A 57,008-nucleotide genomic window follows, 5' to 3' on the forward strand; every position below is an offset into this window, starting at 1 on the left:
GGCCACCAGGTGCTGCAGCTCCGCCGGAGTGACCAGGAGCAACAGAATCCCACCGATGAGTTCGAGCACCCCGTCGAGTCCCTTGGCGATGGTGCCGATGGCAAAAAGCCGGTCCCACCAATCCGCGGGTTTGAACGTGCTCATGACTGTTCGACGCGCGTGGAGGGACTTGTGCCGGACGGCAGCCGCCCACGGTGGCCGCGATGATCACGGCGGAAACCAGCCCGCACGGCGAGGCGCCGATGGGCCACCACGCATCCATCGCCGTCTATGTAAGAGCACCCGCTAGCCGGCATGCATGTGCCTTAGTGGACGACGAAAGGGACTTTCATGGCCACCAAAAGACCCTCCCCTGGCTCACTGTCCCGGCGGCCGGTACGACGGTGTCTTTTTGGCCGCCTCGTCAAGGTCCTCGGGCGTCATGAGCGGGGTCAGGCGCAGGCTTACGGCTCCGCTGGAATTGACCATGAGCGAGAGGGCCGCGGCGCTGGCCTGGTCCGGCAGGTCAAAGACCCCCAGGACGTCGGTCTCGCCGAAGGCATAGTAGAAGCTGTCAAGCGAGCCGCCAACCGACACCAAGGCCTGGGCGACGGCTTCACGGCGCTTGGAGCCGCCCTCGTGCATCAGACCCTTGATACCTTCACCCACGTAGTTGGCTTGGAACAGATACTTACTCATTAGTCGTTCCTGTTCTGTCTATGTCCAGAACGCAAACCCTATTCAGGCGTGCTTTACGTCCGATGGGAAAGGGTTCTGAAGCCGTCCCCTGCATACGGGGCCATGCGCCGATTCTAAGTTGTTCCCTCCCCGCTGACAACACCACTTTTGTCTGACAGAGTGCGACTTGGCGTGGCCATTTTCCACTTATCCACAAGCCACCCAGGTTTCTCCCTGACTCCGGTCAGCAGCCTCGGCTATGGTGGATTGAATGGTTTCTCTCATCTCGCCTCCGCGTCACGCCACCCCTGGGAATCCGATCCCAGGGAACGCCGGACCGGATAGCGCCGGGGCGGAGCGTTCCCGGTCGAAAAGCGCTAAGACGGAGCTGGAGCGGTCCCGGCCTGATATCGGGACGCTGACCGCACTGCGTTTCGTTGCGGCGCTGTGGGTGGTGCTCTTCCATCTCCAAGCCATGCGGCACACCTTCCTGGCCCCCATCTATGAGCTGTTCCGTCCCGTCATTGCCAACGGCGACCTGGGCGTGGACGTGTTTTTTGTGCTCAGCGGCTTCATCATCACCTACACCTATCTGGACCGGCTGGGCCCTCGGTTCCGCTGGCGTGCGGCCGGGGACTTTGTCTGGGCCCGGTTCGCCCGGATGTGGCCGGCGTTCGCACTGGTGGTGGGGGTGCTGGGCCTGTGGTTCGCGTATGGGGCCGGACAGCACCCCGTAGGGGCCTGGTCGCTGCAGACCCAGGCTCCGGATCTGTCGCCGTGGGGGATGGCCAGGCAGCTGCTGATGGTCCATCTCTGGTTCCAGCCGGGTACCGATGGCGCCAGCTGGTTCGGCCCTGGCTGGACGGTCAGCGCCGAATGGCTGGCCTACCTGGCGTTTCCGCTGCTGGCGGTGGTCCTCTTCAGGCTGCGCCGGCTGCATCCGCTGGCGGCGCTGGCCGCCTCGGTGCTGGTCCTGGTGCCGACGGCCCTCTGGGGTGAGGACCTGCCCATCGCCACCGGCGGGCCCCAGCCGTATGAGTGGCTGCTGCGGATCGCCTGCTGCTTCACCGCCGGTGCTTTCGGTTGCATCGCGGCACGGAACGCGGACCGGATGAACTTCAACCCGGCCCTGGCCGGGCCCGGCGCCGTGCTGGCCGGAGCCGCCGTCGCGGTCTTCCTGGCCGCGGCCGGAAAACCGGGTCCGGGACGGCTGGCCGTGCTGGCCTTCCCGCTGCTGATCGCCCTGCTCAGCCTGGCCCGCGGACGGGTCCGCGCGGCGCTGTCCGCGCGCTGGCTGCAGTACAGCGGGCGCTGCTCCTACAGCCTGTACCTGGTCCACATGTTCTTCATCTACCTCTTCTACTGGCTAAACAGGGACTGGCTCCATGGCGCCGGTCCGCTGGCAACTAACCTGCTCGCGGCGGCGTGCCTGGCCGGCATCGCCCTGGCCACCCATCTGCTGTTCAGGTACGTCGAGGAACCGGCCCGGCACCGGCTGCGCGCACTGGGCGGCCGATCACCGCGGTTTGCACGCGCTGGTTGAGCGCAGCCAAGAGAGACAGCAGGGTCCCCTGGCCGAGCGAAGCGAGGTTAGGGAAACTGGCGAACGGGAGCCGAAACCCGGTGGGCTGGTGGTGTCCCCGGCCGCCGTCGGGCGCGGGAGGTCTCGGCTTCGCTCGACCAGCGAGGCTGGCGCCGTCGGTTCCGGGAGGTCCCGGGTCCCAGCCGCTCCCGGCGGACGGGGCTACGCCGCGTGCAGGCCGCGGAGGATGGTGTCGATGCCGAAGAGGAAGGCGTCCTCGGGGGAGTGTGCGGTGTCCGAGCCGCCGCTGCCGGCGGGGTCCAGCAGCCCGGCCTTGAAGAGCTCGGCGTGGGTCTGTTCCTCGGCCACCGACCCCAGAATGTAGTGCGCCAGGGTGCGCGCACCCCAGGCGGCGGCGCGCCCGTCGAGCCCACCCTCGGCCAGCAGGGTGCCCAGCCGGCGGAGGGGGACCAGCGAGTTCGGGTCCAGCGCCTGGGCGAGGGCGACGACGTCGGCCCCGTCGCGGACCGCCAGCAGTGCGGTGCGGATGTCCGCGGCACTGCGGCGCACGTCCGCCTCCGAACCGTCGAGCGGATCGAGGATCCGCGACGCCAGAACGCCCAGCAGCTCCTGCTTGTTTTTCACGTGCCAGTAGAGCGCCCCGGGCTGGACGCCGAGGTCGCGGGCGAGCCTGCGCATGGAGAGGTCGGCCAGGCCGTAGCTGGAAAGAATGCCGAACGCGGTATCGACGATTTGTGCCCGTGAGAGCATGCCTTCCCCCTTCTGTGGAACCGGTCCCATTCTGCCCCACGATTGACAACACCCCAGACCCCCAAGATACTTGCACAGTGTTCAATAAAACAGTGTTCAATAATTCCGACGCCACCACCTCCGAGCCGGGCGCCCTTGATTTCGCCGCCCTGGCCCGCCGCCAGCTCGGCGGCGGCACCCTCACGGAGGCCGAGGCCCTGGCGGTGTTGCGCTCCGCCGACGGCGAGCTGATGTCCCTGGCCGCGGCGGCGTCGAGCCTGCGCCGGGCCCACTTCGGCAACACGGTCAAGGTGAACTACCTGGTGAACCTGAAGTCCGGCCTGTGCCCCGAGGACTGCGGCTACTGCTCCCAGCGCCTGGGCTCGGCCGCGCAGATCCTCAAGTACAGCTGGCTCAAGCCCGCCGAGGCCGTGGAGCAGGCCAGCAGCGGCATCGCCGCCGGCGCCTCCCGGGTGTGCCTGGTGGCCAGCGGCCGCGGCCCCAGCGACCGGGACGTGGACCGTGTCGCGGGCATCGTGGGCGAGCTGAAGGAGAGCTACCCGCAGGTGGAGGTGTGCGCCTGCCTGGGGATACTGAAGGACGGCCAGGCCGGCAAGCTGCGGGATGCCGGGGTGGACGCCTACAACCACAATCTGAACACCAGCGAGTCCAACTATGCCCAGATCTGCACCAGCCACGAATACTCTGACCGCATTGCGACCGTTGAGCATGCCAAATCCGCCGGGCTGTCGCCGTGTTCCGGGCTGATTGTCGGCATGGGGGAGAGTGACGAGCAGCTGGTGGAGGCGGTGTTTGCCCTGCGGGAGCTGGGCAGCGATTCCATTCCGGTCAACTTCCTGATGCCCTTTGACGGCACGCCGCTGGCGGACACCTGGCTGCTGACCCCGGCCCGGTGCATCCGCATCCTGGCCCTGGTCCGGCTGGCCTGCCCGGCGGCCGAGCTGCGGATGGCCGGCGGGCGCGAAATGCACCTGCGCTCGCTCCAGCCGCTGGCGCTGCAGATTGCCAACTCGCTGTTCCTGGGCGACTACCTCACCAGCGAGGGCCAGGAGGCTGCCGCTGATTTGGCGATGATCGCCGACGCCGGGCTGGTGGTGCTGGGCGCCGACGGCGGTGCTGCCGCCGGGGCGTCGGGCTGCGCAGACGCAGGCACCGGCCCGGACCGGGCCGGGCAGGGGTGCGCCGGTTCGTGCTGTGCCGACGCAGGCTGTTCCGACCCGGGCGCGGCATCCTCCGAGGCGGCTGCCGGCACGGGCGTGCCAGCCGACGCCGTCACCATCCGCCGCCGCGGCGCCGGCACCGCAGTTGCGCCCAATGCGTAGCACCGCCACCCTCACCATTCCCGGCGGCACCGGTATGCCCAGCAGCACGAGCCTGGCCCCGCGGGACGCCGGGCTGCTCTGGCACCCCTATGCGCCCTTGGACGGGCCGGCTCCCTACACAGTGCATGGAGCCTCGGGCGTGCGGCTGGAATTGGAGGGGCCCGACGGCGCCCGCTACGACGTCGTCGACGCCATGTCCTCGTGGTGGGCGATGGTGCACGGCTACCGCAACCCGGTGCTGGATGAAGCGTTGCGCGAGCAGATCGGCCGCTTCAGCCACGTGATGTTTGGCGGCCTGACCCACGAACCCGCGGTCCGGCTGGCGGAGAAGCTGGTGGAGCTTGCCGGCGGCACGCTCCCGCATGTGTTCTTCGCGGACTCCGGCTCCGTCTCGGTGGAGGTGGCGCTGAAGCTGGCCGTGCAGTACCAGGCCGCGGTGGGGCGGCCGCGCCGCCAGCGCTTCCTGGCCCTGCGCGGCGGCTACCACGGGGACACCATCGGTGCCATGGGCGTCTGCGACCCCGTGGACGGCATGCACAGCGCGTTCCCCGGGCTGGTGGCGGAACACGAGTTCCTGCCGCGCCCGCCGGCCGCCACGCTGGTGGACGGCGTGCTGGTGTCCGACGACGCCGAGGTGGCCGCCTGGATCGAGGCCATGGAGGCCGCAGCGTCCCGACACGAGGGCTCGCTGGCGGGCATCATCGTTGAGCCGGTGCTGCAGGGTGCCGGCGGGATGCACATCTACGCCCCTGACTGCCTGCGGGCCCTGCGCCGGGTGGCCAGCGAGCACGGACTGCTGCTCATTGGGGATGAGATCGCCACTGGCTTTGGCCGAACCGGCAGGCTCTTTGCCACCGAGTGGGCTGGCATGCGGCCGGACATTCTGTGCGTGGGCAAGGCTCTCACGGGCGGCTATCTGAGCCTGGCAGCCATGCTGTGCAGCGCCGAGGTGGCGTCCGCGATTACAACCTCGGAGTTCCGGGCGCTGCTGCACGGGCCCACCTTCATGGCCAATCCGCTGGCCTGCGCCGTCGCCGCTGCGTCGCTGGACCTGCTGGCGGCCGCCGACTGGCAGGGACAGGTGGCCCGGGTGGAACGGGGGCTGGCCGCCGCGCTGGCACCGGCGTCGTCGCTGTCCTCGGTGCGGGACGTCCGGGTGCTGGGGGCCACCGGCGTCGTCCAGCTGGAACGGGCCGTGGATGTGGTTGCCGTGACGCGCGCCGGGCTGGAGCACGGCGTCTGGCTGCGCCCCTTCCGCGACCTGGTCTATGCGATGCCGCCGTATGTCAGCAGCGGCTCGGACATCGCCGCCATCGGCGCCGGCATGGTGGCCGCCATCGCGGCGGTGCACGGCTGATGGGCGCCATGACCGAGTGGCTCCAGGGGCGCGAACGTGTCCGGATCACTCGCGGCCTGGTCCGCGGCGATGCAGTCCGCGGCGGCACCGGCCGCAGCCCGCTGCTGGACCTGGCCTCCAACGACTACCTGGGTCTGTCCACCGATCCCCGGCTGGCCGCGGCCGCCATCGCCGCCATCCACCGCCACGGCACCGGAGCCCGGGCCTCGCGGGTGGTCACCGGCACCTCCGCCGTCCACCTGGAACTTGAGTCGGAGCTCTGCGCCCTAACCGGAGCCGAATCCGCCCTGTCCTTCTCCAGCGGATACGCCGCCAATCTTGGCTTGCTGGGTGCGCTTGGCGGACCCGGCACCCTCATCGTTCTGGACGAACACATCCACGCCTCGCTGATCGACGCCGCCCGGCTGTCCCGCGCCGAGGTGGCCAGCTGCGCGCACTCGGATCTGGCGCAGCTGCGCACCTTGCTGTCCGCACGCACCCAGCCGCGGGCCGTTGTCGTGCTCGAATCCGTCTATTCGGTGCTGGGCGACGCGGCACCGCTGGTGGAGGCCGCGCGGCTCTGCGCGCAGTTTGACGCCCTGCTGGTGGTGGACGAGGCCCACGGGATCGGCGTCACCGGCGCTGGTGCGGGCAGCGTGCATGCCGCCGGGCTGGCCGGGCGCGACGGCGTCGTGGTCACGGCCACGCTGTCCAAGGCGCTCGGGGCGCAGGGCGGAGCGGTGCTGGGGTCCGCGCTGCTGCGCCGGCATCTGGTGAACACGGCCCGCACGTTCATCTTCGACACCGGGCTGGCCCCGGCGGCTGCGGCCGCTGCGGCGGCGGCCTGCCGGATCATCGGCGAGGAGCCGGACCGTGTGGCAGCGGTGTCCCGCAATGCCGCGCTGCTGGCTGCCGGCTGCGGAACGGAGGCGGCGGCGGGCGCCGTCCAATCCATCAAGGTGGGGCGCCCCGAACGGGCCCTGGCCATCGCCTCGCGGCTGCAGGACCAGGGTCTGCTGGTGGGCTGCTTCCGCCCGCCGAGCGTGCCCGACGGCGTGTCCCGGCTCCGGCTCACGGCCCGGGCCGACCTGTCCGCGGAGCAGATGCGGCATGCGGCAGCGTTGGTCTCGGCCGCGCTCGCGGATGAGCCGGCCGTAACCAGCAGAGGCGGGGCGGCATGAACTACCACGTTGTCTCCGAGCCCTCCATGGTGCGCGAGGTGCTGCGCCGGGTGGAGGATTTCCTGCCCACCAACGCGCTCACGGCCGTGGTGCCGCTCAGCCCGGCGGCGCGGCGGATCCTCGCCAGGGAACGCTTTGCCCTGCCGCCCATCCTGGCCTCGGCCACGGGGACCCAGCACCGGAGCGTGCGCTCCCTGGTGGCCGGCTTCTTCACGCCCGCCACGGTGGCCGCCATCGGACCACGCGTCCGCGAGCTCACCCGGGAGCGGGCACGCGCCGTCGCGGCCGCCCTGGTGGATGGCCCGGTGGATCTGGCCGATGCCATTGCCAAGCACATCCCGCCGCTCATCATGGTTGACCTGATCGGCGTCGACTGCCCGGACCTGGACCTCTTCAAGCGCTGGAGCAGGGACTCGCTGGAGCTCTTCTGGGGCTGGCCGGACGAGGAGAGGCAGTTGGTGCTGGCCCACAGTGCGGCGGAGTTCTACGGCTGGCTGCGCGGCACGGTGCTGGCCAGCCGGGGGAGCACCTCCCTCTTTGGCGTGCTCGATGCCGCCGGATTGTCGACGGCGGAGATCTGCTCGCTGGGCTACTTCCTGGCCATCGCCGGCCAGGAGACCACCTCGCAGCTGATGGCCACCACCATGCACCGGGCGCTCGCCGACCGTGCCCTCTGGGCCGTGGCCGGCGAGGACGAGGCCGCGGCGGGCAGCATTGTCCGGGGGGTCCTGGCCGCGGAATCCTCCGTGCACACCTGGCGGCGCGCCACCGCCCACCCGACGGTGCTGGACGGGGTTGACCTTCCCGCGGGGGCGGAGATCCTGCTCGAACTCAGCGGCCACCACCCCAGTGATGCCCGCCCCACCGACTATGCGCTGGCCTTCGGCCATGGGCTGCACCGCTGCCTGGGCGCCAAATTGGCCGAACTCGAAACCCGGCTGGTGCTGCACGAAACCGCCCGGGCCCTGCCGGGCGTGGTGCCGGCGGGGCCGGATCCGGCGTGGTTGCGGCTGCTTTCCTTCCAGGCCCCGCTCACGGTGCACGTGGCTGCAGGCGCGGATGCGTAGCGCCCAGATGCCCGTGGCCAAGGGGCTGGCTGCGGGACGGGGCGGTGGCCTGGGCGGTGGATTGGCGGGTGCGCCGCGGATCCTGGTGGTCACCGGCACCGACACGGACGTGGGCAAGACGGTGGCGACGGCGGCACTCGCGGCCGCGCTGGAAACTGCGGGACGGCACGTGGCCGTCTACAAACCGGTCCAGACGGGCGTCGCCGGGGATGAGCCCGGGGATGCCGGGGAGGTCGGCCGGCTGGCCGGCATTGGCGGCGTCCACGAGGGCATCCGGCTGACCGAGCCGATGGCCCCGGTGCCCGCCGCTGCGCTCGACGGCGTACCGCTGCCGGCGCTTGAAGACCATGTGCGGCGGATCGATGCACTGGCCGCCGCGCACGACCATGTGCTGGTGGAGGGTGCGGGCGGGTTGCTGGTGGAGTTGGACGGGGAGGGGCACACCCTGGCTGACCTGGCCGGTGCGCTGGCGCCGCGGGCCGCCGTCGTACTGGTGGCCCGCAGTGCACTGGGCACGCTCAACCATGCCGCGCTGACGCTGGAGGCTCTGGAGCGGCGCCGGCTCCCGGTGCTGGGTCTGGTGATCGGTGCGTGGCCGCAGCACCCGGACGCCGTCGAACGCGGCAACCGGGCGCACTTCGACACTCTCGATATCCCGCTGCTGGCGGCCCTCCCCGCCGGTGCCGCGGCCCTGCCCCCGGGAGTCTTCCGCGAGCGGGCCACCGCATGGTTCCACCCACCCGCTGGTTGAGCCCGTCGGCCTCGGCCGGGGTCTCGGCTTCGCTCGACCGGCGGGCGGAGCCGAAACCCCGGGCCCCGCTAGCGCACTTCGACGGGCGCGGATCCCGGCTGCTGCGACACGACGGTCGTGCCCTCGGGGCCGTGCAGCGTCCAGGAGCCATGGCCGGAGGCATCGGGGCTGTCGAAGTAGACGTCCTTCAGGTGCCAGGTGGTGTTGCCCATGGTGATGGTGAAGTTGCCCGTATCGCGGATCATCGGTTCCGAGGCCGAGAGCCAGACCGATCCGAACGGCGGCACGTCCGCCTCGACCGACTCGCTGAACGTGTGCTGCTTGGTCCACTCGTGGTTGTACTGGGCGCTGATCTCCGCATCGATGACGCCGAACAGCGTGGTGCCGACCTTGACCCCAACACCCAAACTGTCGCTCACCCCGACGGTGTCCTGGCCCGAGACGGTCTTGCGGGAGGTCATGTTGGTGGGGTTGTTGTAGGTATGGCCCACCTGGTGCTCGGGGCCCTGGATCTTTTCCTGTTTCGTTGCGGTGAACTTGCACGTGGCGGCACTGGACTTCATGCACAGGTCCTTGAGCACTTGGGCCTGGGCCTGCGCCAGCGATGCGGGGATGTCCCGAACGGTCCCCGGCGCGTTGAGGATGTAGGCGTCGGTGCCGCTGAATTTCAGTTCGAAGTTGCCGCCGGCACTGGAGAAGGGGAAGCTCGGCACCCCGATGAGGGGATCGATTCGCATCCCGAGCCGGGCCTCGGTGCCGTTGCCCAGATTGTAGGAAACGGTGGCTGAGTTCCAGTTGGAGGCAAACAGCCATTCCAACTCCCAGCGGTCGCTGTGGCCCGGCTGCAGGACGTGCCCTACGTCCGGGCGGCCACCCGGGAAGCCGGCGTTCAGCTCCAGCTTCGAGACGGTGATGGGCTCACTCGTCAGGTTGTGGACATTGAATCCGCGGGTGTACGACGCGGCCATGGTGCCCGACGCCGCCGTCATCGATGTCTCCTTGTCCTCGGCGACGGGGGTGGCCGGCGTGGCGGCATTGGCGGCAGCCGGGGTCAGGACGAGGGCTCCGAGCAGCAGCGGGGCCATGGCGGCGAGCAGCACACGCCGGCCGCGCTTCCGCGGACGCCGGGGAGCCGGGCGGCCCTTGCCCTGCGGGGTTGCGGTGTTGTCATTCTTCGGGTCCTGGGGTGCTGTCGTCATCGGTTTCTCCTTGATCGTGGCCGCTGTTCTGCGGGTATGAATCAAGATTCGCCGAATCCGTGCACCCCTGCTGCCAGCCGATTGGTGGATCCGGCGGGTGACTCCGGGGCGCCGGTGGGTGGACGCATTCCGTCCGCCAATCGGGGGACAAGGCCTGTTTTTGGCGGGCCGCGCCGGTTCAGAGCACCGGCACCGCGATGCTGACAACCGTGCCGTGCGGTTCCAGTGGTGCGACGTCGAAGCGGCCGCCCGCGGCCTGGAGCCGGGCCCGCTGGGAGGCCAGGCCAATGTGGCCTTCGCCCAGCCGGCGGGGGCGAGCGTCCGGTTCCAGGCCGCAGCCGTCGTCGGCGATGTCCAGCCGGGCCTGCCCACCGCTCAGGGAGAGCACCACCGTGACCTGGGTGGCTCCGGCATGCTTGACGATGTTGCCCACCAACTCCCTGGCGGCGGCATACAGGAGGGCGTCGATACTGGTCCGCAGCCCCTCCGGCCAGCCGGCCGTATCGACGTCGGCGGCAAACCCGCCGCGGGCCCGTGCGCCGCGGGCCAGCGAGGCCACGGCACCGGCAAGGCCGGACTGGGCCAGCACGGCCGGATGCAGCTCGGTGACGGTGGAGCGCAGCAGCCGCGACGATTGGTCCAGGGCATGCTCAATCCGCTCAAGGGCCTCGACTCCGTCCGGTCCCCGGGCGTCGTGCAGATCCTGCCGGGCGGCGAGGATGTACTGCAGCGCGCCGTCGTGCAGGTCCTCGGCCAGGGCCCGCCGTTCCCTGCCCTCGATGCCCAGCAGGTCGGCCAGCAGTTCCGTGCGGCTTTCCACCAGAGAAGCGATGGTCAGCACGCGGGAGCGCTGGACGCGCGAGAGGGCACTGCAGCCCGCGGCCAGACCGGCGATCACCAGGGTGCGCAGGGCCACCGACTCCCAGGGCTCGTCGTTCGCGTTCCGGGTGGCGATGTTCGTCCCGAGATAGACCAGAACAGTGGGCACCACCACGGCGGTGCACACGCCCGGCCGCAGCTGGCTGGCGGCCAGCACCGGGATCAGGAACAGGCCGTTGGCCAGCACATCCGCCGTCCAGCTCTGCTCCGACGCCAGGCCGGTGAGGAGGGACAGCGAGCCCAGCAGCGCCACGTCGGCAAACAGTGCCACCCAGGCGAGCCGGACCGCCGTCGGACCGCCGCGCCAGACCCAGCCGGCGACGGCGGCGGTGAAGAGGGCATAGCCGCCGGCGGCCACAAAGCAGGCCGTGCTGTCATTGGCCGGCGGCACCAAAACCAGGGTGAGCAGCACGAAGGCCACCAGGACCACCCGCAGGACCAGCTGGATTTGCACACCACTCCGGGCATGCGCGAGGAGCACATCGGCAACGGCGGGGCTGGCCATCAGTCCAGCAGGCCGCGCCGCATGGCCTCCGCCACCGCTTGGGCGCGGTCGGAGACGCCGAGTTTCTCGTACAGCCGTGCCGTGTAGGTCTTGACGGTGCTCGCGCCGAGAAACAACTCGGCGCCCAGCTGCGGGATGGACAGGCCGCGGGCAAACCCCTGGAGAACCTGCAGCTCTCGCTCGCTCAGCACGGGCACGTCCGGGGCGGCGCGCAGCCGGATCTGTGCCACCAGGGCGCCGGCGAGTTCCGGTGGCAGCACCGTCTGGCCGCGGGCAATCTTCAGCACGGCATCGACGATCTCCGTGCGGGGCGCATCCTTGGAGAGGTATCCCGCGGCTCCCTCCTCCATGGCCTTGTAGACCACCGTGCTGTCCGTGAAGGCCGACAGCAGCAGCACCCGGGTGGGCAGGTGCTCGTCAACGAGGGCTCGGACCAGACCCACCCCGTCCAGCTGGGGCATCTGGTAGTCCACCACGGCGACGGCGGGCCGCTCGGTGCGCAGCAGGGCCAGGGCCTCCACCCCGTTGCCGGCCTCGCCCACCACCTGGATCAGGGGGCTCTGGGCGAGTCCGCGCTTGACGCCGTCGCGGAAGAATGGATGATCGTCCACCACAACCACGCTCACGGGTGCGTCCGCCATGGTGCCTCCTGGCCTCCGGGTCGACGGCGGCTGGCAGGACGGCGCCGTTGAACCAAGACACTAGCGCCAGCCGTCCGGAAAAGACAGGACAAAGCGGAAGCGGACTTCGCTCCGGCGCCACGGGTGGTCTCGGCAAGCTCGACCAGCGGTGCGCCGGGCGTGTCCCCGGGTGCCGCTGACGCCGAATTCCGTTCATGACGCAGTCGTAGTCATGTCCCAGAAGGGAACCGGCGTCATGGATGCAGTTGTGCGTCCCGGAGCGGTGCCCGGGAGGTCTCGACACGCTCGACCAGCGAAGCTGGACCGGCGCTCTTTAGGCGGCGGCGGGGGCGAAGTGGCGTTCGATGAGGCCGCGGATGGTGTCGTGGCAGCCCCCGCAGCCGGTGCCGGCGCGGGTGGCGGCGGAGACCTCGGGCACGGTGCCGCAGCCGGACTCGACGGCGTCAGTGATGGTTCCGCAGGTCACCCCGGCACAGCGGCAGACGGTGTCCTCGGGGCCGGACGGGCCGGACGCGGCACCCGTGTCCACCAGCTGCTCCGGCCCATCCAGGCGCAGCAGCGAGGACCTGTCCGCGGGGAGTTCGGAGCCGCGTTCAAAGAGCAGCACCAGCTCGGCGGCGGTGCGCGGCATGCCGACGCAGACAAAGCCCTCCAGCACCCCGGCCCGGGTGCTCATCTTCACGTAGCGGCCGTGCCCGGGGTCCGACCACTGCGAGACCATCAGCGGCTTGCGGGCGGGGACCGCGTGGGGCTCGGGCAGCTCCTCGTCCCACGGGTCCGCGGACACGGTGCCGGCGGCGGCCAGGTCCACGCCGCGGGCCTTGAGCAGGATGACCGATTCCTTTTCCGCAGCCAGCCGTGCGGGCACCGCCGCACCGGCGGATCCGGTGCCGGCAGAGGCCCCCGCCGCGGCCTCGGCCAGCAGCGCCCCGGCGGCAAACTCGGCCTGGCGCCAGCCCGGCCCGATCAGCCCGGACGGTCCGGTGGCGCCGCGGCAGGGCAGGCACGCCGTGTCCAGGCAGCGGACCTCCGCGCAGTCGCCCACGGCAAAGACGTCGGGATCGTGGTGGGCGCGCAGCCCGTGGTCCACCAGGATGCCGCGGCCCGTGGCCAGGCCGGCACCGGAGGCCAGCGAGGTGCGGGCCCGCACGCCGCAGGAAAGGACCAGCAGATCGCCGTCGATGGCACTGCCGCCCTCCAGCAGCAGTGCGGAGAAGGAATGCCCAGCGCCGGCCAGTTCAACGCCGGTGGAGCGGGCGTTGCCCGCCACCCGGACGCCGCGCCGGCGCAGCGTGGCGGCCAGCAGCGAGCCGCCGGCCCGGTCCAGGCTGCGGCCCATCAGGTGGCTGCCGTGGTGCACCACTGTCACCTGCGCGCCCTCCTCGGCCGCGGCCAGCGCCGTCTCCAGGCCCAGGATGCCGCCGCCCAGCACCACCACGCGGGCCTGCGCCTCGACGGCGGCGCGCAGCACGGCGGCGTCGCGCACGTCCCGCAAGGAGGTGACGCCGGCGGGCAGCGGAGCGCCGGTCCATCCGGCATCGGCCAGCGGGTCCGGGTTCAGCCCGGTGAGGTTGGGGACCACGGCGGCCGAGCCCGTGGCGAACACCAGCCAGCGGTACCCGACGCTGCCGCCGTCGGCCAGCAGCACCCGGCGGCTGGCCCGGTCCACCCGGCGCACGCCGGTGCCCAGCCGGACGTCCACGCCGGCGGCGCGCAGCTGGTGCGGATCGGCCAGCGTGATGGCCCCCAGGTTGGTGCGGCCGACGCCCAGATCGGCCACCAGCACCCGGTTGTAGGCGGGCTCCGGCTCGGCGCCGAGCACAGTGACGTTCAGGGTCCCGGCCGCGACGGCGGGGAGCAGCTCTTCCACCAGACGGGCCGCCACCGGGCCGAAGCCCACCACCACCGCGCGGGGTGCGTTCTCGTTCATGGCTCCTCCTGGGGGTTGGCTGCGCGCACCAGCACGGTGCTTGTCTTGAATTCCGGCATGCCGGAGATGGGGTCGGTGGCCGCCTGGGTGAGCAGGTTGGCGCTGTGCCGGCCCGGGAAATGGAACGGCAGGAACACGGTGTCGGGCCGGATGCCGGTGCTCAGCTGCGCGCGGGCCTGCACGGTTCCGCGGGCGTTCCCGATCTCCACGTCAGCGCCGTCGGTGATGCCGCGGGCGGCGGCGGTGGCGGGGTGGATCAGCAGCCTGGATTCGGGCTGCGCCGCGGCCAGCTCGGCCACCCGGCGGGTCTGTGCACCGGACTGGTAGTGCTCCAGCAGCCGCCCGGTGGCCAGCGCCAGCGTGGCTCCGGCGAAGCGCTCCTCGGCCGGGGCCTGCGGCGCGACGGCGGTGAAGGCGGCGCGGCCGTCGGCACGCGGGAAGCTGTCCAGGAACAGTCGGGGGGTGCCGGTGCTTCCGGCGGGGTAGGGCCAGTAGGCCGCCGCTCCGGAGTCCAGCAGTGCATAGTCGATCCCGGAGTAGTCGGCCAGCCCGCCGGCGGACGCGCGCCGCAGCTCCTCGAAGACCGTCTCCGGCTCGGCGCTGAACGTGGACGGGGCCGCCAGCAGCCGGGCGAGTTCGGCCATGATCCACAGCTCGGTGCGCACGCCGGGCGGGGGAGTGAGGGCGGCGCGGCGGCGGATCACCCGGCCCTCCAGATTGGTCAAGGTGCCCTCCTCCTCGGCCCACTGGGCCACCGGCAGCACCAAGTGGGCCTCGGCGGCGGTCTCGGAGAGGAAGAAATCGCAGACCACCAGGAAGTCCAGGCTCCGCAGGCCCTTGATCACGGCGCCGGCGTCGGGGGCGGAGACGGCCACGTTGGCCCCGTGCACCATCAGCATCTTGATGCCGCCGGGGGCGCCCATGGAGGCCAGGAGTTCGACGGCGGGGAGCCCGGGGCCGGGGATGCTGGACTCGGGCACGCCCCAAACCATGGCCATGTGGGCGCGGGCCGCGGGGTCGGTGATCTTGCGGTAGCCGGGCAGCTGGTCCGCCTTCTGGCCGTGCTCGCGCCCGCCCTGCCCGTTGCCCTGGCCGGTGAGGGTGCCGTAGCCGCTGTTGGCGGAGCCGGGCAGCCCCAGCAGCAGGGCCAGGTTGATGGCCGCCGTCGCGGTGTCGGTGCCGTCCACATGCTGTTCCACGCCGCGGCCGCTGAGGATGTAGCAGCCAGCCCCGCGGGCGCCGGCGGACAGCCGGGCCACGGCGTCGCGCAGCACCGGCACGGGCACGCCCGTCACGGCGGCCGTGCGCTCGGGCCACCAGGCGGCCACACTGCGGGCCAGCGCGTCATAGCCGCTGGTCCGGGCGGCGATGTATTCCGTGTCGGCCAGGCCCTCGGCGATGACCAGATGGGCCAGCCCGAGCAGCAGGGCCAGGTCCGTGCCGGGCACCGGCTGCAGGTGCAGGCCGGCTCCGTTGGCGGTGAATTCGGCGGTGGCGCTGCGCCGCGGATCCACCACCAGCAGCCCGCCGGCCGCCCGCGCCCCGGCCAGGTGCTGGACGAAGGGCGGCATGGTCTCGGCCACATTGGAGCCCAGCAGCACAATGGTGGCAGCGGAGTCCAGGTCCTCCACCGGGAACGGCAGCCCACGGTCCATGCCAAACGCGCGGTTGCCGGCCGCCGCGGCGGAGGACATGCAGAACCGGCCGTTGTAGTCGATCCTGGAGGTGCCCAGTGCCAGCCGGGCAAACTTGCCCAGCTGGTAGGCCTTCTCGTTGGTCAGTCCGCCGCCGCCAAAGACGCCGACGGCGTCGGCGCCGTGGGCCGCGCGGATGCTGCGCACCCGCCCGGCCAACAGCTCCAGTGCTTCGTCCCAGGAAATGGGCCGGTGCACGCCGTCGGCGCCGCGGAGCAGCGGCTCGGTGAGGCGTTCCGGGTGCCGCAGCAGCGATGCCGACGTCCAGCCCTTGCGGCACAGGCCGCCCCGGTTGGTGGGGAAATCGCGTCCGCCCACCTCCGGAACCCCCGCCGGCCCCGACGCCGCCGGCCCCGATGCCTCTGTCGAGGCGGCGGGCGTCAGGGTCATGGCGCATTGCAGGGCACAGTAGGGGCAGTGCGTGGCAGTTGCTGTGGCGGTGGGCATGTCAGACCCCACGCAGTCCGGTGTTCGAGGAGCGGCGCAGATAGGCGAACCAGGTCAGGCCCATCAGGAGCAGGTAGCAGGCCACGAAGCCGTAGAACGCACCGGCGTAGCCGCCGGTGGACGTCTTCGAGGCGTTCAGCAGCTGCGGGACCAGGAAGCCGCCGTAGGCGCCGATGGCGGAGATCAGGCCCAGCGCCGCGGCCGACTTGCGGCCGGCGCTGACTCCGGAGCCGCCGTCGTGCGTTCCGGACCGCAGGGCAAAGACCACCGGGATCATCCGGTAGGTGGAACCGTTGCCCGCACCGGCGGCGGCGAACAGCACCAGGAACAGGCCCAGGAACAGCGGGAAGCTGTGCAGCGGCAGGGTCCACACCTGGACCAGCGTGACCAGGGCCAGCAGGGCGAAGCAGGCCACCGTCACCCGGGCGCCGCCCCAACGGTCGGCCAGCCGGCCGCCGTACGGGCGGGCCAGCGAGCCCACGAGTGCACCCAGAAAGGCCAGCGACAAGGTGGCGTAGCCCAGCTTGAAGCCGGTGCCGGCGCCGAAGGTGTCAACGAGCAGCTTGGGGAAGACGCTGGAGAAGCCGATGAAGGAACCGAAGGTGCCGATGTACAGCAGGGCTAGGATCCACAGGTGCGGTTCGCGCAGTGCGGCCAGCGAGCCGGCGACGTCGGACTTGGCGGCGGTGATGTTGTCCATGAACTTCCAGGCACCCACGGCGGCCAGCAGGATCAGTGGAACCCACATCCAGCCGGCCAGCGGCAGGTTCACGGCGCCGGCGGCCAGGCCGGTGACGACCAGCGGCACGGCCAGCTGGGCGACGGCGGCACCGAGGTTTCCACCGGCGGCGTTCAGGCCCAGCGCCCAACCCTTTTCGCGGGCCGGGAAGAAGAAGGTGATGTTGGCCATCGAGCTGGCGAAGTTGCCGCCGCCCACACCGGCCAGGGCGGCCACTGCCAGCATGGTGCCGAAGGAGGTCTGCGGGTTGCCCACGCACAGGGCCAGGCCGGTGGCCGGCAGCAGCAGGAGCAGCACCGAGATGATGGTCCAGTTGCGGCCGCCGAATTTGGCCACCATGAAGGTGTACGGGATGCGCAGTGTGGCGCCCACCAGGGACGGCATCGAGATCAGCCAGAAGAGCTCGGAGGAGGAGTAGTGGAACCCGGCCGCCGGCAGGAAGACCACCACCACGCTCCAGAGCTGCCAGATCACAAAGCCCAGGAACTCGCAGGCGATGGACCAGGCAAGGTTCCGGCGGGCGATTGGGCGGCCCTCGCCCTCCCACTGGGTGGTGTTTTCGGCGTCCCACCCGGCCAGCCAGCGGCCGGGGGCACGGGTCAGGACGGAGGCCGGGGCAGTGGCCCGGCCGGCAGGTGCCTGGATGCTGTCATTCGTCATGGGTTCCTCCACGGGATGGATGCTGATGACTTAACGGTAGGAAGTCCCCGTTTCGCGCACTGACGCCGGTTGTAAACGCGGTGTGACATTTGCCTATCCGGATCAACCGGCCCGCGGTGAGGCGGAGGAAGGATGCACCACGAGTGCAGGAACCGAAACGTTTGTCCACATGGTGGGACGGTTTATCCACTGAACGGACGGTTGGGCATAGGGTTGAAGGATCACCATCCACCGCCGGGGGCCGTCTGGTGCCTCCGGCCCCTTTGCGAAAGCCGGGCCCATGAGCACCACCAAGGCTGATCCAAACTCCGCCGTTCCCAAGGCCAATACCCGCGGGCGGGTGGTTGTGGCCAGCCTGATCGGCACCACCATTGAGTTCTACGACTTCTATGTCTATGCCACTGCCGCCGTGCTGGTGTTCCCCAAGCTCTTCTTCCCCACTGCGGACACCGCCACGCAGCTGCTGAGCTCCTTCGCCATCTTTGGTGTGGCGTTCGTGGCACGTCCGGTGGGCTCCATCCTCTTCGGCCACTTTGGCGACAAGGTGGGGCGCAAGGCCACGTTGGTGGCCTCGCTGCTGACCATGGGTATCGCGACCTTCCTCATCGGCTGCCTGCCCACCGCGCAGGTTTCCGGCTGGATCTTCTGGGCCCCGGCCTTGCTGGTGCTCCTGCGCTTTGCCCAAGGTCTGGCCCTGGGTGGGGAATGGAGTGGTGCGGCGCTGCTTGCCGGGGAAAATGCGCCGGCCAACAAGCGCGCCATCTACGGAACCTTCCCGCAGATGGGCGCCCCCATTGGCTTTATCATTGCCAACGGTCTGTTCCTCGTCCTGAACCTGACGCTTTCCGCGGAGCAGTTCATGTCCTGGGGCTGGCGCATTCCGTTCCTGCTCAGCGCGGTGATGGTGATCATTGGCCTCTACGTCCGCCTGAAACTGGTCGAATCCCCGGCCTTCCAGAAGGTTGTCGAGGCCGGCGAAGTTTCCAAGCTGCCCGTGGGCCGGGTCTTCAAGACCAGCTGGCGCCCGCTGATCCTGGGCACGTTCATCATGTTGGCCACCTATGTGCTCTTCTACCTGATGACCACGTTCACCCTGACCTACGGCACGGCCCCGGCAACCTTGGACGCCGCCAAGGCGGCCGCGGCCAAGGCCGGCAAGCCGATGGGCCAGTCCGCCATCGATTCCTTTGCTCCGGGCCTGGGCTACGGCCGCAACGATTTCCTGATCATGCTCATTGTGGGCGTTGCCTTCTTCGGCGTCTTCACCCTGGTGGCGGGCCCGCTCGCGGAGAAGTACGGCCGCCGCAAGACCCTCCTCTGGGTCACGCTGGGGATCTTCGTCTTCGGCTTTGCCTTTGTGCCGCTCTTTGCCGGCGGCACCGTGGGCGTCCTGGGCCTGCTGATCATCGGCTTCACCCTGATGGGCCTGACGTTCGGGCCCATGGGAGCCCTGCTGCCCGAGCTGTTCCCGACCAACGTCCGCTACACGGGCTCGGCGGTCAGCTACAACGTCTCATCCATCCTGGGTGCGGCAGTGGCGCCGTTCATCGCCGTCGCCCTCTGGCAGAGCGCCCACGGCAGCACCGTCCTGGTGGGCATTTACCTGAGCTCCATGGCCGTCCTGACGCTGATCGCCCTGTTCCTGATGAAGGAAACCAAGGACCTCAGCTACAACGACAACGTCAAGTAGCCCGCCGTCCGCACATAGATGAACCGCGTCCCTCTGCCAAGGCGGAGGGACGCGGTTCTTTTATGCAGCTGGTGCCTAGTCCTCGATGGAGGCCAGGACGGCCCCGGCGGAGACGGTGTCGCCGGCGGCGGCGCTGAGGCCGCGGATGGTGCCGGCGCGGTGTGCCGTCAACGGCTGTTCCATCTTCATGGCCTCCAGCACCACCACCAGGTCGCCCTCGGCCACGATGTCGCCGTCGGACACTGCCACCTTGACGATGGTGCCCTGCATCGGGGAGGTGAGGTCGTTGCCATTGGCCGCGGCCGGGCCGGAGCCTGCGCGCCGGCTGGCCTTCTTGGCCTTGGACTTGCCGTTGGCCACGCCGGTGCGGCCGCTGGCGACGGCCAGGGCTGCGGGCAGCACCACCTCCAGGCGCTTGCCGCCCACCTCGACGGTGATGCGCTGGCGCTCACCGGCGTCCTCGGCCCCCGCGGCGCCCGCGAGGTTGAACGGGGCGATGGTGTTGTTGAACTCGGTCTCTATCCAGCGCGTGTGCACGGTGAACGGGGTGCCGTCCGCCGGGGCGAAGGCGGGATCGGCGACGACGGCGCGGTGGAACGGGAGCACGGTGGGCATGCCGCCGATCTCCATTTCCGCCAGGGCCCGGCCGGAGCGCTGCAGCGCCTGCTCGCGCGTGGCGCCGGTGACGATCAGCTTGGCCAGCATGGAATCGAAGTTGCCGCCGATGACCTCGCCGGCCTCGATGCCGGAATCGACGCGGACGCCGGGGCCGGTGGGCAGCTTCAGGGATTCGACGACGCCGGGGGCGGGCATGAAGCCGCGGCCCGGATCCTCGCCGTTGATGCGGAATTCGAAGGAGTGGCCGCGGATTTCCGGGTCCGTGTAGCCCAGGGCCTCGCCGCGGGCCAGCCGGAACTGCTCGCGGACCAGATCGATCCCGGAGACCTCCTCGGAGATGGTGTGCTCCACCTGCAGACGGGTGTTGACCTCCAGGAAGGAGATGGTGCCATCGGTGCCCACAAGGAACTCGCAGGTGCCGGCGCCCTGGTACTTGGCCTCCTTCAGGATGGCCTTGGAGGACTCGTACAGGCGGGTGTTCTGCTCGGCGGAGAGGAACGGCGCGGGGGCCTCCTCCACCAGCTTCTGGTTGCGGCGCTGCAGCGAGCAGTCGCGCGTGGAGATGACGACGACGTCGCCGAAGGCATCGGCCAGGCACTGGGTTTCCACGTGCCGGGGGGAGTCAAGGAACCGCTCCACAAAGCACTCGCCGCGGCCAAACGCGGCCACGGCCTCGCGGACGGCCGACTCGTAGGCCTCGGGGATCTCGTCGCGGTCGCGGACCACCTTGATGCCGCGGCCACCGCCGCCGTAGGCGGCCTTGATGGCCAGCGGCAGGCCGAACTCGTCGGCGAAGTCCAGCACCTCCTGGGCGGAGGCCACGGGGTCCTTGGTGCCCGGCACCTGCGGAGCACCCACCTTTTCGGCAATGTGGCGGGCCTGCACCTTGTCACCCAGGGAGGCAATGGCCGACGGCGACGGACCGATCCAGACCAGGCCGGCGTCGATCACGCGCTGGGCAAACTCGGCGTTTTCGGCCAGGAATCCATAGCCGGGGTGCACGGCGTCGGCGCCGGAGGCCGCAGCGGCCTCAAGGATCTTCTCGATCAGCAGGTACGACTCCGCAGCGGTGTTGCCGCCAAGGGCAAAGGCCTCGTCGGCCAGGCGCACGTGCAGGGCATCGCGGTCCGGCTCGGCGTACACGGCAACGGAGGCAAGCCCCTCGTCGCGTGCGGCACGGATGATGCGCACCGCAATTTCCCCGCGGTTGGCAACGAGCACCTTGGTCATGGTGGCGGTCTGTGCACCGGAGGACACTGCACCGGCGGATTGTGAATTGCTCACGAAGGACTCCTTCTATTCTTCCTGCGAGCCTAGCGTGTTTGTGAGGTATTGGCCCATGCACCATGCTGATTCGGCGTGTAGGTGGCCTGGTTTTTGGAGGGTTCCTACAAAACGGTGCCGTGGTCGGGTGCGGGAGGTCTCGGTCCCCAGCCGCTCCGACAGCGCGCAGGCTCGCTGCGGGCCCCTCGCGGCAGTCGGCCCCCGCTCGACCACCGAAAGCGGGGTCAGGCCCAGAGGTCCGTAATGGACAGTCCGGTGTGCTCCAGCAGGGAGCGCAGGGTGGAAATGGACAGGCCGATGACGGCGTGCGGGTCACCGTCGACACGGTGCACGAAGGCGCTGGCGAGGCCGTCAATGGTGAAGCCGCCGGCCACCGCCAGAGGCTCGCCGGTGGCAATGTAGGAGTCCAGTTCGGCATCGGTGATGTTCTCGAAGTAGACCTCCGCGGAGGCGACGGCGCCCACGGTGGCGCCGCTGCCGCCGTCGCGCCCGTCCACCAGCCAATGCCCGGTGTGCAGCACGCCCGAGCGGCCGCGCATCTTGAGCCAGCGTTCGCGTGCCACTTCGGGCTCCCATGGCTTGCCGTAGGCCACGCCGTCGAACTCGAACACGGAATCGCAGCCCAGCACCACGGCGCCGTCGGCCTCGTCCAAGGCGGCCACGGCCTCGGCCTTGGCGCGGGCCAGCAGCAGGGCCGTGTCGTGCGGATCCAAGACGCCGTAGCGGGCGGCGACGGCGTCCTCGTCGACATCGGAGACCACCACCTGGTGCTCCACCCCGGCGTCGGTGAGGAGCTTGGTGCGGGCGGGGGAGGCGGAGGCCAGGATCAGCAGCGGCGCGGTGGTTTCAGTCATGGACCGAGCCTACCGGTCAGCCTGCGATGAAGCCCTCCACCAGGCGGGACCGGATCAGGAAGCGCACCCCTTCGGGTGCCTCCACGGAGAAGCCGCTGCCGCGCCCGGGCACCACATCCACCGTCAGGTGCGTGTGGCTCCAATAGGCGAACTGCTCGGTGGACATCCAGAAGTCCAGCGGCCGGGCAGCGGTGCCCGCTGGCCCGGGCAGCCCAAAGGTCCCCAGCAGCACATCCGAGCTGCCCGTGATGAATTCGCCCGCCGGGAAACACATGGGGGAGGAGCCGTCGCAGCAGCCGCCGGACTGGTGGAACATCAGCGGGCCGTGCCGCCCCCACAAGAGGTCCAGCAGGTCCACGGCGGCGGCCGTGAGTGCCACCCGGGAATGCGTCTCCCCGGGCAGCACCACGGCCGCATCCAATGTGGTGGACATGGTTTAGAAGAACCCGAGCTTGTTTTCGTTGTAGCTGACCAGCAGGTTCTTGGTCTGCTGGTAGTGGTCCAGCATCATGGAGTGGTTCTCGCGGCCGATGCCGGAGGACTTGTAGCCGCCAAACGCCGCTCCTGCGGGGTACGCGTGGTAGTTGTTCACCCAGACCCGGCCGGCCTGGATCTCACGGCCGGCCCGGTAGGCGACGTTGCCGTTGCGGCTCCACACGCCGGCGCCGAGGCCGTAGAGGGTGTCGTTGGCGATGTGCAGGGCGTCGGGGTAGTCGTTGAAGCGGGTCACCGAGACAACGGGTCCGAAGATTTCCTCCTGGAAGATGCGCATGTTGTTGGTGCCCTCGAAGATGGTGGGCTGGACGTAGTAGCCGCCGGCCAGGTCGCCGGGCAGCTCGGCCCGGGCGCCGCCGGTGAGGACCTTGGCGCCCTCGGCCTTGCCGATCTCGATGTAGGAGAGGATCTTCTCCAGCTGGTCGTTGGAGGCCTGGGCGCCGAGCTGGGTATCGGTGTCCAGCGGGTTGCCCTGGATGATCTTCTCGGTGCGGGCCACGGCGTCGGCCATGAAGGAATCGTAGATGGAGTCCTGGACCAGTGCGCGCGAGGGGCAGGTGCAGACCTCGCCCTGGTTGAACGCGAAGAGCGTGAAGCCCTCCTGCGCCTTGTCGTAGAAGGCGTCGTCGGCGTCGGCCACGTCGGCGAAGAAGATGTTGGGGCTCTTGCCGCCCAGCTCCAAGGTCACCGGGATGAGGTTCTGGGAGGCGTACTGGCTGATCAGCCGGCCCGTGGTGGTCTCGCCGGTGAAGGCGATCTTGCGGATCCGCGGCGAGGAGGCCAGCGGCTTGCCCGCCTCGACGCCAAAGCCGTTGACCACGTTGAGCACGCCGGCCGGCAGCAGGTCGCCGATGAGCTCCATCAGCACCAGGATGGAGGCCGGCGTCTGCTCGGCCGGCTTGAGCACGACGGCGTTGCCGGCGGCCAGCGCGGGCGCCAGCTTCCAGACGGCCATCAGGATCGGGAAGTTCCAGGGGATGATCTGCCCGACGACGCCGAGCGGCTCGTGGTAGTGGTAGGCGGTGGTGTCGTCGTCGAGCTGGGAGAGGCGGCCCTCCTGGGCGCGGACGGCGGCGGCGAAGTAGCGGAAGTGGTCCGCCGCCAGCGGGATGTCGGCGTTGAGGGTCTCGCGGATGGGCTTGCCGTTGTCCCAGGACTCGGCCACGGCCAGCAGCTCCAGGTTGGCGTCGATCCGGTCGGCAATCTGGTTCAGGACGGCCGCACGCTGGGCCACCGAGGTCTTGCCCCAGGAGGGGGCAATCTTGTGGGCGGCGTCCAGCGCCAGCTCAATGTCCTCGGCCGTGCCCCGGGCCACCTCGCAAAAAGCCTTGCCCGTCACGGGGGTGATGTTTTCGAAGTACTGGCCCTTGACCGGGGCCACCCATTCGCCGCCGATGTAGTTCTCATAGCGGTCCTTGAAGGTGACCTTGGAACCGGGCTGGCCGGGCTGTGCATAAACGGTCATTGTTCTTGCTCCTCGCGCGTTCACCGGGACGTCGTCGTCCTTGCCCAGAAGACTAGGTGCGCGCAGGTTGCAGCAACGTTGCAGTCAGGCCAAACCCTCCAGATGGGCCACGACGGCGGCGCGCCGGGGCGAGCGCGGCGGCAGCAGGCGCAGGGCCGTGGCCCAGGCCTCGGCGTCGTCGTGCGCCTCGGGCAGCGCCAGGTAGGCCAGCACGACGTCGGCGCTCGCGTCCCCGAGGATGGCATCCCGGAGCAGCGCGCTGGTCCGGTGCCGCAATTCGGTCAGGGCCGGGGCATCGGAGTGCGGAAGGACCTGGCCGCGGTAGATGCCCAGGGCCAGCCGGTGCGCGCCGCGGTCCAGGTAGCTGAGCACCTGGGCGGCGTCCACCACCAACGGCGCCGACAGCCGGTAGGGCCGCGATTGGGGGACCAGGGTGTTGCCGTGCTTGTGCAGGATCCGGCGCAGGCGCACCATTTCAGCGCGCACAGTGATGGTGGAGACCTCATTCGGGTAGACCATGGCCGCGAGCTCCTCGGCGCTGAGGCCCTGCGGATGCAGCGCCAGGACCGCGAGGATCTCCGCGTGGCGCTCGCTGAGGGGGACCTCCCGGCCATTGACGTGCAGCAGCCCCGTCTCGCGCCCCAGGATCTGCAGGCTGTCGCGGTACAACGGCTTCGCCGGCGCCGGTGTGGATCCGGCCGGCCGGTTCCGGCGCGGGGCCTCGGCGCGGCGTTCCAGGCGCTGGATGCGCAGGTGGGCCTCGGCCGCGGCCACGGCGGCCTCCACCAGATGCAGGGTGTGGCCGGCAGCCGCCTCCGCGCCGCCGGTGATGTCGACAACGCCCAGGATGCCGCCGGAATCGGGATCATGCAGGGGCACCGCCGTGCAGCTCCACGGGTGGACGGAGGGGCTGAAATGTTCGGTGCCGGAGATCTGCAGGCTGCGGCCCAGCACCAGTGCCGTGCCAGGGGCGCTGGTGCCCACGGCACCCTCGGACCAGTCGGTGCCGGAGGCAAAGCCGATGCCCTCCGCGGCCCGCATGGCACCGGAATCGCCCTCGACCCAGAGCAGCCGTCCGTGCTCGTCGCCCACGGCCACCAGCAGCCCCGTACCCAGGCTCGGTTGAACCAGCAGCTTGGAAATGACGGGCAGGATGGCGGCCAGCGGGTGGGCGCCGCGGATCTGGGCGAGCTCGGCGTTGTCCCAGACCACCGGGGGCAGCGCAACATCGGGCGATGACAGCAGCACCAATGACCGTTCCCATGACTCAAGCACAAGACTTCGTGGCATAGGCCACAGTCTATGCCCGGCGCGGCGGGCCCGAAACGAAAGCGCAGATGCCGCGTCCTTCGGGGTGCGAAGGCCGCGGCATCTGCGCCATCGATGCCGGGCTACCGCCCGGCGCCCTCCAGCTCGGGCTCCGGGTCGGAATCGGCGCCGAGGCCGGCGCCGTCATCGCCGAGGGTGGCCAGCTTGGCGCCCTCGACGTCGACATCGGGCAGGATCCGCTCCAGCCAGGCCGGGATCCACCAGGCACTGCGGCCCAGCAGGTGCATGGCGGCCGGGATGAGGGTCATCCGGACCACAAAGGCGTCCAGGAGGACGCCGAAGGCCAGGGCGAAGCCCATCGGGCGGACCATGGTCAGGTGGCTGAAGATGAAGCCGGCAAACACGCTGGTCATGATGATCGCGGCGGCAGTCACCACCGGGGCCGCATGGCTGAAGCCGGTGCGCACGGCCGTCTTGGCGCTCTGCCCGTGGACGTAGGCCTCGCGCATCCCGGAGGCGATGAACACCTGGTAGTCCATGGCCAGGCCGAACAGCACGCCAATGACGATGATGGGCAGGAAGCTGAGCACCGCGCCGGGGTTGGCAACGTCGAACACGCCGCCGAGCCAGCCCCACTGGTACACCGCGACCACGCCGCCAAAGGCCGCGGCCAGGGAGAGCAGGAAGCCGGCGGTGGCCAGCAGCGGCACCAGGATGGAACGGAACACCAGGATCAGCAGGATCAAGGAGAGCCCGACGACGATGGCCAGGTAGGCGGGCAGTGCGGCGCCCAGCTTGCTGGAGACGTCCACGTTGGCCGCCGTCTGGCCGGTGAGGCCAATGCCGGCGCCGGTCTTGGCCGTGATGTCGGCGCCCTCGGCGCGCAGGTCGGCAACCACAGTGACGGTGCTGGCGCTGGCGGGGCCTTCGGCCGGGATCACCTGGATGACGGCGGTGCGGAAGTCCGCGCTGGTGGCCACCGGGAGGGCGGCCTTGACGTTGGGGACCGCACGGAGGAGATCGGCAATGTCCAGGTTCTTGGCTGCGGCGCCGTCCTGGTCCAGCCCGGCCGGCAGCGAGGCCACCACAATGATGGGGCCGTTCATGCCGGCGCCGAAGTTCTCCCCGGTGATGGAGTAGGCCTTGAAGGCGCTCGAATCCACGGGCTCGGAGCCGCCGTCGGGCAGGGCCAGGCGAAGGCCGGCTGCGGGAATGGCCAGCACGCCCAGCACCAGCACGGAGGCGACCACCGCCGGGATGGAGAAGCGCGTGACCAATCCGCCCCAGCCGCGGCCGGCATGGTCCGCCGCAGCGGCCTCGTCCTGGGCAGCGGTGTGCGTGGCATGGTGGGCGGCATTCTTGGCCCAGGCGCGCCTGGACACCAGCCGGCGGCCGATCAGGGTCAGCAGGGCCGGTGTCAGGGTCAGGGCAATGAGCACCGCGATGGCCACCGTTGCGGCAGCGGCGAGGCCCAGCACGCTCAGGAACGGGATGCCTGTCACGGACAGGGCAGCCAGGGCGATCACCACCGTCAGGCCGGCAAAGAGCACGGCGTTGCCGCTGGTGCCGGTGGCCTTGGCGATGGATTCGCGAAGTTCCATGCCGGCCAGCAGCTGTTGGCGGTGCCGGTTCACAATGAACAGGGAGTAGTCGATGCCCACGGCCAGCCCCAGCATCAGGGCGAGCATGGGGGAGATGGAGGACATTTCGATGGCGCCGGTGAGGGCAAAGGTGCCGCCCACGCCCACCCCCACGCCAATGACGGCCATCAGCAGGGGCAGGCCGGCCGCAATCAGCGTCCCGAGCATGATGATCAGCACCAGTGCGGCCACCGCGATGCCCACGGCCTCGGCAACGCCGAACAGGGAGGAAACGTCCTCGGTGATGTCCTTGCTGAAGTAGACCTGCACGCCGGAGGCCGAGGCCTTGGCCAACACGTCCTGGACCTCGGTGCGGACGGCGGGGGTGACGGCATTGATGGAGATGTCGAACTGCACCTGCGCCACGGCGGCCTGGCCGTTGGCGGAGACAAACCGGATGCCGCTGGAGGCCTCGGCGGTGCGCTCGGCCTGGACCAGGGCGGCCGACTTCGCCGCCAGCGTCGCCGCGCCGGCGTTGTACTCGGCCATCCCGGCGTCAAGCTGGGCCCGGCCCGCTGCCAGCTGGGCGCGGCCGGCGTCAATCTGCGCCTGCGGGGCCCCCGCTGCGGCGGCGCCGTCCAGTGCGGCACCCTTGGCTGCGAGGTCCGCGTTCCCGGCGTCGAGCTGGGCCTTGGAGACGTCCATCTTGGCCTGGCCGGCGGCCAGCTGGGCCTTGCCGCCGGCGATCTGGCCCGCCGCGCCGTCGAGCGTGGCCTGGGTGGTGAAGGGGTCCACCACGCCGCGGACGTTCGCCACGCCCTTGACATCAGTCAGCGCCGCAGTGACGGCGTCCTTCTGGGCCGGCGTAAAGGCCGTGCCGTTGCCGGTGGTGAACACCACTGTGCCCGTGCCGCCGGAGGAGGAGGGCAGATCGGCCTTGAGCTTGTCAGCCATCTGCTGGGTTTCGGTGCCGGGGATCTGGAAGCTGTTGGACATCTGGCCGTGGAAGAGAGCCGCGGAACCGCCCACCAGGGCGACAATGATGGCCCAGGCCGCGATGACCAGCCAGGGCCGCCGGGTGGAGAACCGGCCGAGCCGGTAGAGCAGAAGTGCCATGTGTGCGTATCCGTTCGTGGGTGGGTCGGGGTCAGCTGTCGAAACCGCGGCGCAGATGCCCGACGGCGTCGATGAGGAGTTGGCGGAGGTCGTCCAGGGACCGCGGGCTGGTGTCGGCGCCATGGCGGCGGTGCCAGACCTCGACGGCGGCACGGCAGCCCCCGACGACGGCACCCACCAGGGTGTGGATGTAGAGCTCGTCCGCCTGGGCGCCAAAGCGGTCCATGGCCATGGCGGTGATCTTGGTGCTGCACTTGTCCCAGGCCTCGAGCTGGAAGCGCGCGAGCTGCGGGCTCTGGGTCAGCCCGCAGGTCTGCGCCAGCATGGCCAGGTCGTGGGGGCTGCCCACGGCCTCCAGCGCGTACTGCGCGGATTCCAGCACGGGCTCATCGGCGGGCCGGCCCACCAGTTCGGCCAGCAGCAGGTCCAGGTAGTTCTCCGTGAAGCTGGCAATCGCGGCCTCGACGGAGGGGAAGTAGTTGAAAAACGTCCGCCGCGACACGCCCGCCGCCGTGGCGACGTCGTCGACGGTGAAATCGCCGATGTCCCTGGCACGCAGCAGCGCCAGGGCGGCGTTGGCGATGGCCTCGCGGGTGGCGGCCTTGTTCAGTTCGCGGCGCGAGGGCGCGCCATCTTCAAGCGGAGTCACGTGCTTACACTAAGTGCAAGTTTGCACTGTGTGCAAGTTTTCTGGCGACCTTAATGCAGACCTTAAATGCAGGAGCCCGCCGGTCCAGCCTTGCGGCCGGCCCGGCGGGCCCGTGTGGTGCGCAGAACGCTAGGCGTTGACGAGGTCCTTGCCGCGCGGATCCACGGCGTCGCCGTCGTCCTGCGCGGAGGCGGTGCCAACGGCCGTGCCGTCAGTGCCGTCGCCATCGGTGCCGCCATCGGCGTCGTCCGCGAACGGGGTGCCGGTGCGCGGCGCGTTGTACAGGTCCAGGTCCAGGATGCCCTGGCGCTTGGCCACGATGGCCGGAACCAGCGCCTGGCCGGCCACGTTCACAGCGGTGCGGCCCATGTCCAGGATGGGGTCGATGGCCAGCAGCAGGCCCACGCCGGCCAGCGGCAGGCCCAGGGTGGAGAGCGTCAGGGTGAGCATGACGACGGCGCCGGTGGTGCCGGCCGTGGCGGCCGAACCGAGCACGGAGACCAGGACGATCAGCAGGTACTGGCTGAAGTCAAGGTTGATGCCGAAGAACTGGGCCACGAAGATGGCGGCGACGGCCGGATAGATCGCGGCGCAGCCGTCCATCTTGGTGGTGGCGCCCAGCGGCACGGCGAAGGAGGCGTAGGCGCGGGGGACGCCCAGGTTGCGTTCGGTCACGCGCTGGGTCAGCGGCAGGGTGCCGATCGAGGAGCGGGAGACGAAGGCCAGCTGGACGGCGGGCCAGACACCGGAGAAGTACTGCTTCACGGACAGGCCGTGGACGCGGGCCAGGATGGGGTAGACCACGAAGAGCACCAGGGCCAGGCCCACGTAGATGGCGACGGTGAACTTGCCCAGCGAGCCGATGGTGTCCCAGCCGTAGGTGGCCACGGCCTTGCCGATCAGGCCCACCGTGCCGATCGGGGCGATGCGGATGATCCACCAGAGGACCTTCTGGATGACCGCCAGCGCGGAGGAGTTCAGGGCCAGGAACGGCTCGGCGGCCTTGCCCACCTTCAGGGCGGCGATGCCGACCACGATGGCGATGACCAGGATCTGGAGCACATTGAAGGACACGGAGGTGGTGACGGCGCCGCCGTCGGCCACGGTGGAGCTGGCGCCCAGGCCCAGGAAGTTCTTCGGGAACAGGCCGGTCAGGAAGGCCCACCAGTCACCGGACTTGCCGGTGTATTCCTTCGGGGTGGCCTGGCCGGTGCCGGCGCCGGGCTGGAAGATGACACCCAGGCCAATGCCGATCAGCACCGAGACCAGGGAGGTGATGGCGAACCAGAGCAGGGTGTTCCAGGCCAGCCGCGCGGCGTTGGTGACCTGGCGCAGGTTGGCGATGGAGGACACCACGGCGGTGAAGATCAGCGGGACCACTGCGGCCTGCAGCAGCGAGACATAGCTGGAGCCGATGGTGGTCAGTGTGGCGGTCAGGCCGTTGGGGTTCTTGGCGTCGCCGCCCAGGGACTTGGCCACGAGGCCCAGCACGAGGCCCAGGGCCAGGGCGGCAACAATCTGGACGCCGAAGGAGCTGGCCCACTTGGGCAGTCTGGCCTTCGCGGAAACGGAGGTGGAGGATGTCATACGTCCAAGCTAGGGCCGCGGCCCGGGCAGGGCAGAATCAGTGTGTCGCTTTGTGACAGCTGGGAATTTCCCGTGAAAGGTGCTGCACACTATCAGGCCATTAAACGGATAATCAAGGGATGGCGAAACAACGCTCCGCGCGGCTGCGGGCACCGTCGCCGGCGTCCGCCCAGGCAGCCGTGGTATCGCGGGCGCTGGCCCCGCGCATCACCGTGGAGATGCCGGTGCTCGGCATTGGCTCCGGCCCTGCCGACTACGAGGGGCTGGGCCGCTTCGTCCGTGCGCTGCGCCGGCCCGTTGGGCTGCACCTGACGTTGCTGCACATCGGCGTCCTGGCGGATTTCGCCCGGGACGTCGAGGTCTGGACCCGGGGCACCACCAGTGCCGCCCGGGCCAGCGAAGCGACCGTTGCCTGGCTTCGGGGGCTGCCCGTCCTGGAGCCCTTTTCCGGCAGTGCCGGGAGGTTGGTCGTGCTCGGCGGCGGGGGAGTGTACGGGCTGGAGGTGGCTGTGCCCGGGCCGGTGCGCGACTTCCAGGTGTCCCTGGTCGAGGGCCTGCACGGGCTGCTTGATGGACTGCTGGTGGACAATGTGGACGACTTCATCCTCGGCTCCCGTGCCCTGGGCTACAGGTACCCCCGCTGGACGCCGCATGTCGCCGTCGGACGTCCGGGCGCCTATCCGGCCACGGCCGTGGAGGTGGCGCCGCTGCGCATGGAGTTCGGTCCATCGCAGATCCGCAACGCACGGTTCCTGCCCGGATCCGGGGACGGGTAGGGGCCGCCCCCAAAAGGCGGCCCCTGCCCGGGTCTGGCTAGCCCAGCAGCGCCAGGCGCAGCGTGTCCAGGCCCACCGAGCCGAGGTTCAGCGCCTGGGTGTGGAAGGCCTTCAGGTCAAAGTCCGCGCCGTCGGCGGCCGCACGGGCATCGCGGATCTCCTCCCAGAGACGCTGGCCGATCTTGTACGACGGCGCCTGCCCCGGCCAGCCGAGGTAGCGGGTGAACTCGAAGTCCAGCTGCCCGGCGGAGGTGTCCACGTTCTCCTTCAGGAACCCGAAGCCGGCCTCGGGGGTCCAGGCGCCGGTGCCCCAGCGGGCCGGCATCTCAAGTTCCAGGTGCACGCCGATGTCGAAGACCACGCGGGCCGCGCGCATCCGCTGCCCGTCCAGCATGCCCATCTTGTCGCCGGGGTCGGAGAGGTAGCCCAGCTGGTCCATCAGGCGCTCGGCGTACAGGGCCCAGCCCTCGCCGTGGCCGGAGACCCAGCAGGCATTGCGGCGCCAGTTGTTCAACAGCCCGCTCTGGTAGACGGCGGTGGCCACCTGCAGGTGGTGGCCCGGCACGCCCTCGTGGTAGACGGTGGTGGTCTCGGACCAGGTGGCGAAGGAGTCCTCGCCCTCGGGCACGGACCACCACATCCGCCCCGGCCGGGAGAAGTCGTCCGAGGGGCCGGAGTAGTAGATGCCGCCGTCCTGGGTGGGGGCGATCATGCATTCGAGCGTGCGCATGATCTCCGGGATATCGAACTGCTCGCCGGCCAGTTCGGCCACGGCCTTGTCCGAGAGCCGCTGCATCCAGGCCTGCAGGGCATCGGTGCCCTTGAGCTGGCGCGCCGGATCGGCGTTCAGCGCGGCCTTGGCCTCGGCGATGCCGGCGCCGGGCTTGATCAGCTCCGCCACGGCCTCCTGCTCGGCGATGATGCGGTCCAGCTCGGCCACGCCCCAGGCGTAGGTCTCCTCCAGATCGACGGCGGAGCCGAGGAATTCGCGCGAGGCCAGGGCGTAGCGCTCGCGGCCGACGGCGTCCTTCTCCGGGGCCTGGTCCCGCAACTCATCCGCCAGGAAGGACACCAGCGAGCCGTAGGCGGCGCGGGCGGCCTCGGCCGCGGCGGCAAGGGTGGCCATGAGTTCGGCGGAGAGCTGGGCGCCGCCGGAATTGTCCGCCGACAGGCGGGCGTTCTTGGCGAAAGAGGTGAAGAAGCCGTCGGTGGCCCCGTGCCGTGCGCACTGCTCCATTACGATGTCCACCTGGCGGCGCGCGGCCACCAGGGACCGGGCGGCGCCGGCACGCAGCGAGGCGATGTAGCCCTCGATGGCCCCCGGTACATTGGCCATCCGGCCGGCGATGTGGGCCCACTGCTGCTCGGTGGCGGTGGGCATCAGGTCAAAGATGGCCCGGATGTCCTGCGAGGGGGAGGCAATGTTGTTCAGCTCGGCCAGCGGCCAGCCGGTGCCGTGCTGCTCCAGGTCCAGGCCCAGGCGCTCGCGCATGGCGTGCAGGGTGACCTTGTCGACGTCGTCGGCCGGCTCCAGCGCGGCCAGCTGCTCCAGCGTGGCGCGTGCGGCGGCGGCGAAGGCGTCGTGGCCGGCGGGGGAGTAGTCGCGGTACTCGGTTTCATGCCCGGGCATGCCAAGGGTGGTGGCGAAGCCGGGGTCCAATGCCATGAGCGTGTCCGTGTAGGCATCGGCAACGGCATCGATGGCGGTCTGTGTGCGGGTGGGTTTCACTGTTGCGTTAGTCACCCGCCCGAGCCTACCGCCCGCACCGCCGTTTATGAAGCACTGCTTTCACACCGGGCTAGATGCGGCCGCGGCGCCAGGCTCCGGGGCCGGGCTTGGGCCCCAGGTTCAGCTGCGCCCGGCGGACCCAGGCGCGGGTGGCCGGCGTGGCCGGGGCCTCCTCGGCAGCGACCTGCAGGGAGAGCACGACGGCGGTCAGCGCCGCCAGCTCCTCCGGCGTCGGGTTCCCCTTGGTGACGGTGAGCAGCGGAGCCCCGGCGGCCGAGCTTGTCGAGACCACCGGATTGTCCATGGCTGGGCCCCCGGACGCGAGGGACCCGGAGCGAGGGCCCACTGCCCCGAGGGGCCCTGAGTGAGCTTGCGAGCTCGGGGAGGGGCTGGGGACTTGCGAGGTCTGGGAGCGTTCGGGGATCACAGCGGGATGTTCCCGTGCTTCTTGGCGGGCAGGCTGGCGCGCTTGTCGCGCAGGGCGCGCAGGCCCTTGATCAGCTGGATCCGGGTGTCGGAGGGGGCGATGACGGCATCCACGTAGCCCAGCTCGGCGGCCTGGTACGGGTTGAGCAGCTCTTCCTCGTAGCCTCGGACGATCTCCGCGCGGCGGGCCTCGACGTCGCCGCCGTCGGCCGCCACGGCGGCCAGGTCGCGGCGGTAGAGGATGTTGACGGCGCCCTGGGCACCCATCACGCCGATCTGCGCCGTGGGCCACGCCAGGTTCAGGTCGGCGCCGAGCTTCTTGGAGCCCATCACGATGTACGCTCCGCCGTAGGCCTTGCGGGTGATGACCGTCAGCTTGGGCACGGTGGCCTCGGCGTAGGCGTAGAGCAGCTTGGCGCCGCGGCGGATGATGCCCTGGAACTCCTGGTCCTTGCCGGGCAGGAAGCCGGGCACATCCACCAAGGTGATGATGGGGATGTTGAAGGCGTCGCAGTGCCGGACAAAGCGGGCGGCCTTCTCCGAGGCGGAGATGTCCAGCGTGCCGGCAAACTGCATGGGCTGGTTGGCCACGATGCCCACGGTGTGGCCCTCGATGCGGCCGTAGCCGATCATCACGTTCGGGGCGTAGAGCGCCTGCATCTCCAGGAAGTGGCCGTCGTCGACAATCTTCTCGACGACCTTGCGCATGTCGTACGGGTGGTTGGCGGAGTCCGGGATCAGCGCATCCAGGGCCAGGTCGGCGTCGTCGAGCTCCAGCTCCTGCTCGTGCTCGGCCACCGGGGCCTCGGCCAGGTTGTTGGAGGGCAGGAAGTCCAGCAGCTCGCGGACAAACTCGATGGCGTCCGCCTCGTCGCTGGCCAGGTAGGTGGAGGTGCCGGTGGTGGTGTTGTGCTGGCGTGCGCCACCAAGGGTCTCCATGTCCACGTCCTCGCCGGTGACGGTCTTGATGACGTCGGGGCCGGTGATGAACATGTGCGAGGTCTTGTCCACCATGACCACGTAGTCGGTCAGGGCGGGGGAGTAGGCGGCGCCGCCGGCGCACGGGCCCATGATGAGGGAAATCTGCGGGACCACGCCGGAGGCATGGACGTTGTTGCGGAAGATGTCCGCGAACATGGCCAGCGAGGCCACGCCCTCCTGGATGCGGGCGCCGCCGCCGTCGTTGATGCCCACCACGGGGCAGCCGTTGCGCAGCGCAAATTCCTGGACCTTGACGATCTTCTCGCCGTTGACCTGGCTCAGCGAGCCACCGTAGACGCTGAAGTCCTGGCTGTAGATGGCCACCAGGCGCCCGTCCACTGTGCCGTAGCCCGAGACCACGCCGTCGCCCAGGGGCTTCTTCGCCTCCATGCCGAACGCGGTGGAGCGGTGCACGGCCAGCGCGTCGAACTCCACGAAGGACCCCTCGTCCAACAGCAGGTCGATGCGCTCGCGGGCGGTGTGCTTGCCGCGGGCGTGCTGCTTCTCTACGGCCTCGGGGCCGGAGGGCTGGGCGGCCTGAGTCAGACGGTCGCGGAAATCCGCGATCTTGCCCGCGGTTGTCGAAAGATCGTGGCTCATGGGTTCTCTTCGCTCGCTTGTCTGGTCATTGGTCACTATCCAGCATCGTTCTCTGTCCAGCGTGGTCATGCGCTGCGCCGCTGCTGGGGGCAGGAGCGGCGCAGTTAAGTAGGAAAGACACAAAGAATGCGCCTTCTTTCACAGTCTAGTGACGTTTTCGGCACGTGCCTGTGTAGGAAACCTACAATTTCATGCCGAAAGTATCTCGGCGGCGCTGCAGTTTGCCCCGTCCGGTCCCGCCCGCGCCCGGCACGGTCAGGTGCAGCCCAGCCAGTGCCGATAAGATCGTTCCATGACCAGCGCGCTGCCCCCCTTGGATGCGTCCAGCCTACGTGCAGCGCTTGCGGCCCCCGGCGGCGGCTATGCCCGCGTCGAGGTCGTGGCCGAGACGGGCTCCACCAATGCCGACCTGGTGGCCGCGGCCGCCGCAGACCCCGCCGCCTGGCCGGACCTCTCCGTGCTGCTGGCCGACAGCCAGACCACCGGCCGCGGCCGCCTGGACCGCAGCTGGAGCGCCCCTGCCGGCACCTCCATGGTCTCCTCCATCCTGCTGCGCCCCACGCACGGCGGCGCCGCCCTGCCGGCACGCGCCTACGGCTGGCTCTCCGTGCTGGCCGCCATTGCCCTGGTGGATGCCCTGCGCAAGCTCACCGGCACTGAACCGGCACTCAAATGGCCCAACGACGTCGTGCTCAACGGCCGCAAGCTCAGCGGGCTGCTGGCCCAGATGGTCCCGGCCGCCGGAGCATCCCTGGGTGATGTGTTGGGCATGGTCCCGGCCGTCGTGGTCGGCATTGGCACCAACGTGGCCCAGGCCCGCGCGGACCTCCCGGTGGAGACCGCCACCTCGCTGGCTCTTGAGGGCGCCGCCACGCTGGACCGCGGCGTGCTGCTGCCCGCCTTCCTGAACGGCTTTGCCGGACTGTACCGGCAGTTCTGCGCTGTGGCGGGGGACGCCTCCGCGCCGCTCGAGGGCGGATCCTCGGTGCGTGCCCTGGCCACCGCACGGATGGCCACCCTCGGCGCCACCGTGCGTGCGGAGCTCCCCGGCGGTGGTGTGCTGCGCGGCACCGCCGTCGGCCTGGATGCCGACGGCGCCCTGCTGCTCACCGATGCCGCCGGCACCACCCACACCGTGTCCGCCGGCGACGTGGTGCACCTGCGCCGCGACGGCGGTGGCGGGTATGCGTAGCTGGCTGGCCCCCGGAGAGCAGGTCATCGCCACCACCCGGCCGCACGCGGGCGTGCTGCTCTTCCCGGCCGCCGTCGCGGTGCTGCTGCCCTCCCTGGTCGGGCTGGTGATGGCCTGGCTGGAGAGCGGGCACTACCAGCGCTGGGCACCCAATGCCCCGGCGCTGCGCGAGCCAGCCGTCGTCGTCGTGCTGGCGCTGGCCGCGATGGTGCTGCTGTTCTATCCGCTGCGCCGCTACCTGGCCTGGCTGGGCACCCGGTACACGCTCACCAGCCGGCGGATCGTGGTCCGTGGCGGCTGGCTGCGGCGGACCCGGTTCGACTACCCGCTGGCCACCGTGCGCAACCTCGGCTCCCGGCAATCGCTGCTGGCACGGCTGTGGCGCTCCGGGACTATAGCCTTGGACATGGGCTTTGACGGCGCGGCGAGCATCAAGAATGTGCCGGAGGTGGCCGCCTTCAGCAATTACACGCTCGAGGCCATCGGCGAACTGCCGCACTCGGCCCTGGCACCGACGGAACCGCAGCGGGTCTACGCTGATGAAATTGACGACACAGGATGGGAGGGAATGGCGCATGGAGGACACTGACCAGCAGGCGGACCTTCCCCTGGTCCCGGCCACCCGGGCGGACATCAAGGCCCTGGAAACCGAGCTCCTGGGCGGGGAGCGCAAGCTGCGCCGGCGCGAGGTTGCCGCGGGCGCGGGTGTCTCGCTGCTCTCGGCGCGCAAGATTTGGCGCGCCATGGGCTTCCCCAACCTGGGCGACGACGACGTGGCGTTCACCGAGCGCGACCAGGAGGCCCTCACCACGGTGGTGGACCTGGTGCGCACCAACGTGGTCACCGAGGAGGCGGCCATTTCCATCACCCGCTCCATCGGCCAGATGACCGACCGCATGGTGGTTTGGCAGATCGAGGCCTTGGTGGAGGACCTGGTGGCCGAGCACGGCGTCAGCGACGCCGCCGCCCGCCGCGCCGTGGTCTCCGAGCTTCCGCAGCTGATCGACTCGCTGGAAAAGGTGCTCATCTACTCCTACCGCCGCCAGCTCAACGCCGGCGTCCAGCGCCTGGCCGTACGCGCGCAGGCTGGCCTGGAGGCCAGCGCCGAGGGGCGCGACGGCGCCGAGGACGACGCTCCGCTGCCGCTGGCCCGGGCCGTGGGCTTTGCCGACCTCGTCAGCTACACCTCGCTGTCCCGCCGAATGAACGAGAAGACGCTGGCCAGACTGGTCACGCGCTTTGAAACCATTTGCTCCGAGATCATTTCCGTCGGCGGCGGGCGGCTGGTGAAGACCGTGGGCGATGAGGTCCTGTTCAACTGCGAGACGCCGGTGGCAGGGGCGGAGATTTCCCTGGCGCTGGCCGAGGCCATGGCGGCGGACGAGTTCCTGCCGCAGGCCCGCGTGTCCATGGTGTGGGGGCGGGTGCTCTCCCGGCTGGGCGACATCTACGGCCCCACGGTGAACCTGGCCGCCCGGCTGACCTCCCTGGCGCAGCCCGGAACCGTACTGATCGACGCGGCCACGGCCGCCTCCCTGGCCGAGGACGAGCGCTTTGTGCTCATCCCGCAGGAGGTGCAGGAGGTGCGCGGATTCGGCGCCATCCACCCCGTCTTGCTGGCCCGGGGCACGGGCCGCGGCCTGGTGGTGGACTAGGCCCGGGTCCGCCGCTGCGGTCCTACCACATTGGCGGTAGTGCGTCCAAAGGCCACCGGTTGGCCGCCACGGACGGCTTTTGCGCACTATACGATGTGGGAATGACTGAGAGCCTGCAGCTGGCCGGAGACGCCGGCTGTCCTGTATCCGAGACACGCGGCCTGCCACACCCAGATGCGGTCCGGCCCCACGCCCGCGAGGGACGGCGATGATCTCCTCCGGTGCACCGGAGGGCATGGAACCGCCGGCCGCCGGCGCAGCTGCCGCGGACATCCGCCTGGCCTGGGGCAGCGCCACCGACCGCGGCCTGCGCCGGGAACTGAACGAAGACGCCTTCATCGCTGCGGACCCGCTCTTTGCGGTGGCGGACGGGATGGGCGGCCACGAGGCCGGGGAGGTCGCCAGCCGCGAGTGCATCCAGGTCCTTGGCACGGCTGCGGAGCTGGCTCCCGGAACCCGGCATGCCACGGCGGCGGACCTGCTCCGTGCCGTGCGCGAGGCCGATGCGCGGATCAGGGCAAAGGCCAATTCCCGCGCCGGGACCACCGTCTCGGGCGTGGTGTTGACCGAAGCCGCGGGAGTGGCCCAGTGGCTGGTCTTCAACGTCGGCGACTCCCGCACCTACCGGCTGGGCGCCGGCGGCCTGGCCCAGGTCAGCATTGACCACTCGGAGGTCCAGGAACTGGTGGATGCAGGATATATCACTCCGGACGAGGCGCTGGTGCACCCGCGCCGGCACGTGATCACCCGCGCGCTGGGCACCGGCGGGGACTCCGACCCGGATTTCTGGACCATGCCGGTCCATGCCGGGGACCGGATCCTGGTCTGCTCCGACGGGCTGACCGGCGAGGTGGGTGACGGGCAGATCGGCCGCATCCTGGCGAGCGTCCACGACCCCCAGGACGCCGCGGAGGCACTGGTGGCGGCGGCCGTCGCGGCCGGCGGCCGGGACAACATCACAGTGATAGTGGTGGATGCGGCCACCACGCCGGCGGCCGGTGACGGACCGGACCACCCACCGACCGCGGAGGCAACGAATGGCGGGAGCGCCCATGCTTAGCACCAGTTACCGGCAGGGTGCCTGGCTGGGCATTGTCCGCAACGGCACTGTTCTGCTGCTTCCGGCCGGCACGGGCCCGGACATTGTGGAGCGGTTGTGGGACGCCACGGGGTCCGGAGCCGGCATCGATGCCATCCTCGAGGCCGTCACGGCCGCCTTTGGCGGCAACCCGACGCGCATGCCGTCCTTTGGCCTGGTGGTCCTGGCCGGGCGGCTGCACGCCATCGTGCGCGGACCGCTGTCGCTGCGGCTGGAGCACGACGGCGCCAGCACCGAGATGACCGGCCTGGACGTGGCCACGTGGAGCGAGCGCTCGCTGCCCGTGCCCGACGTGCTGGACCTGGTCCTGGCCCCGGACGCCGATGCCCGGCCGGACGACGACGTCTGGCCGGACGGCGGCGGCGCCGCTGCCGACGGGCTGGACTGGCTGCCGCTGGAAGGCGGAATCGTGCGGGTGGGCGCGGTGCGTGCCCGGCACCTGGCCAACCGGGCGGACCCGGCGGCAGTGCCTGCCGGTCCGGCGCCTGCCGGGCCGGTGGAGGACACCTCCGCCGATGCGGCCCCCGGGGCGGCGGACGATCCAACCCCGGAGCCAACCCCGGATGCGGCCGATGCGACCCCCGCTGCGGCGGCCGCTCCAACACCTGATCCAACATCCGATGCGACCTCCGGCGCCGGCCCGGAGCCGGAGGCCCGAGGCGGCCAGGACGGAAGTGACCCGGACGGAGGCAGCCAGAACGCCGGCCCCGCCGTCGTTGCTCCGGACCACAGTGGCACCCGCCCCACCGGGCGCACCGCCATCCTCCCGCCGCGCCCGGCCATTGCGCCGTCGTTGCCCAAGGTGCCCGCCGTCCGCGGCATGGCCCCCGTCCGTGTGCACATTTCCACGGGGCAGGTCATCGAACTGGACCACCCGCTGGTCATTGGCCGCCAGCCCTCCGTGGCGCAGGTGGTCGGGGAGGTCATGCCGCGGCTGGTCCAGGTCTACAGCGCCGGCGGCAGTGTCTCGCGCTCGCATGCGGAAATCCGCCAGGACGGCGCGGATGTACTGCTGGTGGACCTGCGGGCCACCAACGGCACCTGGCTGGCCCGGCCCGGCGAGGAGCCGCGGCGGCTGGCGCAGGGGGAGCGGGCCATCGTGCTCGACGGCGACATCGCCGACCTGGGCGATGGCATCTCGCTGCGTTTCGACGGCGTTCCGGGCCCCTGACGGCACGGCGCCGGGACCCTGTACCAGTGTCCTGCTCACCGGGGTTTCTGCCGCGCCTACCCGAGGGCTGCCCAGGTCAGCGGGCCGACGATCCCGTCTGCGGTCAGCGCGTTGGCGCGCTGGAAGGAGCGCACGGCGGATTCGGTGCCTGGGCCAAAGATGCCGTCGATGCTCAGCCGGTAGCCCAAATCCGACAGGCGCTGCTGGAGATAGGTGACATGCTCGCCGGTGGACCCGCGGCGGATGGTCGGGCGCGTCGCGGGCGTTGTCGGCGTTGCGGGCGTGGCCGGGTTGCCGTTGTCGGGGACGACCGGACCGTTCCCGCCAGAGGGGGCGGGCGTGATGCAGAACGGCCGCTGGCCCGTGAAGCCCGGGTCCACGGCGCCAGCCGTGTACAGATTCGGGACCTGGTCCGGGGGCATCTTGTCCAGAATCGACCGGTGGAAGGCGGTGTAGTCGCCCTGGAAGGAGCCGTTGCCCCATGCCTGCAACAGCGCGCCGGTGAACTGGCCGTTGACCGGGCCGTCATAGGAGAGCTGTGAGTCCTGGCAGCCGGCCAGCAGGAGAACGCAGGCCTGGACATCGGAATCCGACTTCGCTCCGCTGAGGGCCTGGACAAACTGGTAGGTGCCGCGGCGCTTGACATTGTCGGCAGTCTGGACCCACAGGGGCAGCGCCCTGGGCAGGCCCTCCGAGACCTTGACCGGATTCGCCATGTCTTTGGGCATGGACCTCGCCTGGTCCAGCAATCCCTGCCGGCACCCCTTGTTGATGAGCATCCGCACCACAGTGCCGCTGTGGCAGCTGTCCGAGCAGACCAAAATCCGCACGCCGGCGGCGAACTGGGACCACATCTGGTAGAGCTCGTCGTCGACAATCTGGCGGTCGTAGGCAACCCATGTTTCGTCCTGGTTGTCCGGCTCGTCGCCATTGTTGTCGTCGACCTGGCCGCCGTGGCCGGAGTAGGTGATCAGGCAGATGTCCCCGGCCACGGCCTGTTGGGCGAGGAGGCTGATTTCGCCGATGATGGCCTGCGAGGTGGCCTGTTCGGTGATCAACGAGGTGGTGGAGAAACCTTGGTCCGAGGCGAGCGCCGCCATGGAGTTGGCATCGTTGACGCAACCGCTCAGGGCTCCGTCCCACCCGTTGTAGGCGTCCGGATCTACTCCGTTAAGCCCTATGTGCAGCGAGTATCCAGCCACTATCCCTGTCCTTTCTCTTGATGCAGCAAACGCTGCGGGGTGGGCCGGCGGCTCAGACGGGCCGCCGGATTGGAATAAGAACGCCCTGGGACCGCACCGGCCAGCTGACCGGGGCGGCGGCGGTGCGCGTTCCGTCGGTGCCGATCGCAACCACCGTGTACTGCAGCTGCGGATCGCCGGCGAAGTCGGTCAGCGGAAGCACATAGCGCCGCTCGGCTTCCCGGACGCCGGAACTGAGGAGCAGCGGCGCGGGGTCGGGGCGGCCGAGCATGGACGTCTGGATTTCCCACCCGGCCAGCCCGGCAGACGCCGGATCATCCACGGCGACGAACGTGATGCCCAGGTCCAGGTCTTCGATGTAGGCCCGGATTTCGTCAAGTTTTTCGGCAGACTGGTCCGCTTCATACATGACGTCGAATCCCCCGGCCGCGGGGCCGTCCACGGTCACGGATGCCTGCGGTTCGAGCATGGATGACAATGTGGAGGTCTGCACGCCGGCAACGGCCAGGCCCGTGACGGCCAGGCGCTGGCCCGTGCGGTTGGACAGCTCGAACTTTCCGTCCGGCCGTCCGGTGGCCTCGATGGGTCCGGCCTGGAAGGGGCCGGCCACCGAGGCCAGGCCGATCTCCAAGGCACTGCCAATGCGCACGCTCCCGGGGAGCACCGCGGACACCGAACCCCGCAGCCCATCGCGCTCCAACAGGGACTTCAGGACCAGGAAGCCGGCAATATCGGTGGAAATGACGACGTCGAATCCCGTCGCCGTCGGCACGGCGTTGATGGTTGAGTCCGACGGCGAGGCCCACCGCAATTCCGGTTCGGCACCGGTATCGGGAAGATACTCCAGGACCGGGGCTGCGGCAACGGATTTCAGCTCGGCGCCAATGGCCGAGCGGACAAACGGCGGCAGATCCGGTTCCAGGCAGGCCGCCAGCACACAGCGGATGTTGGTGGGGTTGTCCACATCGATGGTGCTGTGCAGCAGCAGCCGGGGCCGGTAGGCGCGGTCCGGATGGTCCGGGCCGTAGCGCCCCACGCAGTACCGCAGGGGCACCACCAGGAACCGGCCCGGACTGCGCAGCGAACGGTAGACTTTCGCCCGGCCGGCGGCGGCATTGACGGTGATCTCCTGGTAGGTGCGGTATTCCGTCTGGCCCAACTGCAGGGCCGGCCGGCAGCCGATGGCCGCCAGCCCGGTGCCGGTTGCCTCACGGTAGAGGATGCCGTACTCCGCGCAGGGCACGGAGATCGGCGTGCTGCGCACCGAGGCGAACTGGCTCCACGAGTAGGAGTTGCGCCACCACTGGGCAATGATCTCGGCGTTAAGTTGCCAGGGCGGGTGCACCGAGGCATTGGCCAGGAGGGTTCCGTGCAGCTGCAGGGGAGCGGCACGGGTCGCGGCCGAGGTGCCGCTCAGCGATAGGGTCTTGTCCAGGCCGAAAATGATGGGCCCGGTGCCCAAGGACAGGCGCCAACCTTCAAAGCCGGCTATCACGCTCACAAATGCCGGCTGGGCCTGGAAGTCCGGAACCGACAGGGCGCCGTAGGCCAGCCGCGCCCAGTTGTCCAGGAGTCGGAAGCGCGCCGTCAGGAGGCCACCATCGCCGGGCTGCACCTCGAAGGAATCCGCCGTCACCTGCTCGCTTTGGGTGGCTCCGTGCTCGTCGCGGAAGGGGATGCCCAGCGAGAGGGTGAACCCGGTGAGAGAGACTGCGCGCAGTTCCGGCTTCCCGGCGGCCTCCCATTCGGCCACTGTCGCCGCGGAGCGCTGGGGACGCAGGGCTACGGTGATGGTGGCGGTGATCCCGGTGGAACCGTCCAGGGCGTGGCCCCCGGCCGGTTCCACATCGAACGTGAACGGACTCTGCTCCGCCGGAGCGGCCGGGTCAGGGAGCACCAGTACGTATTCGGGGGCGTACCAGAAGACATCGTTCCAGCGGTCTTTCCAGATCCCGGCCGCGCCGTTGTTGGCGACAGGCCCCGGGCGCTGCAACCCCGTGGTGTCCACCAGCTCCAGATCCGCAAGATGGTGGGTGAGGGGCTGGGCGGCAACAACCGCATGGTTCAGCAGCGCGGTTGCCATGGCCGGGCGGGTGGAACCGAGGGCCGCACCCACCGAAAGAATCCGGTTGCCGGTCGCGATGAACCCGAGGGTGGCGGCGCCGGGTCCCCGTGCGGCCCGGGTGGTGCGGGCAGGCAGGACGGCGTCCAATCTGCCACCACCGCTGCTGACCAGATGGAGAAAGCGGGCCCGGTCGTGGGCGATGGCGGGGTTGACGAGCTCGGCCAGATTCACCGTGGCCGCCAGCACCCCGTCCACGGGTGCCACGGTGTCCAGCCGCGTCTGGACGTCCATATTCCCCGGTGATTGGCTGGCCAGCCGGTACAGCGGTCCGGAGTCGGGGGAGGGGCCGGCGGCGGACCCGGGAACGGGTCCGCCAGCGGGTGCCACCGGTTCGAGGACAAAACGCGCCAGCTTCAGGACCGCGTCCAGCACGGGTCCGCCGGCACTGTGCCCGCCGGCAACCACGGCCCCGGCGGAAAGGAGCCCCGGCAGGTAGTTCGCCAGGTCCACGCGGGTGAAGAGCCTGGACTCATCGGCCGCCTTGTCCAGATGGCTCCAGAGCAGGCCGAGCCGGACCTGGACGGTGGCCGTTTCGGAAACGGTGTGGGCCGTTTCCACCGCAGCCGCCAGCTCGAACCGGTCGGAGCTGCCCACCAGGGCCTCCAGCAGCGCGGCCGCGGCCCCTCCGTCCAGCGTCGCCGACAGGGCGCCGTGCCCGAACGGACCGGTGACACGCTGGCTGGCCAGCGTGGCCGGTCCGGCACCGGCGGCTCCAATCCCGGCACCGGCGGCTCCAATCCCGGCACCTGCGGCCCCGGGGCCGGCACCGTCCGCCGGGCCCGGAGCCAGCTCCGGCTCAGGGCCCGGAGTCGGGGCGGCTCCGTGGTCCAACAGGCTGAAGGTCACCGCCGCGGCGGCGGGGACACCGCCGCCGTCCGCTTCCACCGCCAGATCAAGCGCCAGCACCGCCCGGTCCACCAGCGGGCCGAGCCGCTCGTCCGGGGCGGGGGCGTGCACCAGCACAAAGGTTGCCGACACCAGCGGTTCCCCGCCGGCATCGCGCCGCAGCGCGAGCTTGATGCCCATGCCGGACCTCCCGGATTCGGAGTTCGTGAGGGATTCTAGAGTTTGTAGTCTAGGTACGTCCGCGGAGCGTTGGCGTCGGGGCGCTCGGGGGCGTCGAGGCCCTCCGGGGCCGGCGGGCCGGATTTGGCCCCGCCGGCCGGTTTGGCTCCATCGCCGCCGCCGCCGGCGGCCGCGGCGGCCTCCCGGGTCACCAGCTCGCGCAGCAGCCGGATCCGATCGTCGGGCACCGCGCGGGTGACCACGCCAGGGGAATCCGGGCGGGGGACGTCGATCAGCAACGGACCGTTGCCACTGGACCGCGTCCACGGGCCGGACCAGGCGCGGCCGGGTTCGAAGAGGGTTCCCTTGACGGTGACCGAGACCCGGTACCGGTAGAACGGACGGAAGCCCGGGTCCCCGGTGAAGATGGTCCAGGTCCGGTCCTCGCCGTAGTCAGCCCGGGACCAGCGGAAACGCACCGAATCAATGCCAACGGAGTCCCCGCTGTCCGGATCCACGGCCTCGAACTCCGCCTCCACCAGCTGGGTGTCGTCGGTGAGGACCACGCCGAGCTCGATCGGCCCCACGGCGAGGCGGCCCGCACTGTCGGCCCGCACCTCCAAGGTGGTGTCATTGATCAGGGTGCCGTTGGGCTCCGGGTCAATGGTGATGACGTTCTTCTGGATCTGCACACGCTTGTACTGGTCCGCGAGTTCGCTGGGCGGCTCGTTCAGGAAGACCTGGCGCTTGACGAAGGTCAGGTCCGGCTTCCACCCCGCCGGGGCGTTCTGGACATCGGAGGCGATCTTCTGCGCGGTCTGGTACTTCCAGCTGCTGTCCGCGCCGCCGGGACCGCTGAAGCTGGTGCCCTCCCAGTTGATTTCGCCCTTGGTGTTCGGGTAGCCCACCTGGATGGCGAGCTGCGCCACTGTGCCGTCGCCCCAGGACGCCACCGGGTGGCAGACCCGGGCGAGCCGGCGGGGCCAATCGTCCAGGTAGACGGTCAGGAAGTACTTGCGCTCGGCGTCCGGATCGGCCTTCATCTCGTCGTACATGCCGGCCAGGGAACTGGAAATGGTGTGGTCCTGCAGGTAGGCGAACTGCTGGGTTTCGGTGTAGTTGAGCGTGAGGTTGGTGGTGTCCCGGCGGTACTTCAGGGCCAGACCGGCACCCCAGGGGCTGAAGATGCTCCCGCCGGACGAGGAGGCCTGGGCGGCCTCGACCTGGGGCTGGGGTGGGTCGAAGATCATCTTCTTGGCCTGTTCCATGAACTTCTCGTAGACGAGGTTGCTCTTCTCATCCAGCCGCTTGGCGATGGCGTCGGCGCCGGGCAAAGTGGTGTCCACCTTGAGATCGACGACGACGGTGCCATTGGTCCGCATGTTGTTGAACTCGGTCTTGAGGTCCGCGGACGCCCAGAGGTAGCGGCCGGAGGCGGCGGCGGAGAAGTGGCTAAAGACCTTGTCCCAATTTCCCGTGATGGACAGCGTGCACACGGGGGACCAGACCTTGAGCTTGTAGTTCTGGACCACGATCAGCGGGGATGCGGTGCCGTGGAAGGCCTCCCAGAGGATGGCCGCCGGGTACTTTCCCACAAGTCCGGAGTAGGCATGGGTGCCGGTGGGGTCGATGGATCCGGCGCCTTCGCCGTACATCTGCCAGTAGAACGGATCCAGGTTGTTGCCTGAGCCATTGGTGAGCACCGGCGGAGCGCCGTCGGGTTGGGTCACCGGACCCGCAGGCGGTGCCTCGCCGTCGCGCGCTTCACCGGGCATGGGCCGGGCGCCGGCCCGGCTGCCCGGCATGCCGAAGTACTGGTACTCGCTGACCGTCTTGCCGTCGCGGGTCGCGGTCCCCAACACCGGGAAGCCTCGGGTGGTCGGGGCGATGTTGGAGACGGAGGTGGTGCTGGAGGTGATGATGGCCGGGCGGAACATGGGCGGTTTGCGGCTGTTCTTGATTCCCCAGAAGACGTCCTCGCTGTCCTTGAACCGGGCCGTGATTTCGCTTTCGGACTGGGTCCGCACGCTGTCCGGCAGCGCGCCGGTGACCGAAAACGTCACTACGCCGCCGGCAACGTCACCGCCGCCGCCGATGACCCCTGCACCGCCGGTGCCCGCGAACCGGATCAGGTTGAACAGGTAGTCGCCGGCATCGGGTCCATTCTTGCGGGCCATCCTCACGATGTTGGGGATGTAGTAGAAGACGGGTGCCTCACCCTGGGCAATCAGTTCCCTGTTGTTGACATCGGGGAGGTACAGCACCGAGTACCCGCCCTTGACCACTGGCTGGGTGCCGCCCGCGTAGCTCGGCCCCATTGCTTGCACAGCCATTGTCCGTTCCTTTCGCGTTCGTTCCGGTCCGGCGCCAGCCTGCCCGGCGTTGGGGGTCCGGCACCGGCGGGGATTGGCCAACCCTAGTCCGCACCGCGTGATCCCGGTGTGACGGGCCAGTGACAGGGCCGTGATGGGCGCATGACTGCGGCGTTACTGGCCCCGATCCGGCGTCCGGCCGCGGGGTGCGTGGTTGGGTGTCGGCCGCGTACGGCATGATGGATGCGTGAGCAGCGTATCGATTCAAGAGCAGAGTAACCCGGTGCCCAGCGAGGAGCTGCGCGCACGCCACCAGGAGCTGGCGGAGCGTGTGCGCCGGTACCGCGCGGCCTACTACAACGACGACGCCCCCGAGGTCTCGGACGCCGAGTTCGACGAGCTCTACCGCGAGCTGGAAAAGCTGGAGGCCTTGCACCCGGAACTGGTCACCAATGATTCCCCCACCCAGGAGGTGGGCGGGGACGTCTCGGCCGCCTTTGCCGCCGTCGACCATCTGGCGCGGATGTACTCGCTGGAGGATGTCTTCAGCCTCGACGAGCTGGATGTCTGGGTGCAGCGTGCCCAGGCCTCCGTGGAGAAGCAGGGTGGCGAGCCGCCCAAGTGGCTGACCGAGCTGAAGATCGACGGCCTGGCCGTGAACCTGCTCTACCGCGACGGCGTGCTGGTCCGGGCCGCGACCCGCGGCGACGGCACCACGGGCGAGGACATCACCCACAACGTGGCCACCATCAAGGACATCCCGCAGCAGCTGCGCGGGAGCAATTTCCCCGCCGAGGTGGAGATCCGCGGCGAGGTCTTCATTGCCTCCAAGGATTTCGAGGAGCTCAACGCCACGATGGTGGCAGCCGGCAAGGCCCCCTTTGCCAACCCGCGCAACTCCGCGGCCGGCAGCCTGCGCCAGAAGGATCCGGCCGAGACGGCCAAGCGGCCGCTGAGCATGTACGTCCACGGCATCGGCGCGCGCGAGGGGCTTCAGACCACCAGCCAGTCCGAGACCTATGCCCAGCTCAAGGAATGGGGCATGCCCACCAGCCCCTACTTCAAGGTGCTTGAGCGCTATGAGGACGTGCTGGAGTTCATCGCGCACTTTGGCGAGCACCGCCACGACCTCATCCACGAGATCGACGGCATCGTGGTCAAGGTGGACGACTTTGCCACCCAGCGCGCGCTCGGCAACACCTCCCGCGTGCCGCGCTGGGCCGTGGCCTACAAATACCCGCCGGAGGAGGTCCACACGAAGCTGCTGGACATCCAGGTCCAGGTGGGGCGCACCGGACGGGTGACCCCGTTCGGGGTGCTGGAACCGGTCAAGGTGGCGGGGTCCACCGTGGCCCGGGCGACGCTGCACAACCAGGACGTGGTCAAGGCCAAGGGCGTGCTGATCGGCGACATGGTGGTGCTGCGCAAGGCCGGGGACGTGATCCCGGAGATCGTGGGTCCGGTCATGGCGCTGCGCGAGGGCCGCGAGGGTGAGCTGCGCGAATTCGTGATGCCCACCGAGTGTCCCTCCTGCGGCACGGAGCTGGCACCGGCCAAGGAGGGCGACGTCGACATCCGCTGCCCCAACGCCAAATCCTGCCCCATTCAGGTGACCGAGCGCGTGGCCCACCTGGCCGGGCGCGGCGCCTTCGACATCGAGGCCCTCGGCGATGAGGCCGCCGTGGCACTCACCAACGGTCCCGGACCGGATCCGGCGGACAACGGCGGCACCATCGCCCCGGCGGGCCCGGGTCCGCTGTCCAACGAGGCGGACATCTTCTCGGTCAAGGACATCGACCTGTCCGAGGTGGTGGTGTGGCGGGAGATCCGCACCAAGGGCGAGGGCACCGGCCGCTTCCAGCAGGTGCCGTACTTCTACACCAAGGCCACCCCCAAGAAGCCCTCGGTCCCCACCAAGACCACCGAAAAGCTCTACGAGGAGCTGGCGAAGGCGAAAGCCCAGCCGCTCTGGCGCGTGCTGGTGGCCCTGTCCATCCGCCATGTGGGCCCGACCGCCTCCCGTGCCCTGGCGACGGCGTTTGGCTCGATGGACGCCATCCGTGCCGCCAGCCAGGAACGGTTGGCGGAGGTCGACGGCGTCGGGCCCACCATCGCCGCGGCGCTGGTGGAATGGTTCGAGGTGGACTGGCACGCGGAGATTGTGCGCAAGTGGGCCGAGTCCGGCGTGCGGATGGCCGACGAGGTGGACGCCAGCACCCCGCGGACCCTTGAGGGGCTGACCATCGTGGTCACAGGCACGCTGCCCAACTTCAGCCGGGACGAGGCCAAGGAGGCCATCATCAGCCGCGGCGGCAAGGCGGCGGGCTCGGTCTCCAAGAACACCTCCTATGTGGTGGCCGGGGAAAACGCCGGCACCAAGCGGGACAAGGCCGAGTCGCTGGGGCTGAAGATCCTGGACGAGGACGGATTCCGCGAGCTGATGGCCAACGGCCCCGCCGCCTCCGAACCCGCAGATGAACTTGAACCTGAACCTGAACCTGAACCCATGGAGGACAACGCATGAGCACACCGGACATCGACGAGCTGCTTGAAATCGCCCTGCGCGCCGCGGATGCCGGTGCCGCTGTCCTGGCCGGACGGGACCCGGCCGTCTTTGCCGCCACCGAAAAGTACTCGGATGCGGACCTGCTGACGGCCTTCGACACCAAGGCTGAGCATGCGGTGCGCAGCGTCATTGGCACCGCCCGCCCGCACGACACCATCACCGGGGAAGAGCTGGCGCCCGCCGTCTCCGAGCAGGATTCCGGCTACCGGTGGAGCGTGGATCCGCTGGACGGCACCATGAACTTCATCCGCAACATCGCCTACTACTGCACCTCCGTGGCCGTTGCCGGGCCCGACGGCGAGTGGCTGGCCGGCGTCGTCGCCGCCCCGGCCCTGCACCGCGTCTACTATGCCTCCCGCGGCGGGGGCGCCTGGCTGCGCGAGACGGCACCGAACGGTGTGGCGTCCACCCGCCGGCTCGATGGCCCCACCCAGCAGCGCAACGGCAAGCTGCTGGCCACCTCGCTGACCTACAGCCCCGAGATCCGGGCCCGCCTGATCGGCGAACTCAACGCCCGGCTGGACCAGTTTGGCGACTTCCGCCGGCTTGGCTCGGCCGCCCTGGAGCTGTGCGCCGTGGCCGACGGCGGGCTGGACGCCTACCTGGAGTATGGCCTCTTCGAGCACGATTTCGCCGCCGGGGCGCTGATCGCCGAGGAGGCCGGTGCCTGGGTTCGCCGGCCTTCGCTGAGCTCGGCCCTGAACGGGCTTCCGCCGCACACCGAGACGTTGGGCTCGTGGACGGCCGCCTCCATCCCTTCGATGGCCGGGACCTTCACGCCATGACCATGCCCTGGCAGCCCGTGGTGGCCGCCCTGGCCAACGCCCGGCTCCGGGAAGTCTACGCCGGCGCCGTGCTGGGCGCAGACGTGGGTGCGACGGAGACGGAGCTGTCCCGGCTGGCCGAGGCCGGTCTGCTCGACCCGCAGGACAATGCGGTGGCCGAAGGGATATTCGCCGCTCTGCTCGAGTCGGGCGCCACGCCCCGGCCCGAGGGTGTGGAGAAATATTTCGCCGCAGGCATGCTGACCCGCCTGCCCGCCGGCCCCGCCGCGCGGGAGGAAGTGCTGGCCCATCTGGCCGAACGGCTGCTCCCCGGCGAAGACGTCCTGTCCGAGGTGGACATCAACCGCCTGCTCGCCACCGTCACCGACGATGTCCCCATGCTGCGCCGGGCATTGGTGGACCATGGCTACCTGTGGCGCAACGCCGACGGCAGCCAGTACATGGTGCGCCGCTGAGCCCTGGGCGTTGTTGGTGCCCAAGCAGTTTTCCATTGACAAGCCTGGCGGGCAAGGTCATGCTGGCTGCGGGGGGACGGGTCGCTTTTGGGGCCCGCCATGGCACTTCCGCACCTGGTAATTATTGAATATCGCTGACTTTGAATGCATACTCTGGGGGCAGAGATGGATGCACACCCTCCACCGGCGTGGGATCTGAAACTGCTGGGCTGTTGGCAACTCACCCGTGATGGACAAAGCGTTGACATTGGGTTGAGGCAACAGCGGCTCATCACGGCTCTGACCATACTGGGGGCACGGCCGCGGCACGTGATGGCGGGAATTCTGTGGCCCTTCAGCCCCGAAGCGCAGGCGGCGTCCAGCCTCCGGGCCGCCGTGTTCAACGTCTGCCACCAACTGCCGGCATTCCTGTGCAGCACGCATGACTCGATCTTCCTGGCCCCGCACGTCACGGTGGACTACCACCGGATCGGGGCGCTGATAACGGCCATCGAAGAATCCGGCGGCGAGGCGCCCCCCGACTCGACGGAGGTGCTGTACCGGGCCAATCTGCTGCCCGGCTGGTACGACGATTGGATCGTCTTTGAACAGGAGCGCCTCCAGCAGCGCAAGCTGGCGGCCATGGAGGCCATGGCGGGCCGTTCCCTGGCCCAGGGCGACGCCTGCCGGGCGCTGGATACGGCCAGCCTCGCGGCCGCCATTGAACCGCTGCGCGAAAGCGCCCAGGCCATCATCATCCGGAGCCATCTGAAGCTGGGCAACAGGGCGATGGCGCTGCGCAGCTTCACCGAGTACCGTGAGCTCCTGCGCCGCGAGCTGGACATCCAGCCCTCGGTGGACCTGGCCGGGCTGTTGGCCTTCGAGCCGGACGGCCTGCTGCGGCCCGGGGAGGCCCACGTCTAGGCGCCGGCATCCAACCGGCCGCCCGCAATGGATGCGCGCCGGGGCCGCGCGGCGTACTCTCGGCCCATGAAGCTCATCAGCCTGGCCGGCGCCTTCACTGTCCCCGACGGCGTGCAGAGCACCGGCTCCGGCACGCTGCCCTCGGCCTTTGACGTCACGGGCCTGGCCGTGGCCTCGCTGGCCGCGGCGGGCGAGGCGGTGGCAGACCTGGTGGAGCATCTCGGTGGCGCCCGGCCGGCGGCCACCGTGGACCGTTCGCTGGCCTCGCTCTGGTTTGGGCTCTCCTTTGCTCCGGTGGGCTGGGAGCTGCCCCCGGTCTGGGATGCCCTCGCCGGGGACTACGTCTGCGCGGACGGCTGGATCAGACTGCACACCAATGCCCCGCACCACCGTGCCGCCGCCCTGGCCGTGCTGGGGATCCCGGATACGGCCGTGGTGTCCCGGGACACCGTGGCAGCCGCCGTGCGCGGCTGGACGGGCGAGGAGCTGGAAGGGGCGGTGGTGGCTGCCAACGGCTGTGCGGCATTGATGCGCACCCACGCCGCCTGGCTGCGGCATCCGCAGGGCGCCGCCGTCGCCGCCGAGCCCCTGGTGGCCTGGGGGAGTTGGCGTTCCGTGCCGGAGTACAGGGGCCGCGGCGTGGGGGTCGCGGGAGAGCGCGGCACACCCCAACGGCCGCTGGCCGGGGTGCGCGTGCTGGATTTGACCCGCGTGATCGCCGGCCCGGTGGCCACCCGGTTCCTGGCCAGCCTGGGGGCGCAAGTGCTGCGGATCGACCCGCCGTGGTGGTCGGAGCCGGCCATCGAGGCGGAAATGACCGTCGGCAAGCACTGCGCCAGGCTGGACCTGCGCACGCCCGAGGGCCTGGCCGCCCTGCACCGGCTGCTGGGCACGGCCGACATCCTGATCCACGGCTACCGTTCCGATGCCCTGGAGCGCCTGGGCCTGGGGGAGGCGGCGCTCGCCGCCCGGTACCCGTGGCTGGCCGCCGTGGGGCTGGACGCCTACGGCTGGACCGGCCCCTGGGCGCACCGGCGCGGCTTTGATTCCCTGGTTCAGATGAGCTGCGGCATCTCGCACGCGGGGATGGCCTACTTTGGCTCGCTGGCCCCGCATCCGCTGCCGGTGCAGGCCCTGGACCATGCCACCGGATACCTGGCGGCCGCGGCCGCCGTCGAGGCCTGGACGGACCGGCTGCTGGGACGGGTGCGCAGTGCGCGGCTGTCGCTGGCGCGCACCGCCGTCGACCTGCTGTCCACGGCGGGCAGCGCACCGGGCAGCACGCCGGACCGCTCGGAGCATCCGGGGCTGGCGGAGTCGACGGCGTGGGGCCCGGGCACCCGCCTGCCCCCGGCCCTGGCCCTCTCCGGCCTGGACTTCCGCTTTGACGTGCCCGCCCACGGCTATGGGTCGGCGGAGCCCGAATGGCACTAGGAGCGTGGGTCAGTAATGGAGACTCGTTGATGAATGCTCCAAACCTGAGGCCATTTTGCGCCAAATAAGCCGCATTTCTTGTGGGTTCTCAACACAAAAAATCGGCAAAATCGACTACTGACCCACGCTCCTAGCTCAGTGGACCACGGGCGGCTGTGAGCAACCAGACTGCCCGGCGGTGGCGCTTTCGGCATGGCGGGCTTGCGGCATAGGGGAGAATGGATAGGCGGCATTTTCGCGCCGATTTTCCTTTTGTTCCCTAGCCCGACGGATTTCCACGCCCCATGAGCAACGCCATCACCGTTCGTCCCGCCGTCGAGGCAGACTACAGCGACATCGCCCGGATCACTGTTGATGCGTACATGAGCGCCGGGTACTTCCCCAGCGCCGACCACCCCTACATGCTCCAGATCCAGCAGGTGGCCGACCGTGCGCGCACCGCCCCGATCCTGGTGGCCGAGCGCGGCGGCGAGGTGATCGGCTCGGTGACCCTGGCCGTGGCGGGCGACGAGTGGGCGGACATTGCCCGCGAGGACGAGCTCGAGTTCCGGATGCTGGTGGTGGACCCCGCCGTCCAGCGCAGCGGTGCCGGCAAGGCCATGGTGGAGACCATCATCGAGCGCGCCCGCGGCCTTGAGGGCGTCAACGCCGTCGCGCTGACCACCGGAGGCCACTGGACCAGTGCCCGCCGGCTGTACGACAAGATGGGCTTTGGCCGTATGTCGGAACGTGACTGGCCGGTTGAGGGCACAGACATCATGCTCGTGGTCTACCGCCTAGAGTTGTAGCCGGCATCCTGTCCGGGGTGCCCACCCCTGACAATCCCCTGACAAAAGGAATGCTTCATGCGCACCCTCTTCGGCTCCGGCTCCAGCTGGGAAAAGACCCTTGGCTACTCCCGCGCGGTGCAGGTCAATGACACCCTGTACATTTCCGCCACCTCGGCCGCGGGCCCGGACGGCACCGTCGTCGGAGATGGTTTCTACGACCAGAGCGCCTACATCCTGACCAAACTCGAGGCCGTGCTGGCCGAGGCGGGCTTCTCCTTTGCCGACGTCGTGCAGTCCAAGATCTACCTGACGGACATCAGCGCCTGGGAAGAGGCCGGCCGCGCGCACGGCGAGGTCTTTGGCGAGATCCGCCCCACGATGGCCCTCGTCCACGTACTGCCGTTCCTGGACCCCGCCATGAAGGTCGAAATCGAACTCGTCGCCCAGCGCTAGCTGACGCCCGCTGCGGCGGGCTGATGGGGGACCCCTATCGCGGCCTTGGGCGGCAATGGTACGTTCGGCATGATCGGGATGTCCTCGCGCGGTTCCCCGGCACGGCTCCCGGCGCTCCTTGCAGAAAGCAGAGGCAACGATGGCAACAATCATGATCTTCCACGAAGTCGACGACGTGGAGCACTGGCTCGCTTCACCGCGGCGGGAGGAAATCTTTGGTCCGATGGGCATCACGGCCCGGACCTTCGTCGATCGGGCGAAGTCCAACCGGGTCGGCCTCATCGCCGAGATCCCCGACATGGAGGCGTTCGGGCAAATGCTGGAGTCCGAGGCCGGCGCCGAGGCGATGAAGTTCGACGGCGTCCGCCCGGACACCATAGTGATGCTCGTCGAGGGCTAGCGTTAAAGCAGTTTTGCCAAGGGTGCAGGATCCCAGTGATGGGATCCTGCACCCTTACTTTTTGCCCTGGCCGCCATGCGGTGCCCAAGGCATGCGCACGTACCAATGTGAGTAGGACGGGCAAGACGGCGGAATAGATCAGTAGCGCATACTCGGGCATCCGAAGGGGGTCTCGACCTATGGTTCGACCAGCACGCCACTGGCGATGCCGTTCACAGCAATTCCTGAGGGGGGGCAGCATGAGCGTTGAAATCATCGAGCCATCTACGGGGTCTGCACGGCCACGGCCCGAACCGGGCTCTGGCGCCGGATCTTTGTTCGGAACGGTGGATGGAGAAGCGTGCCGTGAGTGCAACGAAGAGACCAGCAAGAGCCCATATCGCCACGTTTTGGCATCTCGCCACGGTGTCGATTACGAGCGCCGCCCTTGTCCTAGGGGGCTCTGTGGCGTTAAGTCCCGCGATGGCCCAACTGCTGCCCGGGGGAATTGAGGCTGCCGAAGCCGCCGTCATCCCCGCCGTTCCGGGAGAACTGCACGTCACAGCGGCGGGCGACTATTCCAACTCACCCGCAGCCGCCGGTGTCATCTCACGAATCGGACAGCTCAAACCGGACCTGCACCTGGCCCTGGGCGACCTTTCCTACGGCGCCACCGGAGCAGAGCAGTCCTGGTGCGATTTCGTCACCTCCCGCACCGGCGCGGGCTTCCCGTTCCAGCTGGTATCGGGCAACCACGAAAGCAGTGGACAGAACGGAAACATCAATGATTTTGCCGCTTGCTTGCCGAACCAGCTTCCCGGGGCGGTGGGAACCTACGCGCGGCAATACTACGTCGATGTCCCGCAACAGAATCCATTGGCACGTTTTGTCTTTATCTCGCCGGGAATTCCGTATACAGGCGGTACCTGGGACTACTCCGTTGGCACCCCTCGCTATGACTGGACAGCAGCAGCAATCGACGGAGCCCGGTCCGCGTCCATTCCCTGGGTAGTGTGGCCATGCACATGCCGTGCATCTCGATCGGCGTATACGGCTGCGTCACAGGCTCCGACATCACCAACCTGCTGCTCAGCAAGAAAGTGGACCTTGTCCTGAACGGACATGAACATATGTATCAGCGCAGCAAGCAGCTTTCGGTAGCAGCCGGATGCACGGGGCTTCAGCCCGACGTCTACAACTCATCCTGCGTGCGGGACGGGGACAATTCCCTGGCCAAGGGAGCGGGCTCCGTCTTTACAACCCTCGGGACGGGTGGCGTGGGCCTGCGCGACGTCAATACCGCAGATCCGGAAACACCGTACTTCGCCGCCTATTCCGGCCTCAACCTTAATCCAAGCCACGGCCTGCTGGATATGAGGTTCACCGCCACCACCTTGGACGCCGGATTCGTCGCCACCGACGGCGCGTTCACGGATGCCTTCAGGATCGCTTCGGCGGGGGACAATGTGCCGCCGACCGCGTCCTTCACCTCGTCCTGTGCCAATCTCACCTGTGCATTCGACTCTTCGGCGTCCACAGATCCCGACGGCACCATAGCCAGCTATGCCTGGGACTTCGGCGACGGCACCAGCGGCACCGGCCCTTCGCCGTCGCACCCCTACGCCGCCCCCGGCAGCTACAACGTCACCCTGACTGTCACTGACAACGGCGGTGCCACGGACGCGGCAACCCAGAGCGTCACCACAACGGCCGGCACCGCGCCGTTTGCCCAAGACACGTTCAGCAGGACGGTCAGCAATGGTCTCGGCACCGCGGACACGGGTGGTCCCTGGACCGTGACGGGCAGCACGAGCAATTATTCCGTGGCCAGCGGTACAGGCCGCGTGCGCATCGCCAGTGCAGGTTCGACCAATCGCGCCTATCTGGGTTCTGTCAGTTCCTCGGCCACCGACATCTACCTTGAGCTTGGGAGCGACAAACCCGCCTCCGGTTCCGGCCTGTATCTCACGGTTGTCGGACGAAGGATTGCGGGATCCGGAGAATACAATGCCAAGGCCCACGTGACCTCCTCGGGGGCTGTGGACCTGTCGCTGAACAGGGCAACGGCCAGCAGCGCTCCGTGACTGACACGACGGCGGCTCTGCAGGCGGCGGGCGGCGTTGGGCTGACGACGTATCTTTCCAGCAGTGCCAACAATGCCCCGATCACTGTGCTGCTGGACAATGTGAGGGCGGTGGCGCCGTAGGCGGTTGGGCTGCGCGGCTTGTGTTGGCGTTCAGCCCGGCCCTTGCGTCCCATGAGGCGGTGCCCTTGCCTGCCAGCCACCCGGGACCGGGACGGCTTTTGCCTTGGCTGCGAGCCCTGTGCCAGCCATGGTGCACCCGGCCGCCCGCCGTCGTCGTCCATGTGCGGGGGCGACTAAGCTTGGAGGCGAAACAATTTAACTTTCTGCAGGGGAGATCCATGGCTGCGATCAACCGTGACGACGTGGCGCATCTGGCGCAACTGGCTCACATTGAGATGAGTGAGACCGAACTGGACCGCATGGCTGGCGAACTGGCCGTCATTGTGGACTCAGTGAAATCCGTGAGCGAGGCCGCCGGGGACGATGTTCCGGCCACCTCCCACCCGATTCCGCTGACCAACGTGCTCCGCGAAGACGTGGTGGGCCACGTGCTGAGTGCCGAAGAGGCGCTCTCCGGTGCCCCCGACGCCGAGGGTGGCCGCTTCAAGGTGCCCGCGATTCTGGAAGAGGACTAGCCCATGAGCTCCCACGAACTGATCCGTTCCAGCGCGGCCGACCTGGCCGCCAAGCTGGCCGCCAAGGAGGTCTCCTCCGTGGAGGTCGTCCAGGCGCACCTGGAGCGCATTGCCGACGTCGACGGCGGTGAGCGCGGCATCAACGCGTTCCTGCACGTCAACACCGCCGAGGCGCTGGCCGTGGCCGCTGACGTCGACGCCCGCCGCGCCGCCGGCGAGGAGCTCCACGAGCTGGCCGGTGTGCCGATCGCCGTCAAGGACCTCATCGTCACCAAGGGCCAGCCCACCACCGCCGGCTCGAAGATCCTCCAGGGCTGGATGAGCCCCTACGACGCCACGGTCGTGAAGAAGCTGCGCGCCG

49 protein-coding genes (2 of these 49 running past the window's edge) are annotated in these 57,008 nt (G+C 69.6%); 26 read left to right on the forward strand and 23 right to left on the reverse strand.

The window, feature by feature from the left end; genetic code table 11:
- Together ACQCSX_RS19110 and ACQCSX_RS19115 are read right to left on the reverse strand one after the other, a co-directional pair.
- Nucleotides 1-144: the start of a DUF2127 domain-containing protein gene (locus tag ACQCSX_RS19110; protein ID WP_427016791.1), read on the reverse strand. Its footprint begins 189 nt before the window's first position; only the first 144 of its 333 coding nucleotides appear in the window; it begins with the start codon at nt 142-144; its stop codon lies off the left edge, out of view.
- Nucleotides 145-357: 213 nt separating this feature from the next.
- A complete protein-coding gene (locus tag ACQCSX_RS19115) occupies nt 358-678 on the reverse strand; it encodes a GYD domain-containing protein (protein ID WP_427016792.1) in 321 nt (106 codons plus the stop codon).
- A 250-nt stretch (nt 679-928) separates the two neighbouring features.
- Between ACQCSX_RS19115 and ACQCSX_RS19120 the strand changes: the two genes are divergently transcribed.
- On the forward strand, nt 929-2,200 hold the full coding sequence (locus tag ACQCSX_RS19120) for an acyltransferase family protein (RefSeq protein ID WP_427016793.1): 1,272 nt from the start codon (nt 929-931) through the stop codon (nt 2,198-2,200).
- 201 nt (nt 2,201-2,401) lie between these two features.
- On the opposite strand, the gene ACQCSX_RS19125 is transcribed toward ACQCSX_RS19120, so the two are convergent.
- On the reverse strand, nt 2,402-2,950 hold the full coding sequence (locus ACQCSX_RS19125; RefSeq protein WP_427016794.1) for a TetR/AcrR family transcriptional regulator C-terminal domain-containing protein: 549 nt from the start codon (nt 2,948-2,950) through the stop codon (nt 2,402-2,404).
- Nucleotides 2,951-3,042: 92 nt separating this feature from the next.
- Here ACQCSX_RS19125 and bioB point away from each other — a divergent pair, with 92 nt between their 5' ends.
- Genes bioB through bioD form a run of 5 tightly spaced genes read left to right on the forward strand, consistent with a single transcriptional unit; the run spans nt 3,043 to nt 8,607 of the window.
- On the forward strand, nt 3,043-4,272 hold the full coding sequence (bioB, locus tag ACQCSX_RS19130; protein WP_427019103.1) for a biotin synthase BioB: 1,230 nt from the start codon (nt 3,043-3,045) through the stop codon (nt 4,270-4,272).
- Complete coding sequence (locus ACQCSX_RS19135; RefSeq protein ID WP_427016795.1) at nt 4,265-5,629, forward strand: adenosylmethionine--8-amino-7-oxononanoate transaminase; 1,365 nt, start codon at nt 4,265-4,267, stop codon at nt 5,627-5,629. Before bioB ends, ACQCSX_RS19135 begins: the two co-directional genes overlap by 8 nt.
- 8 nt (nt 5,630-5,637) lie before the next feature.
- The gene (locus ACQCSX_RS19140; RefSeq protein ID WP_427016796.1) at nt 5,638-6,789 is read left to right on the forward strand and encodes an 8-amino-7-oxononanoate synthase; all 1,152 of its coding nucleotides are present in this window, start codon (nt 5,638-5,640) and stop codon (nt 6,787-6,789) included.
- Nucleotides 6,786-7,856, forward strand: coding sequence for a cytochrome P450 (locus ACQCSX_RS19145; protein WP_427016797.1), 1,071 nt, complete (start codon nt 6,786-6,788; stop codon nt 7,854-7,856). The genes ACQCSX_RS19140 and ACQCSX_RS19145 overlap by 4 nt, the downstream gene beginning before the upstream one ends.
- Nucleotides 7,849-8,607, forward strand: coding sequence for a dethiobiotin synthase (bioD, locus tag ACQCSX_RS19150; RefSeq protein WP_427016798.1), 759 nt, complete (start codon nt 7,849-7,851; stop codon nt 8,605-8,607). Before ACQCSX_RS19145 ends, bioD begins: the two co-directional genes overlap by 8 nt.
- Nucleotides 8,608-8,675: 68 nt before the next feature.
- Here the strand turns inward: bioD and ACQCSX_RS19155 are convergent, their stop codons facing one another.
- From ACQCSX_RS19155 to ACQCSX_RS19180, 6 genes are all read right to left on the reverse strand, one after another.
- Complete coding sequence (locus ACQCSX_RS19155) at nt 8,676-9,806, reverse strand: hypothetical protein (RefSeq protein WP_427016799.1); 1,131 nt, start codon at nt 9,804-9,806, stop codon at nt 8,676-8,678.
- 178 nt (nt 9,807-9,984) lie between these two features.
- Nucleotides 9,985-11,190, reverse strand: coding sequence for a sensor histidine kinase (locus ACQCSX_RS19160; RefSeq protein ID WP_427016800.1), 1,206 nt, complete (start codon nt 11,188-11,190; stop codon nt 9,985-9,987).
- Nucleotides 11,190-11,831 carry a response regulator transcription factor gene (locus ACQCSX_RS19165; RefSeq protein WP_427016801.1) on the reverse strand — a complete coding sequence of 214 codons (642 nt, stop codon included), beginning with the start codon at nt 11,829-11,831 and terminating at the stop codon, nt 11,190-11,192. Before ACQCSX_RS19165 ends, ACQCSX_RS19160 begins: the two co-directional genes overlap by 1 nt.
- A 313-nt stretch (nt 11,832-12,144) precedes the next feature.
- Nucleotides 12,145-13,761 carry an FAD-dependent oxidoreductase gene (locus ACQCSX_RS19170; protein WP_427016802.1) on the reverse strand — a complete coding sequence of 539 codons (1,617 nt, stop codon included), beginning with the start codon at nt 13,759-13,761 and terminating at the stop codon, nt 12,145-12,147.
- Nucleotides 13,758-15,902, reverse strand: a complete 2,145-nt coding sequence (locus ACQCSX_RS19175) for a molybdopterin oxidoreductase family protein (protein ID WP_427016803.1) — start codon at nt 15,900-15,902, stop codon at nt 13,758-13,760. The genes ACQCSX_RS19170 and ACQCSX_RS19175 overlap by 4 nt, the downstream gene beginning before the upstream one ends.
- A gap of 1 nt (nt 15,903) precedes the next feature.
- Entirely contained in the window at nt 15,904-17,301 is a 1,398-nt protein-coding gene (locus ACQCSX_RS19180; RefSeq protein WP_427016804.1) for an MFS transporter, read from the reverse strand.
- Between the two features lie 280 nt (nt 17,302-17,581).
- Here ACQCSX_RS19180 and ACQCSX_RS19185 point away from each other — a divergent pair, with 280 nt between their 5' ends.
- The gene (locus ACQCSX_RS19185) at nt 17,582-18,991 is read left to right on the forward strand and encodes an MFS transporter (RefSeq protein WP_427016805.1); all 1,410 of its coding nucleotides are present in this window, start codon (nt 17,582-17,584) and stop codon (nt 18,989-18,991) included.
- Nucleotides 18,992-19,066: 75 nt separating this feature from the next.
- Here ACQCSX_RS19185 and ACQCSX_RS19190 read toward each other — a convergent pair whose 3' ends face one another.
- From ACQCSX_RS19190 to ACQCSX_RS19225, 8 genes are all read right to left on the reverse strand, one after another.
- On the reverse strand, nt 19,067-20,839 hold the full coding sequence (locus ACQCSX_RS19190) for an acetyl/propionyl/methylcrotonyl-CoA carboxylase subunit alpha (protein WP_427019104.1): 1,773 nt from the start codon (nt 20,837-20,839) through the stop codon (nt 19,067-19,069).
- 278 nt (nt 20,840-21,117) lie between these two features.
- Nucleotides 21,118-21,747, reverse strand: a complete 630-nt coding sequence (locus ACQCSX_RS19195; protein WP_427016806.1) for a Maf family protein — start codon at nt 21,745-21,747, stop codon at nt 21,118-21,120.
- 16 nt (nt 21,748-21,763) lie between these two features.
- Nucleotides 21,764-22,180, reverse strand: a complete 417-nt coding sequence (locus ACQCSX_RS19200; RefSeq protein ID WP_427016807.1) for a DUF779 domain-containing protein — start codon at nt 22,178-22,180, stop codon at nt 21,764-21,766.
- A gap of 3 nt (nt 22,181-22,183) precedes the next feature.
- On the reverse strand, nt 22,184-23,707 hold the full coding sequence (gene exaC / locus ACQCSX_RS19205; protein WP_427016808.1) for an acetaldehyde dehydrogenase ExaC: 1,524 nt from the start codon (nt 23,705-23,707) through the stop codon (nt 22,184-22,186).
- Between the two features lie 84 nt (nt 23,708-23,791).
- Nucleotides 23,792-24,997: a transcriptional regulator gene (locus ACQCSX_RS19210; RefSeq protein WP_427016809.1), complete on the reverse strand. Its 1,206-nt coding sequence runs from the start codon at nt 24,995-24,997 to the stop codon at nt 23,792-23,794.
- A gap of 101 nt (nt 24,998-25,098) precedes the next feature.
- Complete coding sequence (locus ACQCSX_RS19215) at nt 25,099-27,672, reverse strand: MMPL family transporter (protein WP_427016810.1); 2,574 nt, start codon at nt 27,670-27,672, stop codon at nt 25,099-25,101.
- A gap of 31 nt (nt 27,673-27,703) precedes the next feature.
- Nucleotides 27,704-28,321, reverse strand: coding sequence for a TetR family transcriptional regulator (locus tag ACQCSX_RS19220; protein WP_427016811.1), 618 nt, complete (start codon nt 28,319-28,321; stop codon nt 27,704-27,706).
- A gap of 129 nt (nt 28,322-28,450) precedes the next feature.
- Nucleotides 28,451-29,908, reverse strand: coding sequence for a dicarboxylate/amino acid:cation symporter (locus ACQCSX_RS19225; RefSeq protein ID WP_427016812.1), 1,458 nt, complete (start codon nt 29,906-29,908; stop codon nt 28,451-28,453).
- A 119-nt stretch (nt 29,909-30,027) separates the two neighbouring features.
- Between ACQCSX_RS19225 and ACQCSX_RS19230 the strand changes: the two genes are divergently transcribed.
- Nucleotides 30,028-30,684 carry a hypothetical protein gene (locus tag ACQCSX_RS19230; RefSeq protein WP_427016813.1) on the forward strand — a complete coding sequence of 219 codons (657 nt, stop codon included), beginning with the start codon at nt 30,028-30,030 and terminating at the stop codon, nt 30,682-30,684.
- Nucleotides 30,685-30,721: 37 nt separating this feature from the next.
- On the opposite strand, the gene ACQCSX_RS19235 is transcribed toward ACQCSX_RS19230, so the two are convergent.
- The 3 genes from ACQCSX_RS19235 to ACQCSX_RS19245 form a co-directional block, all read right to left on the reverse strand.
- Nucleotides 30,722-32,428 (reverse strand): DUF885 domain-containing protein, encoded by a 1,707-nt coding sequence (locus ACQCSX_RS19235; RefSeq protein WP_427016814.1) that lies wholly within the window; start codon nt 32,426-32,428, stop codon nt 30,722-30,724.
- Between the two features lie 55 nt (nt 32,429-32,483).
- Nucleotides 32,484-32,705: an acyl-CoA carboxylase subunit epsilon gene (locus ACQCSX_RS19240; RefSeq protein WP_427016815.1), complete on the reverse strand. Its 222-nt coding sequence runs from the start codon at nt 32,703-32,705 to the stop codon at nt 32,484-32,486.
- A gap of 131 nt (nt 32,706-32,836) precedes the next feature.
- Nucleotides 32,837-34,420: an acyl-CoA carboxylase subunit beta gene (locus tag ACQCSX_RS19245; RefSeq protein WP_427016816.1), complete on the reverse strand. Its 1,584-nt coding sequence runs from the start codon at nt 34,418-34,420 to the stop codon at nt 32,837-32,839.
- 292 nt (nt 34,421-34,712) lie between these two features.
- Here ACQCSX_RS19245 and ACQCSX_RS19250 point away from each other — a divergent pair, with 292 nt between their 5' ends.
- From ACQCSX_RS19250 to ACQCSX_RS19270, 5 genes are all read left to right on the forward strand, one after another.
- Complete coding sequence (locus ACQCSX_RS19250) at nt 34,713-35,612, forward strand: biotin--[acetyl-CoA-carboxylase] ligase (protein ID WP_427016817.1); 900 nt, start codon at nt 34,713-34,715, stop codon at nt 35,610-35,612.
- On the forward strand, nt 35,605-36,201 hold the full coding sequence (locus tag ACQCSX_RS19255; protein ID WP_427016818.1) for a PH domain-containing protein: 597 nt from the start codon (nt 35,605-35,607) through the stop codon (nt 36,199-36,201). The genes ACQCSX_RS19250 and ACQCSX_RS19255 overlap by 8 nt, the downstream gene beginning before the upstream one ends.
- Nucleotides 36,188-37,267: an adenylate/guanylate cyclase domain-containing protein gene (locus ACQCSX_RS19260; protein WP_427016819.1), complete on the forward strand. Its 1,080-nt coding sequence runs from the start codon at nt 36,188-36,190 to the stop codon at nt 37,265-37,267. Before ACQCSX_RS19255 ends, ACQCSX_RS19260 begins: the two co-directional genes overlap by 14 nt.
- A gap of 208 nt (nt 37,268-37,475) precedes the next feature.
- Nucleotides 37,476-38,327 carry a PP2C family protein-serine/threonine phosphatase gene (locus ACQCSX_RS19265; RefSeq protein ID WP_427016820.1) on the forward strand — a complete coding sequence of 284 codons (852 nt, stop codon included), beginning with the start codon at nt 37,476-37,478 and terminating at the stop codon, nt 38,325-38,327.
- On the forward strand, nt 38,320-39,537 hold the full coding sequence (locus tag ACQCSX_RS19270) for an FHA domain-containing protein (protein ID WP_427016821.1): 1,218 nt from the start codon (nt 38,320-38,322) through the stop codon (nt 39,535-39,537). Before ACQCSX_RS19265 ends, ACQCSX_RS19270 begins: the two co-directional genes overlap by 8 nt.
- 56 nt (nt 39,538-39,593) lie before the next feature.
- Here the strand turns inward: ACQCSX_RS19270 and ACQCSX_RS19275 are convergent, their stop codons facing one another.
- From ACQCSX_RS19275 to ACQCSX_RS19285, 3 genes are read right to left on the reverse strand one after another with little or no spacing between them, the layout of a single operon-like run.
- On the reverse strand, nt 39,594-40,739 hold the full coding sequence (locus ACQCSX_RS19275; RefSeq protein WP_427016822.1) for a caspase family protein: 1,146 nt from the start codon (nt 40,737-40,739) through the stop codon (nt 39,594-39,596).
- Between the two features lie 52 nt (nt 40,740-40,791).
- Entirely contained in the window at nt 40,792-43,890 is a 3,099-nt protein-coding gene (locus ACQCSX_RS19280) for a hypothetical protein (protein ID WP_427016823.1), read from the reverse strand.
- Between the two features lie 35 nt (nt 43,891-43,925).
- Nucleotides 43,926-46,202 carry a hypothetical protein gene (locus ACQCSX_RS19285; RefSeq protein ID WP_427016824.1) on the reverse strand — a complete coding sequence of 759 codons (2,277 nt, stop codon included), beginning with the start codon at nt 46,200-46,202 and terminating at the stop codon, nt 43,926-43,928.
- Nucleotides 46,203-46,428: 226 nt separating this feature from the next.
- Between ACQCSX_RS19285 and ligA the strand changes: the two genes are divergently transcribed.
- The 13 genes from ligA to gatA form a co-directional block, all read left to right on the forward strand.
- A complete protein-coding gene (ligA, locus tag ACQCSX_RS19290; protein ID WP_427016825.1) occupies nt 46,429-48,705 on the forward strand; it encodes an NAD-dependent DNA ligase LigA in 2,277 nt (758 codons plus the stop codon).
- Nucleotides 48,702-49,532: an inositol monophosphatase family protein gene (locus ACQCSX_RS19295; protein WP_427016826.1), complete on the forward strand. Its 831-nt coding sequence runs from the start codon at nt 48,702-48,704 to the stop codon at nt 49,530-49,532. The genes ligA and ACQCSX_RS19295 overlap by 4 nt, the downstream gene beginning before the upstream one ends.
- The gene (locus tag ACQCSX_RS19300) at nt 49,529-49,987 is read left to right on the forward strand and encodes a DUF2087 domain-containing protein (RefSeq protein WP_427016827.1); all 459 of its coding nucleotides are present in this window, start codon (nt 49,529-49,531) and stop codon (nt 49,985-49,987) included. Before ACQCSX_RS19295 ends, ACQCSX_RS19300 begins: the two co-directional genes overlap by 4 nt.
- A gap of 312 nt (nt 49,988-50,299) precedes the next feature.
- The gene (locus tag ACQCSX_RS19305; protein ID WP_427016828.1) at nt 50,300-50,890 is read left to right on the forward strand and encodes an AfsR/SARP family transcriptional regulator; all 591 of its coding nucleotides are present in this window, start codon (nt 50,300-50,302) and stop codon (nt 50,888-50,890) included.
- Nucleotides 50,891-50,956: 66 nt separating this feature from the next.
- Nucleotides 50,957-52,324 carry a CoA transferase gene (locus ACQCSX_RS19310; protein ID WP_427016829.1) on the forward strand — a complete coding sequence of 456 codons (1,368 nt, stop codon included), beginning with the start codon at nt 50,957-50,959 and terminating at the stop codon, nt 52,322-52,324.
- Between the two features lie 284 nt (nt 52,325-52,608).
- Complete coding sequence (locus ACQCSX_RS19315; RefSeq protein ID WP_427016830.1) at nt 52,609-53,112, forward strand: GNAT family N-acetyltransferase; 504 nt, start codon at nt 52,609-52,611, stop codon at nt 53,110-53,112.
- Nucleotides 53,113-53,169: 57 nt separating this feature from the next.
- Nucleotides 53,170-53,547 carry a RidA family protein gene (locus ACQCSX_RS19320; protein ID WP_427016831.1) on the forward strand — a complete coding sequence of 126 codons (378 nt, stop codon included), beginning with the start codon at nt 53,170-53,172 and terminating at the stop codon, nt 53,545-53,547.
- 151 nt (nt 53,548-53,698) lie between these two features.
- Complete coding sequence (locus ACQCSX_RS19325) at nt 53,699-53,947, forward strand: hypothetical protein (protein WP_427016832.1); 249 nt, start codon at nt 53,699-53,701, stop codon at nt 53,945-53,947.
- 462 nt (nt 53,948-54,409) lie between these two features.
- Nucleotides 54,410-55,042 (forward strand): hypothetical protein, encoded by a 633-nt coding sequence (locus ACQCSX_RS19330; RefSeq protein WP_427016833.1) that lies wholly within the window; start codon nt 54,410-54,412, stop codon nt 55,040-55,042.
- Nucleotides 54,946-56,010, forward strand: a complete 1,065-nt coding sequence (locus tag ACQCSX_RS19335; RefSeq protein WP_427019105.1) for a PKD domain-containing protein — start codon at nt 54,946-54,948, stop codon at nt 56,008-56,010. The genes ACQCSX_RS19330 and ACQCSX_RS19335 overlap by 97 nt, the downstream gene beginning before the upstream one ends.
- Nucleotides 56,007-56,132: a hypothetical protein gene (locus ACQCSX_RS19340; protein WP_427016834.1), complete on the forward strand. Its 126-nt coding sequence runs from the start codon at nt 56,007-56,009 to the stop codon at nt 56,130-56,132. The genes ACQCSX_RS19335 and ACQCSX_RS19340 overlap by 4 nt, the downstream gene beginning before the upstream one ends.
- Before the next feature lie 218 nt (nt 56,133-56,350).
- Nucleotides 56,351-56,647 carry an Asp-tRNA(Asn)/Glu-tRNA(Gln) amidotransferase subunit GatC gene (gene gatC, locus ACQCSX_RS19345; protein WP_427016835.1) on the forward strand — a complete coding sequence of 99 codons (297 nt, stop codon included), beginning with the start codon at nt 56,351-56,353 and terminating at the stop codon, nt 56,645-56,647.
- A gap of 3 nt (nt 56,648-56,650) precedes the next feature.
- On the forward strand, nt 56,651-57,008 hold the start of the coding sequence (gatA, locus tag ACQCSX_RS19350) for an Asp-tRNA(Asn)/Glu-tRNA(Gln) amidotransferase subunit GatA (protein WP_427016836.1). Its footprint extends 1,187 nt past the window's final position; 358 of the gene's 1,545 nt are visible here — the first part of the coding sequence; the start codon lies at nt 56,651-56,653; its stop codon lies beyond the right edge, outside the window.

This window comes from Pseudarthrobacter sp. P1 (assembly GCF_050156935.1).
Lineage (GTDB): Bacteria > Actinomycetota > Actinomycetes > Actinomycetales > Micrococcaceae > Specibacter.

Coding starts and splice junctions, on each gene's coding strand:
- ACQCSX_RS19215 (WP_427016810.1), bottom strand. CDS start 27,672: ATGGCACTTCTGCTCTACCGGCTCGGCCGGTTCTCCACCCGGCGGCCC.
- ACQCSX_RS19295 (WP_427016826.1), top strand. CDS start 48,702: ATGAGCACACCGGACATCGACGAGCTGCTTGAAATCGCCCTGCGCGCC.
- ACQCSX_RS19230 (WP_427016813.1), top strand. CDS start 30,028: ATGGCGAAACAACGCTCCGCGCGGCTGCGGGCACCGTCGCCGGCGTCC.
- ACQCSX_RS19175 (WP_427016803.1), bottom strand. CDS start 15,902: ATGCCCACCGCCACAGCAACTGCCACGCACTGCCCCTACTGTGCCCTG.
- ACQCSX_RS19265 (WP_427016820.1), top strand. CDS start 37,476: ATGATCTCCTCCGGTGCACCGGAGGGCATGGAACCGCCGGCCGCCGGC.
- ACQCSX_RS19145 (WP_427016797.1), top strand. CDS start 6,786: ATGAACTACCACGTTGTCTCCGAGCCCTCCATGGTGCGCGAGGTGCTG.
- ACQCSX_RS19160 (WP_427016800.1), bottom strand. CDS start 11,190: ATGGCCAGCCCCGCCGTTGCCGATGTGCTCCTCGCGCATGCCCGGAGT.
- bioD (WP_427016798.1), top strand. CDS start 7,849: ATGCGTAGCGCCCAGATGCCCGTGGCCAAGGGGCTGGCTGCGGGACGG.
- ACQCSX_RS19200 (WP_427016807.1), bottom strand. CDS start 22,180: ATGTCCACCACATTGGATGCGGCCGTGGTGCTGCCCGGGGAGACGCAT.
- ACQCSX_RS19170 (WP_427016802.1), bottom strand. CDS start 13,761: ATGAACGAGAACGCACCCCGCGCGGTGGTGGTGGGCTTCGGCCCGGTG.
- ACQCSX_RS19195 (WP_427016806.1), bottom strand. CDS start 21,747: ATGACTGAAACCACCGCGCCGCTGCTGATCCTGGCCTCCGCCTCCCCC.
- ACQCSX_RS19305 (WP_427016828.1), top strand. CDS start 50,300: ATGGCGGGAATTCTGTGGCCCTTCAGCCCCGAAGCGCAGGCGGCGTCC.
- ACQCSX_RS19280 (WP_427016823.1), bottom strand. CDS start 43,890: ATGGGCATCAAGCTCGCGCTGCGGCGCGATGCCGGCGGGGAACCGCTG.
- ACQCSX_RS19210 (WP_427016809.1), bottom strand. CDS start 24,997: ATGCCACGAAGTCTTGTGCTTGAGTCATGGGAACGGTCATTGGTGCTG.
- ACQCSX_RS19330 (WP_427016833.1), top strand. CDS start 54,410: ATGGCCCAACTGCTGCCCGGGGGAATTGAGGCTGCCGAAGCCGCCGTC.
- ACQCSX_RS19310 (WP_427016829.1), top strand. CDS start 50,957: ATGAAGCTCATCAGCCTGGCCGGCGCCTTCACTGTCCCCGACGGCGTG.
- ACQCSX_RS19335 (WP_427019105.1), top strand. CDS start 54,946: ATGCACATGCCGTGCATCTCGATCGGCGTATACGGCTGCGTCACAGGC.
- ACQCSX_RS19255 (WP_427016818.1), top strand. CDS start 35,605: ATGCGTAGCTGGCTGGCCCCCGGAGAGCAGGTCATCGCCACCACCCGG.
- ACQCSX_RS19120 (WP_427016793.1), top strand. CDS start 929: ATGGTTTCTCTCATCTCGCCTCCGCGTCACGCCACCCCTGGGAATCCG.
- ACQCSX_RS19270 (WP_427016821.1), top strand. CDS start 38,320: ATGCTTAGCACCAGTTACCGGCAGGGTGCCTGGCTGGGCATTGTCCGC.
- ACQCSX_RS19260 (WP_427016819.1), top strand. CDS start 36,188: ATGGAGGACACTGACCAGCAGGCGGACCTTCCCCTGGTCCCGGCCACC.
- ACQCSX_RS19300 (WP_427016827.1), top strand. CDS start 49,529: ATGACCATGCCCTGGCAGCCCGTGGTGGCCGCCCTGGCCAACGCCCGG.
- ACQCSX_RS19185 (WP_427016805.1), top strand. CDS start 17,582: ATGAGCACCACCAAGGCTGATCCAAACTCCGCCGTTCCCAAGGCCAAT.
- ACQCSX_RS19225 (WP_427016812.1), bottom strand. CDS start 29,908: ATGACATCCTCCACCTCCGTTTCCGCGAAGGCCAGACTGCCCAAGTGG.
- ACQCSX_RS19140 (WP_427016796.1), top strand. CDS start 5,638: ATGACCGAGTGGCTCCAGGGGCGCGAACGTGTCCGGATCACTCGCGGC.
- ACQCSX_RS19315 (WP_427016830.1), top strand. CDS start 52,609: ATGAGCAACGCCATCACCGTTCGTCCCGCCGTCGAGGCAGACTACAGC.
- ACQCSX_RS19180 (WP_427016804.1), bottom strand. CDS start 17,301: ATGACGAATGACAGCATCCAGGCACCTGCCGGCCGGGCCACTGCCCCG.
- ACQCSX_RS19165 (WP_427016801.1), bottom strand. CDS start 11,831: ATGGCGGACGCACCCGTGAGCGTGGTTGTGGTGGACGATCATCCATTC.
- ACQCSX_RS19115 (WP_427016792.1), bottom strand. CDS start 678: ATGAGTAAGTATCTGTTCCAAGCCAACTACGTGGGTGAAGGTATCAAG.
- ACQCSX_RS19190 (WP_427019104.1), bottom strand. CDS start 20,839: ATGACCAAGGTGCTCGTTGCCAACCGCGGGGAAATTGCGGTGCGCATC.
- gatC (WP_427016835.1), top strand. CDS start 56,351: ATGGCTGCGATCAACCGTGACGACGTGGCGCATCTGGCGCAACTGGCT.
- ACQCSX_RS19135 (WP_427016795.1), top strand. CDS start 4,265: ATGCGTAGCACCGCCACCCTCACCATTCCCGGCGGCACCGGTATGCCC.
- ACQCSX_RS19125 (WP_427016794.1), bottom strand. CDS start 2,950: ATGCTCTCACGGGCACAAATCGTCGATACCGCGTTCGGCATTCTTTCC.
- ACQCSX_RS19325 (WP_427016832.1), top strand. CDS start 53,699: ATGATCTTCCACGAAGTCGACGACGTGGAGCACTGGCTCGCTTCACCG.
- ACQCSX_RS19250 (WP_427016817.1), top strand. CDS start 34,713: ATGACCAGCGCGCTGCCCCCCTTGGATGCGTCCAGCCTACGTGCAGCG.
- ACQCSX_RS19285 (WP_427016824.1), bottom strand. CDS start 46,202: ATGGCTGTGCAAGCAATGGGGCCGAGCTACGCGGGCGGCACCCAGCCA.
- exaC (WP_427016808.1), bottom strand. CDS start 23,707: ATGACCGTTTATGCACAGCCCGGCCAGCCCGGTTCCAAGGTCACCTTC.
- ACQCSX_RS19155 (WP_427016799.1), bottom strand. CDS start 9,806: ATGACGACAGCACCCCAGGACCCGAAGAATGACAACACCGCAACCCCG.
- ACQCSX_RS19320 (WP_427016831.1), top strand. CDS start 53,170: ATGCGCACCCTCTTCGGCTCCGGCTCCAGCTGGGAAAAGACCCTTGGC.
- ACQCSX_RS19245 (WP_427016816.1), bottom strand. CDS start 34,420: ATGAGCCACGATCTTTCGACAACCGCGGGCAAGATCGCGGATTTCCGC.